Raw genomic sequence first — 55,163 nt, 5'->3', positions numbered from 1 at the left:
GTGCCCTGGCGCCCGAACGGCGCCACGGCCGGGGTATTCGCCGCGCTGCGTGACGTTTGCGTGAAACCGCGGCGCCGGCGTGCGCGGGCGCTTGACTTTCGAGGGCCGCGGGCGCTTGCTCGGTCAGCACGCCCATGCCCTTCACGCCGTTCCCACCCTCGCACGTCCCGCTCCGGAAGGGCCGCCGCGCCCTCCTCCGAATGGCCATCTACCCCGCCGATTCCGCCGGTCTGCTCGACCTCGAACGCGCGATCGTCGACGCCCGCCACGGAATCGTCAAATACCCCGACGAGCTGCCCGACGACCCGATCACCTACGGCGAGCTTCAAATACGCGCGGGCATGGCGGCGACGGACGGATCAGCCTTTTGCATGGTCGCCGAGGAAGAGGGGCGCGGAATCGTGGCGGAGGCCTCGCTCCTCCGCCTCTCGTTCCGCATGGTCCGACACGTCGCCGTCCTCGGCATCGGCGTGCATCCCGACGCACAAGGAATCGGCCTCGGCCGTGCACTCCTCGAAGCGCTCCTCGGCTGGGTACGCGACCATCGCGACGAGGACGGAGGCCGCATCCACCGCGTCGAGCTCCACGTCCGCGCCGACAACCCTCGCGCCGTCGCGCTTTATCGATCCCTCGGCTTCCAGCAGGAAGGATCCCGCCGCGGGCTGCTTCGTCGCGACGACGGGCTCTTCGTCGACGATATCGGCATGGGCCTCCTGATCCCCGATCTGGACGAGCCTCCGACCTCGGCCTGACCCGCTCGCCTACTCGTTTCCTTCCCAGTCATCGCGGCTCTCTCCATCTCGCCCGACGTATCGGAACATACGCGGCTTTCCGTCCGCGCCCGGACCGAACTCGGCGACGATGCCGAAGTTGCCCGCGTCGGGATACTCCACGAACTCGGGCGTCGTCCGCGTGCTCACGGACAGGACTTTGAGCTCGTCAGTCTCGGACGTATTGATGAACTGGTGTGCCGACTCCGGCCCGGAGGGCGGACACGCGATCATGTCACCGCGGCGGATCGGGTGTCGCTCGTCGCCGAGACGCATCTCGCCCTCGCCTTCGAGCACGAAAAACATCTCCTCGTTCACGAATGGGCGTGAAACGGGAACGCGCGCTTGCCGGGCCGGATGATCGAGACGTTGTACCCGAGCTTCTGCGCGCCGATCTGCTGACTGACGAGGCTCACGCGACACGCGAACCGTTCGCCATGGCCCATCGGAAAATACTGGAGCTCGTCGAGGTTGAGGATGGGGCGAGGCACGGGATTCTCCTATCGTTATGGTTTGCCCTGCGGGTCTGTCATCGGGCCCCGCGCCGGTCAAGGACGAAGCAAACGAGGGATCCGGACGAATAACGCTTGACGCACGGGATCCGATTTGCGTTGGTGGATCGACATGGGAACCGTGGCCCACGCCTCGAACCGGAGCGAGCTCGCCGCCGCGATGAAGGAGGCGTTGAACCGCGAGGCGCGCCGGAACGAGATGCGCGTCGCGGTCGTTCGCTTGTCGGCGTACGGGCTCGTGCTCGTGCTCGACGTCACGCTTTGGCTCCGGGGCCTGCGGCCCGCGACGAACATCACCGGCGGAGCGTTGTGGGTGCTCCTCTCGGCCGCGATCTTCTTCGCGATCATGCGGCTCCCGTACGGCCGCGTGTACTGGTTCATCGTGCCCGTCGTCGACTTCTTCCTCATCGACAGCCTGCTCGGCGCGCGTATCGCGCATATGGGCGTCACGACCGCGATGGCGGCGGTCAGCGCGCTCGCTTGTGGCCTCTTCGCCGCGACGGGCGGCATCCGCTTCGATCGCCGCGCGGCCGCGTGGACGACGGCCCTCGCCGTGGTGCTGCTCGTTCGCCTCCTCGGGGATCATGCCTCGCGCGTGCAACTGCTTTACTCGGGCGTGGCGATCGTCGCCGATCGGATTGCTCAACGTCTGGCTCGCCGATCAGGTGCGCCGCGCGATGGAGGCCACGCGTGGGCAATTGCTCCTCGAGCGCCTCTTGCCGGGCGTCGCGCGCGCGGCCTTGAAGGATCCGCTCTCGCTCCTCGACGCGCCGCGGTCCGTGGAGGCGACGCTGCTCGTCACGGATCTGCGCGGCTTCACCTCGCTCTCGGAGCGCATGGAGCCCGGCGACGTCTTCGAGATGCTGAACCAGCTCCAGGGCGCGCTCTCCGAGGCAGTGCACGCGTGCGGCGGCATCGTCGACAAGTTCATGGGCGACGGCATGCTCGCGGTGTTCGGCGCGACCGAGCCCGGGCACGACCACGCGCGCCGCGCCATCGAGGCCGTGCGCCGCATTCGCGCTGCGCTCGACGAGCAGAACCGCCTCCGCTCGGCGGGCCTGCGTATCGGCATCGGCGTGCACTCGGGGACCGTGGTGGCGGGCTGCCTCGGCGGCGGCAGCCGGCTCGAGTTCACGGTCATCGGCGACGCGGTGAACACGACCTCGCGCCTCGAAGCGATGACCAAGGACAAGGGCGTCGACGTGCTCGTCAGCGAGGAGACCGTGCAGCGCGTGCCCGAGGTGACGTTCGAGGATCTCGGCGTCGCGCCGGTGCGCGGGCGGCAGCAGGGGATCCGCGTCTTTACGCTGAAGTCGTAACCTCAAAAGCCCTCGCACCGCGCAGGCTGCTGAGAAACGGGAGCGAGCGCCCTGGAGCCAGGGAGGAGGACGCAGGAATCCAAGCGTATTCCGAGGACGACGACCGACGATGCAGGGCGCGCAGCAAGTTTATCAGCGGCCTGCGGGCGGCGTGCTAGCGTCGGCGCGTGCCTTTGCTCGTGTTCGAGGTTGCCTGCGTCGCCGTCGTCTTGCTTGCGCTCGCGGCCATGGCGCGGAGACGGCCGCCTGCGGATCTCCTGACCGATTATGCAGCGCTCGCCGTCGCCGGTTGGATCGGCGAGGAGACGTGCGTCGTGTTGTACGACTATTACCATTACGCGATGGGCTGGCATATCCGGCTCGATCGGGTCCCGATCCTCGTGCCGCTCATCTGGCCGCTCGTGATCCTCTCGGCCCGCGAGGTCGCGGCGTGCGTGTGGCCGCGGATCGAGCGACTCCGCCCGCTCGTGGTATTTGCGATCGTCGCGTTCGACGCGTCGCTCGTCGAGGTGATTGCGGTGCGGGCGGGGCTCTGGTCGTGGGTGGACGCAGGGCACCTCGGCGTCCCGATCATCGGGATCCTCGGCTGGGGATATTTTGCGATTGGCGCGGACCTCGCCTTGTCGGGCCGGCTCTCGTCCGGCGACGGGCGGCTCCGGCGTGCGCTCGCCACGATCGTCGCGGCTCCGCTCGTCGCGCACGCGCTCATTCAAATCACGTGGTGGGGGTTTTTCCGGTGGGCGCAACGGGACGCGCTCGGCGTGGCTTCGCTCTGGGGGCTCTCGGTGATCGGCGTGTTCGTGCTCGCGTCCGTCGTCTTCGCGCGCCGTCGCGGCGGCGGCATTCCGCTCTCCGTCGCGCTCCCGCGCATGGTCGCGGCCGGCCTCTTTTTCGTGCTCCTCATCTCGACCGCGCCCGCGGAACTCCCGCTCTGGCACCACACGGCCATCGTGGCGGTCCCCTATTTCGCGGCGACCGAGCTATCGACCCGGTGAACGGACGGCCGCATCAAAGAAATACGTTCGCCGGCATGCCCGCGTGTTGCCAGATCGCCGTGCCGACCAGATACAACACGAGCTGCGCCGTCCCGAGGTGCGTGAGCACGATACAATCGTGCGAGGTGAGGCCCCGACGGTACCGCGGCCGATAAAAGGCGAGCTGCGTCGCGGGCGCCGCAAGCATCAGCCCCTCCCGAACGCCGATCGCGCCGGAGACGATTCCCGCGACGAGAATGCCCGCCGCGCCGACGAGCAGCCCGTCGATGATCTGCCGCGCGCGATGAGGTCCATGCACCACGGGATACGTCGGGATCCCTTCCTGCCGATCCCCTTCCAGATCCCGCATGTCGTAAAGGATCTCGTACGTCAGCTCGAAGGGAACGAAAAACAACGCAAGACAAACGACCCCGCTCCACGGCATCACGCGCGCGCCGGGGCTCGTGACGAGGGGATACACGAAACACGTGAGGACGAAGAGGACCGACGAGCCGAAGTTCTTGAAGAAGTAGATCTCCTTCAGGCGGGAAAAGCCGCGCGGCGTGGGGACGATGTTGTAATTGTACGCGAGCCCGATGACCTGGACCGCGAGCCGGAACGGCGTGAGGCCCGGCCAAACCAGGTGCGTCGCGACGAACGACCCGCCCATGAGCAGCACGGAGCCCACCGTGAGCAGGCGCTTCCTGCGCGCGACACGCTCGGTTCCGCGGATCCCGTTCTTGAGGTCCTCGTCGATGTCGGTGATCCGGTTCATCAGGTTGATGAGGAACCAGTCGAGGCCCACGACGAGCGCCACGAGCGGCAGGTAGCGGCCCGTCATGAGCCAGCCGAAGACGACGCACGCGGTCATGGCCACGAGCACGATGTGATACCGGGCGATCGCCAGCGCGTCGGCGAGCGCGGAGGAGGCGGGCGCGAGGGCGGCTTCGGACATCGCCGCCCCTTTTAGCATTTTTCAGGGCAGCGCGAGGATCCCGATCGGCCGCGCGAGCCTCGCATCCGCCTTCACGAGCACCGCGCCCGACTGCCCCGACGCGGGCACAGGCGTTCCATCGGCTTCGAAGCGCAGCACCGTCCCCGGGTTGCCCTTCGTGTCGTCCACGTCGAAGCCCACGGTGAAGATACGCCCGCCGTCGCCGAAGCTCAGGCCGCCGAGGTAATTGCCGCTCGGCGAACCGCCCGTGTAGTTCGTGCCGATCGTGCCGAGCAAGGTCCCCATCGTGAAATCGTAGCGCCGAATGTCGTTCGCGTAATCGCTGACGTAGAGCTCGCAGAACCCCGCATTGCAATCCGGCCCGTAGGCAAGCCCGAGCAGGCTGATGTAACCATGCCCGGCGTCGGAGAGCGCGGGCTGGTCGGCGAAGACCACCATTTCGCCCGTCGTGACGTCGATCTGCAAGACCTGGCTCGGGAGCCCCGGGAACATGGGCGCCCCGTTCTCGGCGACAGAGCCCTGGGTCGTGACGTAGAGTTTTTCGTCGGGCCCGAAGAGCAGCCCATTCGGCCCGTTCAGACCCCCGGGCATTCCATCGCCCTCTTTGAAGACGTCGATGAAATCACCCGTTTTCCCATCGTATCGCAGGATCTGATCGGTCAGGAAGCTCGCCACGTAAAGCCGCCCGTCCGGCCCGAAGGCGATGCCATAAGGCCGGTGTAGGCCCCCGCCCTTCGCAAATTCGCCGTAAAACGCGCCCGTCGAGGAATCGAACCGCAGGACCGCGGAGGTCTCGGGCGTATCGCCGCTCGCGAGGTAGAGGTCCCCCTCGGGGCCGAGCGTCATGGAATCGGGATGAAAGAGGCCGCCCGTGCCCTTCGGGATGAAAACATCGACGAGCGCGCCTGTGTCCTGCTCGAATCGAAGCACGTTGTCGCCGCGGCTGTTCGCGACGAGGAACATGGGCTTGCGCGGCACCTCGCCGCTGGTCGTGGTCGTGCCGCCCTCGTCATCCCCACAGCCCGCGAGGGCCGAGAGCGCGAGGAGCAAGGCGACCTTCCCAAGGGTTCGCAAAGGGATTCGCATCGCGCCAGCATATCGGCAGCGGCGCCGAGGTGAAAGACCGATGGTGGACGAACACGCGGCGCCGTGCGGCGGCACGCGCGCGGAGGTCACGTGCGCCCCCGCTTCAGCGGCGGATGAACGCCGGCACGCCCTCGACATCGAGCGTCGCCGAGAGCTGCTCGCATTTGCCGGTGTCCTCGTTGTATGCGAGGTCCGTGTTCGCTTCGAGGAGCACCTTGATCTGCGGGAGCAGATCCTCGAGCCCATCGCCGTCCGCCACGCCGTCGAGGATCTCCTGCGGCAAGACGCCGCCGCCGAGATGGCCCTTGAACTTGAGCTCCTCGTCGATCGACAAACGGAACCGCGCGTCCTGCACGCTCAACGTGAAGGCGACGTCGAAAATGGCGAGCGGGATCGCGAGGGCAAACGGGCCGGTTTCGAGCACGCCGTTCTCGATCCGTGCATTCCTGACGTAGCTGCGGGTCGCGGTCATGTCGGGCTCGAACGTCTGGTAGGATTCGATGATACCGTCCGTGCCGAGGGTCGGCCGCTTCTTCACGCCGACCTGCACGGCGAGGTTCACGCAGGCGTCGTTCTTGAAATCGTCGACGTTCTCCATCTCCATGAGGATGACGAGCTGCCCGTCGTTGATCGACCCTTGCAGGAGCCCGTCGATCGCGTCGCCGACGAACTTCTCCACCTCCGGGACGAGCGGCGCGAGCTGGTTGTCCACGCCGCCATGCCCCTCGGAATCGACGAAATCCGCCTTTCCGCAGGAGAGGGAGTCGGTCCCGTCGCTCGTCCGCCCGTCGAGATCGAAGCCGGGTGCCACGGTCGGCGACACCAGACGCGCAAAGGCGAGCTTCGTGGTAATGGCCGCGTACGTCTCACCAGTCTCGCAAGACGTGGCAGTGGGCCCATCTTCCTCGCCGCATCCGACGAGAAAGAGGCCGAGACAAAGCGCAGGCAGGAGCCGAGAAAAGCCTTTCGTCTTCATACCTCGATCGCCGTCAAGCTGGAGGTCACACGCGCATCGCCTTGGCCGAAGCTGTCGAGCGTCATCCCCATCCCCCGCGCGAGCGAGAGGAGCACCTTGCTCGCGTTCTCGGCCGATGGGGACCGATAATGCAGCCCTGTCTTGAGCGCTCCGTTGCAGCTCCCCGCGATGAGGATCGGGTACTCTTCGAGCAGGTGCGATTTGCCGTACGAGCAATCGCTCGTCCCGAGGATCGCGCAATGCTCGAGCAGCGTGCTGTCGCCCTCGGGGACGGCGCCGAGCGCCTTCACGAGATAGGCGAACTCGGACATGATGTAGAGCAAGATGCTCTGCACCTGCGGCTGTTCGCCGGGCTCGTCGTGGGTGAGCTGGTGATGCCCGGCCGTCGCCCCTGGATACAGCGGATTGCCGACAGGGCTCGAGAACCACTGGCTGAACACGCGCGTCTGGTCGCAGGCGAGCGCCATGACGAGGATGTCCACCATCACGCGCGAAATCTCGGACATCGGCGGCCTGCCGTCCACGTCGGGATATTCGTCGAGCGGCTTTTGCGGCACCATACACGCCGCGAGGCTCGGCGGGTTCTGCTGGAGTTTTTCGATCTGTTTCTCCAGCGCGCGGATGCCGTCGAGGTGTTTCTCCAGGCGCTCCTTGTCCGTTTGTCCAAGGACCTGCTGGAGCGCTGCGGCTTCCTCCGTGATCCCGTCGAGGATGCTCTGCCGCAGCGGCAACCGCGGATCCGGCATCGGCGTGCTGCCCGGCATGACGAACCCGTCCACGAAGACACGCTGGAAGAGCGCCGCGGGCGAGTTCTCCGGCGGGTTCACGCTATGCGGCGCCGTGTACGAGAGGCTCCGCCCTCCAGGCTGGACCGCGAATTCGAGCGAGCGGAAGCGCGTGTCCTGCCCGACGGCCTCGGCGATCACCTGATCGATGCTCGGCTGCGTGAACGTGGCGAGCTCGGTGCCATTGCTGAGCGGCGTCGCGCCCGAGAGGATGCCCGCCGATCCCGAGAAATGCGGCACGGTGTTCCCGGTGTACACCTTCATGCCGGTGATGACCGAGACCTTGTCCTTCACGTCGGCGAGAGGCGCGAGCGTGGCAGACGGCTCCCAGGTCGGCCCCGTTCCTTTGGGCACCCAAAAATCAGGCAGGGTGCCATTGCCCCAGAAAAAGATCCCGAATCGCTTCGGCAGGGCGTCGCCTTGGGCATAGGCCGTCCCGTTCGTGTTGAGAAACATCTCGAGCGCCGGCAGCCCGATGGCGACCGCCGCGCCCCCGAGCATGCCCCGGAGCATCGTCCTTCGGCTCAGCTTGGTTCGCTTCATGGCATGATCCCCTTCGTCACCGGTGGTCAAGGCTCGTGCGCGAGCCGGAAACCCGGGCTCGTCGCGATGAACGAGAGAAGCGACTTCACGCGATGACCCGCCGCGCGGAAATCGTACGTGAGGGAGTTGATCGCAGCGCTCTCTTCCTTCGTGGGCTCGAACGCCGTCGCATACGAGTAGAGCTTGCGCACGAAACAAGGCGCGACCTTGTCGTTGTCGTGAATGCGCAGGGCGAGTTCGCGCGCGTTCGCGAACGGCGCGCCGTCGAGGTTGCCCGATGGATCGATGACCGCGTCGGTCTCCTTCATGCGGAACCGGCCGATCCCGTCGAAGTTCTCGAGGCCGAGGCCAATGGGATCCATGAGCATGTGGCAAGCCCGGCACGTGGGATCCGTGTTGTGCTGCGCGATGCGCTCACGCAGCGTCCGCGCCTCCGTCGACGCATCCGGCAAACCCGTGTTCACGTTGACGGGCGGCGGCGGAATGCCGTCACAGAGCAGATCCTCGCGGACGAACTTGCCGCGGAGCGTGGCCGACGTGGACCGCGGATGCGAATGCAAGGCGAGGATGCTGATGTGCCCGAGGAGGCCAATGCGCGGCGAATCCTCGGAGAACACCACCTTGCCGAACCCCTCGTCCGTCGGCGCGGGCACGGCATACATGGAGGCGAGCTTCGGGTTGACGAAGGTCGTCCGCGTGAGGAAGACGTCGCGGTAATCGGCGTCGAGTTCGAAGACGAGATGCTCAAAAACGCGCAACGTCTCCTCGCGCGCGGCAGGGCCGACCTCAGGGCTGTAATAGGTGAAAAGGGTGGGATCCTTCGAGAGCGCGTCAAGATCGCCGAGGTGCAGCCAATCCGTGACGAACGCCCGCAGCCCTTCCCGCGCCCGCGGCGATTCGAGCATGCGCAGGACCTGGTCCGCGAGGCCCTCGTCCTCGACGAGCTTTCCTGCCTCGGCCGCCGCGAGCAGATCCTCGTCCGGAATGCTGTTCCACAGGAAAAACGAGAGCTTCGAGGCCATTTCGAGGCTCGTGTACCTGCGCTTCCCCGGGTTCTTCGGGTCCGGCTCGCCAACCTGGGGACGATAGAGGAAATTCGGCGACTGGAGCATCGCCGCAACTGCAAACTCGATCCCCTTGTCGAAGCTGCCGAGCGTGGTCGCCGCCTGCACGAGCACTCCGCCCAGCCGATCGACCTCCGCGGCGGCGAGCGGCCGGCGGTAGACGCGGCGCCCGAGCGAGGTGGCGAACTTTTTCGCGCAATCGAGGTCGTTCGCCCCCGTGGGCGTACACGGGAGGACGGAGGCCTTCCGCGCGGGGTCCGCCACGACCTGCTCCGCAATCGCAAACGCAGCCTTCTCGTATTTCTCGACGCCGCGCGAGGAGATGGTGCTGACCGAGGAGCCGAGCGTGACGAAGCCATCGAGCGGGGCGTCGGGCTCGATCGACGTCGGCACGTTGATGTCCTCGCCGAAGAGGTCGCGGATGGCATTGCCATACTGAGCAACCGTGAGGCGCTGCGCTCCGGTCTGCGCGGCGATCTCCGGCATCGGCGGCCGCGGCCCGAGCCCGCCGCTCGGCGGGGGCGCCTCCTCGCTGCACGCGCCCAGCGAGGCCACGAGCGCCGCGGGGAGGAGCGCCCGGGAGAAAAAGGTCTTCGTGAGAGGTTTGTCCCGGAATGCCATCGCCCACCTCATTTGTGCTGAAACTTGACCTTCGGCGAGAGGACCTCGGTGCCGTCGAGGATCTTCTGGACCTTGTCGCTCGTATCGCCGAGGATGTACCGGCGCGCGAACGTAAAGGCGTACGTGTTCACGAGCTTCCAGCCCTCGTACGAGTCGAACTCCTTGCAGCCACCGAGCGCGAAGAGCTGATGGCAGCCGCCCTCGAAATCGAGCCACGTGAAATCAATCGAGGTCACGCGCGCCCACACGTTCTCAGCGCCGACCGGATCGAGCGTCCCGCTCATCTGCATGTAGGGCTTCTTCACGGCGTCGTATCCGTCGAATCCGAACCAGCCCGGCTCGTCCCCGACGCCGCTCGCCATGGGAATGCCCGCCTTGACGCGCGAATCTCCGAGCCCCTCACCGAAGACAGCGATCTGCTCGGGCGTGCAAGGCTCGGAGAATCTCGTGCCCTCGTCGCACATGGCCTGAATCTCGGCGGGGTCGTACACCGCGCCCCCGCTCGCCCAGGCCGTGCGACCACCGAAGCTATGGCCGGAGAGCAAGACCTCATCCGTGCGGCATTTGCTCGCAAGCGGATCCTCCGCGGGCAGCGCCTCGAGGGCGTCGAGCGACGCGGAGAGGTCCATCGAGCGCAGAAAGCTGATGGTGAGCGGCACGGTATCCTCGTGCTCCGGCAGCGTGTTGCCCTTGTGGTCGGGCGCGATCGCGACCCAGCCGTGTGAAGCGAACCAGTGCATCATGTCGGAGCTCGTCCCACCGAACCCCGAATACCCGTGCGAATGCAGGTGCACGGGGTACCCCGCCGCTTCCATCGGCGGCGCGACGGTCGCGCCCTCGAAAACATCGTCGTCGGGAAATGCGTTCAGATACTTCGGCGGCGTACCTTCTTCATCGAGGGTGGGATACCAGAGATTGATGCGGATCTCGCGCGGCCCCTCGACGCCCTTCGGCTGGTACGTGTGCAGAAAGGAGCGATAACCGACCCGGAACGGGCCGATTGCATCCACGGGGTAGTCGAGCAGGCCGCCCTCCGGCATCTTCGGCCCCGTGTCGGGATTTGCAGGAGGGGCCTCCGGCGAGCATCCCGACAGGAGCGATACCGATCCGATTCCGAGCGCGAGGAGGCGCCGGGCCTGGCGGAAGGCGGAGAAGGATACCACGGCCCTCATTGGATCACGAAACCGCCGAGAATGCTACCCGTTTCTTCGCGCCGCCCCCCCCTTCGCAATGCCGGCACGTGGGAACTTTCCAGCGCGACCCTCCCGCTGTAAGATGCGATCGTGTCCGACGACGTCCTCGGCCGCCTGATCGCCGTCCTTCGGGTCCCGCACGCGGAGATCCGCGCGGCGTACCGCGTCGGCTCGCGCGTGTACGGCACGGCTGGATCGGGGTCCGACGAGGACTTCCTCGTGGTGCTCGGCAAGCCCGGGCAAAGGCAGGACCTCGCGTTCGCCCCGCGCCTCAACATCGTCATTCACGGCGTCGCGACGTTCGAGGACGCGCTCGCCGACCAGAGCGTCTTCGCTCTCGAATGCCAATTCGCGCCGCCGGCGCACGTGATCGCCGCCCCCCGCCCGCCGTTCCGGTACACGCTCGACCGGAAAAAACTCGCGGCCTCGGCGATCGGTCGGTCCACGGCGGACTGGCAAAAAGCGAAGAAGCGCTTCGTCGACGAGCCCGATCCGTCCCGGAAGAAGGCGTTTCACGCGCTGCGCGTGCCGGTCTTCGCCTTGCAGATCGCGAAAACTGGCAAGATCACCGATTACGCCGCCGCGAACCACTTCCTCGCAGAGGTGCGCAAAGGTCCCGACGACGATTTCGCGTGGTACGAGGAGAAGCTCGGACCCGCGCGGGAAGCGCTCTGCGCCGAGCTCACGAAGCTCGCCGGGAAGCGGTAAACGCCTTACTCGGACCGAGCGAGCCGCTGCGGGACGATCGCCTGGTGCAGCCAGTGCTCGTCCGTCTGGACGTGGCCCTTGCGCACCCACTTCGCAACGCATCGACCAAATGCGCTGTCGGCGAACTGCGCTGCGACACGCACGACGACGCCCTCGCGCGGGCCGCCGAACGTCGAGGGCTCCCGCGAAAGCCGGTCCGTGAGCGCGCGAAGCTCGTCCACCGACGAAACCACGCCGCGAAAAAGCACGGGCGCCGTCGGCAAGCCGAGGTCGCCGGCCTGGGCCGTCACCATGTCCCAGTCCCACCAGATGCCGGACGTGTCGTCGCGCACCCCGAAGACCAGCGAATACTCGGGGAGCTTGTCATACGTAATCGAATGCACGGCGTAACAGTATTCGCAGAAGACCGAGATCCCCTCGGAGAGGAGGTGCCCGATGCGGGCGTGCGTGGCCTTCGCGAGGTCGAAGCTCGGGTGCGCGGGCGGGCCGGCGTGCGAGCGCGAAAAGACGTTCTTCCGCGTGTACGTCAGGTTCGAGCCGTCGCATTTCTCGGTGGCGACGAGCTCGGCGCCAACGAGCGCAGACACGTCCGACATGCGCTTGTCGTCCGACGTCCCGCCTGGCGACCACGGGAAGTGGAATGTCCTCGGGTACTTTGCAGACACGGCGCAGCGCAGGCTAGCACAGCCGCCCTCGCCCGTGCTATGGTGGCGCCCCTCCTTTTTTCACGAGTCCCGCCATGACGCTCTCCCTCCTCACCGAGCCGCCCCGGCCGCCCGCTTTCCGCGTGCCCTGGGACGAGCTGCAGACCTTCGAATGGGTCCGCGCGCTCGAGCCCTGCCCGCAGGACCCCATTCACCACGCCGAGGGCAACGTCTGGATTCACACGCGCATGGTGCTGGAGACGCTCGTGGCGATGCCCGCATGGCGCGCGCTCTCTGCGGACGATCAGGCGGCCGTCTGGCTCGCATGCCTGCTGCACGACGTGGCGAAGCCGTTCACCACGAAAGAAGAGCCGGACGGGCGCATCACGGCGAAGGGGCATTCCCGCGCCGGCGAGATGCTGGCGCGGCGGCTGTTATGGGAGCTCGGCGCGCCGTTTTCGCTGCGCGAAATGGTCTGCGGGCTCATCCGCCACCACCAGATCCCCTTTTACCTGATCGAGCGGGACGACGCGCAGAGGCTCGCCGCGGAGATCTCGCTCGTATGCCGCGCCGATCTGCTCGCGCTCGTCGCCGAGGCGGACATCCGGGGCCGCGTCTGCCAGGACATGCAGCGGATCGTCGACAACATCGAGCTCTTCCGCGCGTTCTGCGCCGAGGAGGGTTGTTTCGACAAACCGCGCGCCTTCCCGTCCGATCACACGCGCGTCGTCTACTTCCGCTCCGAGGGGCGCTCGCCCGACGTGCCGGTCCACGACGACACGCGGAGCGAGATGATCATGATGTGCGGCCTGCCGGGCGCGGGGAAAGACACCTGCGCCCGCGAGCGATTCCCGGATTTGCCGGTGGTGTCGCTCGACGATCTGCGCAGCGAGCTCGAGATCGATCCCGACGAGAACCAGGGCGCCGTCGTGCAAGCGGGCAAGGAGCGCGTGCGCGACCACCTGCGACGCAGCGAGCGGTTCGTTTACAATGCGACGAACCTCAACCGGCAGCGGCGTGGCCCCTTGCTCTCGCTCGCGGCCGATTACGGCGCGCGTGTGCGGATCGTCTACGTCGAGGCGCCGCGGGGCGCGCTCCTCGCGGGCAACCGCGCCCGCGCCGCGCGCGTGCCCGAGGCCGTCATTCGCCGCATGAGCGAGCGATGGGAGGTCCCGAGCCTGCTCGAAGCACACGCGCTCGACGTCGTGCTTCGCTGACCCCGCGGCGTCAGCCGTGCCGGAGGAGCTGCAATTTCAGGGTGGTGAACGCGATGCCGGCGATCACCACGGCGCCGATGACCACATCGACGCCGAGACCCCAGAAGGCGAGCGACGCGCCTCGCGGCGTCGATCGCTCCACAGGCTTCGAGGAACCAACGGTCAAGCCCGAGTTTGCGCGCACGAATCCCTCCCCCGGGATCGACTCATCGCACGAGACGCGCGCTCCTGGCTATCGGGTGTTTCCCTGATTTGCGTGTCGTCACTCTTTCTCGCACTGGAGAAGCACGAGCATCGGAATGTCCACTTCGGACGGCTCCGTCATCGACGCAAACTCGTACGTGCCTTGCATGGCATATCCGCCCCCGCAGCACCCGCCGGCGAGCCCGATGCCGTGCGAGGGGGTTTCGACCGCGGACGAAAACGCGTGCCCGTGCGAGCGGAACTCCGGGCTCGTGAACGGGTCGCCGCCGAAGGTCTGGTCCGCGGGCGCGTCCTTTGGCAATCCCACGAGGAGCCTACCCGCTGTGCCTTCGGCCGGCTTCCAGCCCTCGGGGCATTTTTCCAAATCGAAAAACATGAGCAACCTCGACGGCAAGGGCGTCGGCCGCGGGACGGACTCCTCGTGTTTCTTGCAAGCGAGGAGCTGGACGTAGGGAGTATCGGCGGATGCCGACTCCGACGTCGTGGCGAACGAGACGGCCCCGGCCTGCCCCACGCCTGCATTCCCGCCGCCGGGCGCGCCCACATACGAGACCGCAGGAATTTCGACGCTCGCCCCGAGCGCATGCGAATGCACGCGTTCTTCCTGGCTCGAAAGTGGCTCGCCGACGACCTCGCCGCTCGGCAAGGTTTCACTCGCGGCGACGATCGTGCGCCCCACGGCGGGCTCGTAGGGCTTCCATCCCTCGGGGCAGGCGAGCTTTTTGAAAAAGGAGACGGCGCCGGTGGGAAGCGCGTCGCCGCGGAGCGATTGCGGGTCCGGGTTCGTGGCCGTGGGCGCCCCGGTCCCGGTGTCATACCCGTCGAGGCAACCCGCGAGGGCGACGAAGAGCATACAGGTGAGCGTGGCGCGTGTTTTCATGGCTTCACGCACCCCGCGATCTGCAAGAAGGGCAGCCCCGAGGCGACCTTCATGGTGGTGCCTGCGAGTGGATACGTCCCCGCGGCGGCGCCATTGTGGTTCCCGCCATTCGCCGCGGCGATGTTTTTCGCGACGAGCGTGACCTCGCCCGCATAGGCGTGCTCGTGCATCCGCTCTTCGCGATCGGTGAACGGCGTGCCGACCTCCAGACCCACGTGCGCCGGCTCCATCGCGCCGACGACGACGCGCCCTGCGACGTCGTACACGGTCACCCATCCCGGCGGACACGCGCCCCCCGCGACGAACGCGACCATGCCGGAAGGCGCGCCGTCATCGGGCGGCGTCTCCCCGGACGCCCGACGCGCCTGCATGAAACCAAACCCCAAGAATAGCGCAGCGATCACCGTCGCCGCGGCCCATCTTCGTCGAAACGATCTTCGTTGCACCATGCCGGGACCGTCGCAAGGCGCCCGGCGCGCGTCAATCCGTCATTTCTTTGCCGCGAAGAGCCCCGCATTCTGAAGCAGCGCCGCGATCTCGGCGCGCATCGGCCCGAGCATCGGGGACGCGAGCAGCGGCGCGAGCTTGCAGACGAGGTCGAGCGAGCCGTCCACGAGCGCGCGGGTCTTCCCCTGGTCCTCGGAGGTATCGTTCACGAAGTAAAGGAGCAAGCCGAGGTGCAGCGTCCAGAGCGCCTGCGCGAAGAGCGGCCGCGCGTCCTCGGGGATCGATTCGTCCTTTCCAATCGCGTCGTGGAACGTGGCGATGGCCTTTCGGCGCACATCGGACGTCTCCTCGCTGAAGACCGAGGTCGGCTCATCCGCGCCGAGCGTGCTCCGCAGAATGGCGCGAAGAAGCTTGCGGTCGTCCTTCAGCATGTCGATCTTCGCGTGCATCACGGCGCCGAGCCTCGATCGCAGATCGGGCATGGTTTCGAGGGCGCCCCGCGCCGCCTCCGCATGCGCATCCTGCTGGCGCGCGTAATACGCGAGCACGAGGGCCTCCTTCGAAGGAAACCAGTAATACGCAGCGCCGAGCGAGAGTCCGGCGGCGGAGGCGATGTCGCGCATCGTGGTCCCGTCGAAGCCTTTTTCGCGGAAGAGCCCGAGCGCGATCGAAAGGATGTGCTCGCGGCTCGCCTCGCCGCTCGGACGGCGCTTGCGGGTGGTCATCGGTAATGCCCTCCCGCGTACCGTACCCGGCAGCTCCCGCCGGGGCAATCGTCCGGCGCGATCCACGCGGCGATCGTGCGGCGCTTGCTGGACAGCGCGTGGAAGAACCGCTCCGCGAGCGGGGCGAACGTCGGGCCGGAAAGGCGATACGACCAGGGCCGCCATTCCACGAGCGCCCACAAGCAGAGCAGGAACGCGGCCGCTCCCGCCCACACGTCGCCCTCGTCGCTCACCACGACGAGCTCCTCGCCGAGCCACGGAACTCCTGCATATCGCCAATGCGCCTCGTCGCTGCCGCAGGCGAGGAGCTCGATCTCGACATACGCCTCCTGCGTGAGGAGCCAATCGCGGCAACGCACGCAGAGCGCGCAGGTTTCGTCGTAAAGGACCGTGAGCCGCTTCATGGGGACACCTCCTCCTCGTTCTCTCGTGGGAGGCGCATTCACTCGGCGCCTGCGCGCATCATCTTGAGCTGAGGGACGACCGGGGGCGGCAGCACGGCCATCTGCGCGCGGCGGCGCATGCGGTGGAACAGGTACACGTTGCCGAAATGGATCACGCCGAGCGACAGGAGCAGGAGACCGAGCTTGGCGGCGAGGATCTCGACGGCCGAGATGATGTCCGTCGCGCGCTCCGCCTTCATGATGAGGCACGCATACCCGAAATTGAGCAGGTAAAAGCCGACGACGAGCAGCCGATTCACGGCCTCCGCCATTCCGGGGTTGTCCTTGAAGACGTCCGTGAGAAACACCGCGCCGCTGCGAAACAAGGTCCGCGCGAGCCCCACCGTCAGCCCGACGCTCGTCACCGCATACGCCGCATACACCGGGATCAGATACGACGCCGCATCCATCATCGTGGTTTCCATGGTGCCTTCTCCTACACACTGGCTCACCGGAGGTCACCGGCGAGACCAAGTTTGAACATGTTCAGATATTAGGCACAGACACTTCACCGGTCAAGAGAAAATCTGAACACGTTCAGACAATCTCGTAACACGTTGAAACAATTCAGTTTACGATGGAGACGGCGCGAGACGTGTAGGCAGATGTACTCCAGAGACGCCGCGCAGGGAGGACGAGGCTCAGCGAGCGCGGGCGGAGTGGATGACGACGGGCTCGAGCGGCGCGTCTTTCGAGAACGGGCCTTGCGCGCCCGTCTTTTGCGAGACGATGCGGTCGACGACGTCCATCCCTGCGGTCACCGCGCCGAAGACGGTATATCCCCAGCCGGAGCCGTTCTTCGCCGTGTGGTCGAGGAACGCGTTGTCGGCGACGTTGACGAAGAACTGCGCCGTCGCCGAGTGCGGGTCGTTCGTGCGCGCCATGGCGACGGTGCCGCGCGTGTTCTTCCGACCGTTGTCGGCCTCGTTCGTGACGGGCGCGTGCGTGGGCTTCTTTTCGTACGTCGCGTCGTATCCCCCGCCCTGCGCCATGAAGCCCGGAATGACGCGGTGGAAGATGGTCTCGGCGTAGTGGCCTTCGCCGACATAACGAAGGAAATTGGCGACGGTCTGCGGCGCCGCCTGGGGGTCGAGGGTGATCTCGAAGGAGCCGTGGTTCGTCTCGAAGTGAACGACGTTTGACATGACGAGGACCTTATCACGGCCCATGCGTCGATTGAAAGCCTACAAAGGCAGGATGTTCGCGGCGCGTATAGCCAGGACGATCGTGGGCTCGTCCTCGCCGAGGGCGAAGCTCGTCTCGATGCGGAGCTCGACGTCGGCGATCGGGAGCGGTCGCGGGACAACCCGGTTCCACGCGCGGATGCTGCCCGCCTCGATACCCGCCCGCAAGCTGCCGGAGGTGCCAGGGCCGAGGGGCAGCTCGAGATGCTCCATGAGATACGTCCAGTATCGAAATCCGCCGGTGGCGCTGGAGCTCATGGCCGTGGGGATGACGACGTGGAGGGTCTCGCTCTGCGCAGGTGTGCAGGTCGCGCAATGGGTGCGATAGGCATACGCGAGCCCGCCCGCGAGGGGTTTTACGGTTGTCTGATACTGCCGGAGGGCGAGGCCTTTGCAGGTCTTTCCATCGAGCCAGGTCTCGACGACCGTGTAGCGCGGCCCCTCCAGGCGCGACGCTTCGAGCAGATACGTGTCGACGCCCCGCGGCCCGCCCATGTCGGGCCCGCACGCCATGGCGATCGGGGAAGCGTCGTCCGATTGGAGATATCGGAGCCACTGGTTCGATTGGTGGCTGTCGGGATGATAGAGGTTCCGGAGCCGCACAACGGCGGCATGGCCCTTTTCGTTGGTCAGGCGCGGCCGGGGCAAACCACTCCAGTCGACTGCGGGGCGTGAGCGCTCGACGTCAGGCAGCGGGCTGGGGTCGCCAAGGGTGTCGTAATGCTTGGTTTCCCAGACGACCGCGGACTCGGCTTCGAGGCTCGGGATCTCGGCGAGGCGGATGTCCTGGAATCGATAAGGCTCCTCGGCCCGCGCCGGGGTCACGGCCATGCCGATGGCAAACGCGAGGGCGAGGGCCGGAAACACGGAGCTTCGTTTCATCACAGATCCTCCAGGTACGCCTCGAGCGCACGAAGCCCGTCCTGCGAGAGCGAACCGGTATGTCCCATGGTGCCGTCCACGCCGCGCAGGAGGTCGCCAAGCGTGGCATAACGACCGTCGTGGAAATAAGGCGCCGTTCCCCCGACGAACCGGAGCGAGGGCGTATCAAAAGGAATGCGGAAAGGCGAGCGCGCGACGTCGTACGCGGCGCGGTCGGTGCCGCCGCCCGGGTGGCAGGTGGCGCAGCCCTGCTGCGGATCGTCGAAGAGCGCGCGCCCGCGGGCGACGAGCGCGCGCCGGGCCTCGTCGGCCTCGGCGCGCACGGGCGCGGGCATGACCTTCAAATAAGCGATGAGCGCGTCGAGGTCGGCAGAATCGGCGCCGCTGAAGACGCCGCGCCCCGCGAGGCGCTTCATCGTGCGGCCGACGTGGTGCCGGAGCGTGGTCGTCTCGCCTCGCCAACCGAACGGCGCGCCCTCGTTCATGCGGCCCGCGAGCATGATCGTCTGGTGCCGTCCCTCGGGCGTTTGCCAGGTAATGCCGTCCTCGCGCCCGTCGATATGGCAACTCGCGCAGGCACGGCCGTCGCCCGAAATGCGCGGATCGTTCGTCGCGTGAAACAGGATCCGGCCGCGCGCCTCCACGGCAGTGAGGCCGGGAGGGAGCTCCTTCGAGACGACGACTTCGACCACCGGCTTGGTGGAGGCGCCTTCGTGAAGGTCGAGCACGCTCACGGCGGCGGCGAACTGGGACCAGATGACGGCGCGCTCGCGCCCAGGCTCGACCGCGACGCCCATGGGCCCGGCGGGGACACGGAATCGGCGGCGCTCGAAATGCATGGGGTCGCGCGCGCGGGCGTCGAGCTCGAGGACGGCGTCGACGCCGAGGCAGCCGAGGAGGAGGCGATCACCGACGAGCGCGGCGGCGCGCGGCAAGGTGCAGGCTTTTTCAGGGCCGCCGACGTCGTCGAGGCCCCCGAGGACCGAGAGGTCTCGACCAAGCAGGGATTCGCTCGTGGTATCGACGACGGCGACGAGGGGCGCGGCGGCAAGGAATCGCGAGCCATACGTCTCGGTGGAGATGCTGCCCGCGTCCCCGTCGACGCTCACCATCGGCGCGAGCAATCGCGTGACGCGCTCGGGGTTCGTCCCGACGAGCGCGGTCAGGACGAATCCCTGGCCGGTGCGGCGGGAGGAGGTTTCGCCATTGTGGCGACGGAGATCAACGGACCGCAGGACGTGGAGCGGATCCTCGAGGTCCACGATCGAGATCTGGTCGCCGATGGCGTGGGAGACGAAGGCGCGGCGGCCCGAGGGCTCGACGTAAATGGCGCGGGGCTCGCGCGGCAAAGGCACGGCATAACGGACGTCGAGGGTGTCGACGACGAATGCGGTGAGCGTACGGCCCCAGCCGCTCGCCACGAACATCGTCGCCTCGTTCGGGGTGACGAAGAGGCCCGTGGGCTCGCTCGGCGTCGGGGCTTCGCAGAGCGGCGCGAGCTTCTCCTCGGGCGCGGGTGCGGGTTCGAGGAGGGCGACACGATTGGAATCGTGGAGCGAAACGGCGACCCGGCCGTCCGCGAGTACGACGAGCTGCGAGGGCGCGCCTGCGAGGGGCGTCGTCGCGAGGAGGGACCGGCCGTCGATATCGACCGTATGAAGGGCGTGCCGATCGGCGTCCGCGACGTAGGCGATCGTCCGTTCGGCCTGCCTTACCAGGGCCACGGTACTGCTTTGACGGACCGGTGATTCAGGGCGGGGAATGGAATGGGCGTGGCGCCGCGTGCACGCGTTTGTCGGCCGAGGTGCGCCATTCCGAGCGGGAGACGTGAGCGCAGCCCCGGGCGTTTGCGCCTCGTCTGTACCAGAGGTCCGTGCGGTCTTCGGCGCAGCAGCGGGCGGGGCGCTCGTGCACGCGCCGGCGAGCGCGGCCACGAGAGGTGCAGCCCATGCGAGGCGGGAGCGGAGCGACATGGCGGAGGGCCTGTACGCCCGCCCCGCCCCTCACATTCCTGCTCTACCTGCAGAAACGTGTGCGGCAGTCACGGTCGCACTTCGTGGTACACTTGCGATACCGGGGCCCCTGCACACAACGACGGGTGCAATTCGTGTTGCAGGACGTGAATTCACGCCCGCAGCGAGCTGCAACTACCACCGTGGCGCTCTCCGCCAGCGGCTGGGCCGCCATCGATTCGCTCAGAGCGCCCACCGGCGCGGGCGCGGCCTGGGCCGAGACGGCACTTCCCAGAAGAAGCCCGAACCCGCGACAACCTGAACGATCAAATTCCTCTTCATACGTCCCCCTCCAGACACACGAACCTCGGAGTCCCCGAATCCATGCATTCGCCGAGAGCCCTTGGATCGCATCCAAGGAAGACATAAAGGCGCCTTGCCCCGAATGCCAGGTGTCAGATGCATCGAGCGCAGCCGTCGGAGTCCACGAAGGAGATCCCGTAGGCCCACACCCGACGCCCGCATTCCCGCCCGCGGACGCGCCGTTCGTTCCGCAATCTCACCCCTTTCGGGGGTACCGGATGAACACGAGGTGGTTATGCCCGTCGGTGCCTCGGGAGCTCGGGCTCTTCACCTGCTTGCCGCGGAGCAGATCCTCGAAATCGGCGGCGGTGATCGTCACCGAATGCGCGTGCCCCGCGAGGCCCTGGATGTCGTAGGTCCGCTCCACCTTCGCCTTGACGTGGGCGTCCGGGATGACGAACTCGTGCTCGTCCTTGCCGGCGACCTCGATTTCGCAGGCATTCACGCGCTCGGGCGGGTCCACCGCCGGGGCGCATTCGAGGAAGAGCCTGTGGATGTGCCCGCCCTCCCGGCTCGACGCGAGGCGCACGATTTGCCCCGCGCCGATCTTCTTGAAATCGGCGGCGGTGACCGTGACCGTGTGCGGGTGGCCAGACGTCCCTGTGAGGTCATACGTCTTGTCGACACCCGCGAGCACGTCGGCGGCGACGATCGTGAAGGCGTGCCCGTGATTTCGCCCGATCCTCGCGACGAGCCGCTCGCAAACGGCCGCTTTCTCGGGCGCCTTCTCGGGTGGCGGCGTCTCCCAGTTGCCGTGCCCGTCACAAGCCCGCGCTTCTCCCGAAAACGAAAGTGGGGACACCGCGAGCGCCGCGCCGACCTTCAGGACGCCTCTCCGCTTCATCGCCGCGCGAGCTTACGGCGCTTCCCGTCCGATGGGAAGGGTGCTAAAGCGAGCCGCCCGACGCCATGCAAACGCCCCTTCCTTTCGACCTCTCCAAGATCGACCTCGAAGCATTCCACGCAGACATCAAGGCCTTGCGGCGCGAAATCGACGACGCGCTCGGGGAGGACGATCTGCGGCACCTCTACAAGTTCGAACGCTGGGGGCGCGCCTGCACCGCGCTCGGCTTGCTCACCGCGGGACTCGCGCCGAACCCCGCGAGCGCATTGCTGCTCAGCCTCGGTCGATCGACGCGATGGATCCTCATGCACCACATCGGTCATCGTGGTTACGACAAGGTGCCGGGCGTGCCGTCGCAGTACACGAGCAAGGTCTTCGCCCGCGGAAAGCGGCGATTTCTTGACTGGTCCGATTGGATTCTGCCGGAAGCGTGGATTTACGAGCACAACGTTCTGCACCACTCCTACACCGGTGAGCTCGACGATCGGGACCTCGTCGAGCGCAACACCGAGGGGCTGCGCGAACATTCCATGCCGGTCCGTTACGGGCTCCTCGGTGCCCTCGCGCTCACCTGGCGGGCTTCGTATTATGCGCCGAGCACGCTCGAGGTCTATCGCGCGCGCCACGCCGAGCGGGACGGCGTGGCCCCCTCGAAGGAGGGCGAGACGCAGGAGCTCTGGCTCAAGTGCTACCTGCCTTATGCCGGCATCCATTTCGGGCTCCTCCCGCTCTGTTATCTCCCGCTCGGCCCCTGGGGCGTCTTCAGCGCGTTCTGCAATTCGCTGATGGCCGAGGCGATCACGAACCTGCACACGTTCTGCGTCATCGTCCCGAACCACACGGGCGACGACCTCTATCGCTTCGACGACCGCCCGGCCTCGCGCGCGGAGTTTTTCGTGCGGCAGGTGATCGGCTCGACGAATTTCCAGACGGGCGGCGACCTCGTTGATTACGCGCACCTCTGGCTCAATTACCAGATCGAGCACCACCTCTTCCCCGACATCCCGATGCTGAAATACCGGCAGGTGCAGCCGAAGGTGAAGGCGCTCTGCGAGAAATACGGGATCCCCTACGTGCAGGAGAGCGTCTTTTCGCGGGTGAAGAAGATGGTCGACATCGCGGTGGGAAAGACGTCGATGCTGCGCGGCGTGAAGCGCGCCGAGGCGGAGAAGCCCGTCCGGCAGGCGTCCGTCCCCGCGGCGGCGATGCCCGCGGTCTGACGACACCCAAAGCCGCCGGGGCTTCCGTGTCCATGCGGCATGAAACGTTCCCGGATCCTCGCCTCGTTCTCGATCGTCCTCGCCGTCGGTTGCGCCTCCCAGGCCCCGGAGCCCCCGGCCGCCCCGCAAGCCGGACAAACCTTCGCCGACGCCGTCAAGCTCATGTGCGAGGTCGATCAACGCGCCGGGCTCACGGCGGAGGAGGATCCCCTCGCGATCGGGCAACAGCGGACGACGTGGCTCGCCGATCACATCGAGAATCCCGACGGAATCGAATTTCGTACGCTCGTCAGCGTGAAGGGCCCGGAGGAGCAGGCGCAGATGATCCGCGCGAAAGCGAAGGAGATCGGGCTGGAGAAATGCGCCCTCGCCGATTCGATCGAGGCGACCTCGGCAGGCGGGCTGTCTCCTTGAAATGCGTGCTCAGCGCTTGAGCGCGGACAGGACCTTCATGCGCACGACGTCGGAGGTCCAGGAGGCGAGCCTCTCGTCGACAGCGCGTGCGTGATCGGCCTCAGGGTAGAGGTCGTCCGCCGTGCCGCGCAGGTCTCGCTTGGTCTGCGCATACACCTCCGCGGGATGCTTCGCGAGCGCCGCATGGCGAGCGAGGCCGACCTCGTACGGGTCGTCGGCGACCTCGTCGACGAGACCGAGGCGCCGGGCCTTCTCGGGATCGAAGAGGCCCGCGCCGAGGAGAACTTCGTCGATGTGCTGGGGCGGGAGGCGACGCCGCAGGATCGAAAGGATGCGCGGCGGCAATCGAAGGCCGAGCGCGGTCTCGTTGAGGCCAATCTTCGCGGTCGGCTTGCTCGTCGCGATACGCACGTCGCAACAAGCGACGAGCACCGAGCCGCCCGCAATCGCGTGACCGTTGACGACGGCGATCGTCGGCCCCGGGTACAAATACAGCGTCGTCATGCATTGCTCGAGCAGGCGCAGGAAGGCGACCATGCCGCCTGTGTCGAGCGAGAGGACCTCCTTCAAATCGAGCCCCGCCGAGAACGCGTCGCCCTCGCCCGTGAGGAGGACGGGCGCACCCGCGGCCTTGTCGAGGCCTTCGAGGACGTGGCGCATCATGACGCTCGAAAGCGCGTTTTTCCCTGGTCCCGACAGCTTGAGGATCTCGGTCATCGTGTCTTCCTTTGCGAGGGCCGCGTCGTGTTCGCCTTGCCGGCCTTTGCGCGTGACGCTTTTTTCGCCCCGTCGTTCTTCTTCACCGCGACCGTCTTCACGCTGCGCTCCGGGCGCGCCGGCCGCGCCGCGCGCGTGGGCTCCGCGCCGTGGTCCGGCGGCGAAGGACGCGTGGCTTTCGGCTTCGGCGCGGGTTTCGGCGGCGCCGGCTTTGGCGGCGGCGCGAGCTTCGCGACGAGTCCCTTGTAGTAATCAATGACGATCCGCGTCTTTTCGCCCGGCTCGCAGAAGCGCCCGCGCTCGGGATCGCCATACCCCTGGTAACCCGAGAGCCAACGCTCGGTCCTCGCGCTGCCGGTCTTGGCCTTGCAGAACTCCATGTTGGCAGCGATGATCCCGCCCATGCGGCGGAGGTTCGTCGCGCCGTCGAGCAGCGAGTCTTTCACGCGCTGGCAGGCCTCGCTCGGCGCGTTCACCGGATCGGCGTCCTCGCGGCAGGCGCCCGCGAATCGGGCGCGCACCTGCCCGAGGCCGTAATCCTCCCCGTCCGCCGAGACGAGCGAGGGCCGCCACTGCGTCTCGAAATGCACGATCGCCACGGCGACGAGCGGGTCGAAGCCACGCGCCGCCGCGACCTCGGCGAGGACACGGGCATAACGATCCGCCTCGGCCTTCGGCATCCCCGGCCTCGAAAGGAGCATACCTGCGACGAGGACGGCGATGGGTCGAATCAAGGCTCTTCCTTCCGCTGTGACAGGGTCCTGAGGTGAGTGGCACACGCGCGGAGGAAGGGCCAAGAACGTTGCAACGCTCTCCCCGCGTGCTCTGGATCTCGTGTATCCTCGCTGCATGCGACCTCGCCCTCGACACGCTTTTTTCTTCGCCCTCGGCCTCGCCGTCCTCGGCGCGGTCGCCTCCGCTTGCTCCGATACGCAGGGGACCGGCACCGGACCCGGCGGCGCGAACGAGGACGCGGGGGCAGACGCGCCCGCGGCCGTCACGCTCCGCATCGATCCGCCCGAGACCACCCTCACGCTCGACCTCTCGGGCACGGCCCCCGCCCTCCCGCACCGCGCCTATGCAAAACGCGAAGGCGAGGACGAGGTCGATGTCACGAGCGAAGTCGAATGGTTCGTGGGAAACCCCGCGCTCGCCGATGTCGTCGGCGGCAACGTCTCCGTGAAAGGGCTCGGCGGCAAATCGAAGGTCTTCGCGACGTATGACGGCGTGACGGCCGAGGCGTCGCTCACGCTGACGCTCCGCGGCGACGTCTTCCTTCCGGGCACGGACGCTTCGACGAAGGCCTCGTTCGACGCTGCCACGGCCGATCCGGATCCCGCGAATGCCCCGGCCCTTGAATACCCCGAGGACGGCGTCGTGCTGCCGGCGAACCTGCCGCCCATCGAGGCGCAATGGACGCCGGGCGGCGATAGCAACGTCTATCGCCTCCGCGTCACGAGTCCCGACATCCTCGACATCACGCTGTTCACGACCGGGCGGGAACTCGCGTTCCCCGCCGACGTGTGGACAAAGGTCGCGCAGTCGAGCCCGGACGTGGCCGTGAGCCTCTCGGTCGACGGGCTCGGGCCGAATGCCATGGTCCGCGCGGGCAGCCCGCGTTCGCTCACCGTCGCCTCCGACGGGATCGACGAGAGCGCCATTTACGTGTGGCAATCGTCGACGGGCAGCTTCCGCGTGCTCGACATCATCAAGGGCACGGACGTGCCGCTGCCGACGAACAGCCCCGCGCTCTCGTCCGGGCAGCCCTGCTCCGGCTGCCACCGCATCTCACGCGACGGCAAGCGCTTCGCCTATAGCTTCGACGGCGGCAACTTCAATTTCGGCGCGCTCGCCTATGACAATGCACAGAAGCTTTATGCCTCCACCATCTCGCCGAGCCCCGCCGTCCGCGGGACGTACGCCGCGTTCAATCCGCTCGAAGACAATACGCGGCCTGCGATGATCTACACGTCGCCGGACAACGTCCCGCAAAACACGCCGGGCACGGTACGCCTCCTGCTCGTCGATCCCGATACGAACCAGCCCATCGCGAACAACCTCGTCGAGGCGATCGGGGAGCTTCCGACGGCCGTGGGCCACGCGACCCTGATGCCGGACTGGTCGCCGGGCGGTGATTTCGTCGTGTTCACCGCGTACGACAACAACTCCAATTACGTGCGGCTCCTCGGCGACGACACGGTGCTCGGCTCGATCGTCGAGATGTCCGTGAAATACATGGCCGATGGTTCGTTCCAGTTCGGCACGCCCAAGGTGCTCGTGGCCGCGCCCCCGGCCGCGGGGACGAACCCGGATACGGGCGAGAACAACGTGCTGCCGAGCATTTCGCCCGACGGCACGGCGATCTCGTTCACGCGGGCCGACGGGTGGTGGTCGATCAAGACGCAACAATCGCTGATCAACCTCTCGGGCCGCATCGCGGTCGTGCGGCGGAGCGACGGGACCGTGCTCGAGCTCGGCCGGGGCGCGCCGAACGGCCCGGAGAAGGTCTGGAGCAGCACGTGGTCGCAATGGGCGCCGTCGGTCGGGAAGAAATGGGTCTGGCTCGCCTACGCGTCGGAGCGGCCGTACGGGCACAGGTTGACCCCGCAGAACACCCCCGCGTGCGGGCTCGTCCAGGGGCAGAGGCAATGCAAGCAGCTCTGGATCACCGCGCTCGATCGGGAAAAGCTCGCGGCGGGGACACAGGACCCGAGCCAGCCGGCGTTCTGGATCCCCGGCCAGAGCATCACGGCGCAATACGTCAGCCCGCAGTGGACGGTGGCCGTGATCGACGCGCCGAAGTGATCGTCAGGCGGCGGGGCCGAGCCGAGGGACGGGATCGGGCGCCGGCAAGAGGATCGGCGCGTCGATCCCGATTCCTTGGGCGATCCCGCACATGCTGCGCACCATCAGGCGGCGCAGGAAGGGCAAGGCCGTGGCGAGGGGAAACCCGAGGTCGCGCAGCCAGCCGAGCGGCGCGAGGTCACTCTGGAAAAACGGGGTGAGCCAGCGCGTGACGAACTGGTAATAATCGAGGTGGGAGCGGCGGGCGCGCGAATACGCATCGAGCGCGATGGGCAAGGACTCGTGCGCCGCGAGCGCCTCCGCGAGGACCATCGCATCCCATAACGCGAGGTTCGCCCCCTGGCCGAGCTGCGGGCTCATCGCGTGCGCCGCGTCGCCGAGGTAGACGACGCGGTCGTCGTTCCACGGATACATCGAGACGTCGTGATAACGCGCGAAGAGGACCTCCTCGGCGGAGTCGATCTGATCGAGCACCGGCGCGGCGGACGGCGCGAGCGCGCGGACCTCGCTTTTCCACGCGTCGAGCCCGGCTTCACGCCAGGCGTCGAGGCCCGCGACGGGAAGGCTATAAAAGAGGCTGACCTTGTCCGTGGCCGGCCCCTCCCCCGGGCCGAACCCCGTCGGCAAGAGGCCTACCATGTGCTCGGTCCCGCGCACGACCTGCGCGAGCGCGCCCCGGAACGCGCCGCCGGGATCCTCCCCGACAAACCACAACGCGCCCCACGGATAGGGGCGAATGCGCTTGCCTATCGTGGTGTCGTCGCGGAGCTGCGAGCGCGCCCCGTCGGCAACGACGCACACGGCGTGTGGCCCGAGGCGCTCCCCCTCGGGCGTGACGAAATACAAGCCGCGGCCTCTTCCGGCATTCTCCAGGTTCTCGACGCTCACGCCGAGGCGCAAGTTCACGTTCGCCGCGCGCACGGCGCGAAAGAGGTGCTCGAAGAGGACGCCGCGATGGAGGCCATACCCGACGTGATCGCCGGGGATGTCGCCATAACGAAGGTCGAAGAGCTGCCTTCCACCGGCGGTACGGCAGATCATGCGGGTGATGGGCGTGCAGCGGGCGAGCACGGCTTCCCGCAGGCCGAGCACGCCGAGGACGGCTTGCCCCGTGGGCTGGAGCATGACGCCCGCGCCGACGGGGCCCGGGTCGGGCACGCGCTCGTAGACCGTGACCCGATGCCCCGCCCGCGAGAGAAAAAGGGCTGCGGCGCTCCCCGCGGTGCCGCAGCCGATGATGCCGACGTCGATGGGTTTCATGCGCCCGCGCAGCGCGGAAGAGAATGCCATGCCGCGGCGCGTGTCAAGCGCGTTCTTTTCCTCCGCCGAGCACGTACGGCAGGATCCGCGCGATGTTTCGCGCGTCGTCGATGCCGCGGTGGTGCGTGCCCTGAAACGAGAGGCCGAGCTTGCGGAGCGCCTGGCCGACGCCGATCTCGCGGCCGTCGTTGTGCTTCCGCGCGAAGGCCGCCTTGAGGTTCCAGTGGTCCTTGCCGAGCGGGAGGCGAATGCCGTGGCGACGCGCGTCTCGCTCGAACTGATTGCGATCGTAGTTGCCCCACGAGCAGAAGAGCGCGGCGTCGCGGCCGAGGAATTCGCGGAGTTTTGCCATGGTCGCAGGGAAGCGGGGCGCGGCGTCGACGTCGGCCTGCGTGATGGTCGTGAGCTTCGTGCAGAACGGCGTGAGGCGCGGGTGGCGGATCGGTCGCACGAACGTCTGCATTTCGCGCACGGTCTTCAAGGTCTCGGCCTCGACGAGCACGGCGCCGATCTCGATGATCTCGGTCTCCTCGCGGGGGATGGATCCGTCCTCGGAGCAGGTCGCTTCGAGGTCGATGACGAGGTAATGGCTGGGGGAAGGCATCGGTGTCTCCTGTTCTCTTTTTGCGCAGTTTGACGGAGACCCCTGCGGATGCGCCCGGACACGATCCCGGACATCGGGTACGCTGCCCGAGAGGGGGCCGGCCCAATCCACCCCGGCGCCCCGGGTCCGACGCATCATGAAACGCGACCTCGCTCCCGCTCTCCTCGCCCTCTGGGGCGTCGCCCTCGCGTGCCTCGCCGTGCTCGACGCCGCCGATTACGAGGCGCTCTGGGCCTCCTTCGGGTGGCGTTGATGCGCATCTCGCTATGGGATCTGCAGGACCTGCTGGCCGCGAGTCCCTTCGGCCCGATCGCGCTCGTGGCGTTCTGCGTCTCCCTGGTCACCTCGCTCGCGCTCTTCGTGGCAGCGCTCTTCGCGCTGCGAAGCGGGCCCACGAAGACCACGCGGGTGCTCCTGGGCCTCACCTTCGGGACGTTCGCGCTCGGCGCCTTCGCCGTGTCGCGTGTCCTCGCGAATGCGCATGCCGCGATCGTCGATCCCACGCTGCCGCTTGAAAAGATGGGGCTGGCGTGGGGAGAATCTTTCACCGAGATTCACGCGACGTGGGTCGTCTTCGGCCTCGCGCTCGTGCCGATTGCGGGGTTCTCGGGCGCGGCCCTCGCTCTGCTCGCGCGACGCGCGGGCGCGCGGAGGCCCTTCATCCTCGCGGCGGCCCTCGCCTGCGCGCTCGGCGTCGCGACAGGCGTGGGCGTTTCGTACCACTTCCACGCGACGAACGTGCCGCTTGGGTTGTTCTGCGGCACCGTCGAGGATCGGAACAAATGCCTCCTCGACGTAGAGCAGGACGGGCGAGACGTGTCGTCGATCGCTCGCGTGGTCCTCCTCGCGCTGGCGACGCTGGGCAGCGGGCTTCTCGTCGTCGTTTCGCGGCGCAACCCAAAGCAGCCGGACGCGCGGGACCCCGAAGGGATGTTGTCGCTCGGCGCCGCGGTCTTCGCATTCGGGCTCGCAGGATGGACGGGAGCGCGTGGAATGGCCCACGATGCTCGCCATCCGCTGCCGCTTCCGGCAGGTCACGACGGATATTGCTCCGAAGGGACCCTTCCACCGACCATCTCGCTTCCCTCCGCCGGGTTGTGTGACGAGAGCAACGATGCGCCCGAAGTGGCCATCGACGACGGGGGGATCCGGATCGACGGCGTGCGCACGACGGATGTCGCGGGGCTCCTGGTTGTCCTGGAGAACAAGCGCGAGCTGTATCGTCTGGTCCAGCAGAAGGAGCTCGTGGATCCGACCGTCGTGATCGCGTCCCCCGCGGATACGCCCATGGCGTCCCTCGTGCCCATTCTCGCGGCGGTGCAGAACGATTACCGGGGGCGCGTGGCGATCCTCGGCGCCCACCCCGAGCGTCGGGTCACCACAGCGACGCTCGGCGAGGTGAGGCTGCGGCGTCGCTGCTGCTGGAGCAAGCTGCGGATGGCGCCGGACGGCGCACCTCTTTCGACCTACGCGACCTGGGGCGACGTGGCGCGGGCGGCAAGCGAGGGAGCTTTTTTCCGCCTGGATCCGTGAACCTGATCTATCCTCGCCCCGGCAAACGATGACGAAGCTCCACAGCCGCCTGCTCCTCGTCACGGCCCTCGCCCTCAGCTCCGCGGGGTGCGCCACAGAAAAACCCACATTGCGGCTGCATCATGCCGAGCTGCGCTCCGCGTCGCTGCGGGGGATCGGGCTCGACGTGTACATGACGGTCGACAACCCGAACTCGTTCGACATCGAGATCCGCAATGTGCGGGTGACGGTGACCTTCGCGGAAAAGTACGCGCTGCCGTCGATCGATTACAGCCCGAACCAGTGGCTCGCCGCGGGCCAATCGACGATCGTGCGCGTGCCGGTGGCCATCCCCTTCACACTGGTGCCCGGCGTGGTCGACGAGGCGCGGAGGGCGCCGACGTTGCGGTACACGGTGAAAGGGAGCGCGGACGTGACGGCGATCCGGGCGCTCGGGGTGGAGAGGGACAATTATCCGATCGACGAGGCGGGGGCGCTCGGGCGGGATGCGTTGCTGGCGGCGGCGGGGATTTCGCTTTGAGTCACCGCATCCGAAACGCATCCGCCAGCGTGCGCGCGTCGAGCCGCCCCTCGGCCGTGATGTAGGCGAGCTGCTTGCGGAGAGGATCCAGCGATGGATCGAGGTTCCCCCGCGTCGCCTCGACGAGCGCCGCCACGACCTCGAAGCCCGCGGGCCGCTGGGCGTAGAGGCCGAGCACGTTGCGCGCGTGGTAATCGAGCATCGCCGCTTCCCACGTCGGGTCCAGGCCCGCCGCGCGCGCCTCCTCGCGTAATGCGGTGAGCGTCTCGCCCGCCTCGCGTTGCCCTTCCCATAATCGGAAGGCCAAGCCGCGGAAGACACGATAGGCGCGGACGAACCGCTGCACGGTCGGAGAGGCGTTCGGCGGCGCTTCGAGGTCGAAATTCGTGGCCCAGGGCCTCAGGTGGTCGTGCGCGTGGAAAACCTCGTGCATCACCTCGACCTGATCGCGCGGGGACAACGTCGCCGTGGCCTCGATGGCGCGGAGACGTGTCTCGGGGAAAAGCACGAGCGCCCCGAGCGCATTCACGCGCCCCCAGCTCTCCCGCGGCGAGCGCAACGTGAGGTCGAGGACGACGTCGCCGCCGCCCTTCAAAAAGAGGAGGACCCAGCTCCGGCCCGCATATTCGGTCTCGATGCGCTTGGCGATCCGCGCGCCTTCCTCGCTCGACCAGCGCATCGTGGCGAGCGCCTTTTCGCCCGCCTCCCGGGCCTGTTTGCCCGTGGCCACGGCCGCATGCGCGAGGCGCCGCTCGCCCGCGAGGGTGAAATCCGTGCCGGCGACCTCGCCGAGCGCGGTGAGGCAAGCAAAACTCATGAGTCGATCGGCGTCGTCGGCCTGCGGGCTCTTCGCGAGGTCCAGGGCCACGCGCAAAAGGAACGCCTCCCGTTCGAGGCGCTGCGGACGCGGCGTGGGAAAGGGTTCGAACGAGACGCTTTGCTCCACCTCGATCGTCGGCGGGCTGAGCGAGGCCATCCGGAGGAAATAAGCACAATGGCGCGCGCCCTCGGCGGCGAAGCTCGGGTCTTCGAGGACGTCGCCCGCCTCGCCCGGTTGTTTCACGGCGCGCACGGCATAAAGCGGGAGCGTGCCGGGGTAGGCGTCCGCATTCGGCGGAAACCCGGCGGCGAGGGAGGGGCGTGAGGGGGCCGCGTCCGTGGGCTCGGCCGAGGCTGGGGGGGCCGCCTCTTTGCCGGCTCCGCCGCCCCCGCCGGGAGCGGTAGGAATCGGCGGGGCGAGGCCGTGCACGCGGGCGTAGACCTCGACGAGCTCGTCGGGCGCGATGCGGCTGCCGCCCGGGGCCGCGGGCGTGCCGGCCATGAGGTCGTGCTCCTCTTTGCCACGGATCGCAATGGGCGCGAGGTGCGCGACGCCGTCAGTCATGGGCTTTCCATAAAACCGCAAGGCGACCTCGGCGGGCCTGCCGACGTCGAATACGGACGCGACGACGAGCTGCGCGACCTGCTCGCAGGACCCGCCGCCGTCGAGGAGCGCATCGGCCATGCGGCCGCCGGGCTGCCCGTAGTATTTGATGTCCTCGTAGGCCCAGGGCACGGCGAGCGTGACGGGGTCGCCCTCGCGGAGGGCTTCACGCAGCCGGGAGAGGCGATCTTCGTATCGGACGAGGGCCTCGGCCACGTCGAGCTCCTCGCCGGCTTCCTCGGCGTCGATGCGATTGGCTTCGAGGAGGAAGCGGCCGAGCGCGAGGCGGCCTTTTTTGCGGTCGATGCGCGCGGCCTCGACGAGCGCCCGGCGGGCCTCGCGCGTGCGCTCCTGCCGCGCGAGGGCCTCGGCGGTGGAGGTGATGGGCGAGGTCGCGGGCGAGGCGATCGTCCGGGGCGCCTCCCGCATACGCGGGGCGCCGAAGCCGAGGAAAAGGCCGTGGCCGAGGACCGAGACGATCACGGTGGCCAAGGCGCGGCGGGACATCCGACGGGTAGAGTAGCCGGACGGGGCGGGAAGTTCCCAGCGACCCTCCCCCACCCCCCTCACGACCCTCCTCCAAGAGGGTCGCTCCCCTCCCCGAGAGGCTCACGCCCGTCTCCCCAAGATGTCCGGACAAATCCGGACAAATCCGGACAAATTCCTGGCCATGTCCGGTCCCCGTCAGCGCCCTGCCGCCACCCTCCTCCCGACGATACCGACCCTCCCGCGGGTAGGTACGACCCTCCTCGGAGACACGCAAACCCCTCCCCGACCTCACGTCACCCTCCCCCGACAGACATTCGAAATCATTCACAAATACGGCTTCGTCCCCCTTCCCGCCCGGAGCCCACCGGAGCCCATCAGGGTCCCCCTCCTCGTCACGAAAGACGCCCCCGTCGCGGCGTGAAAAACGACCCTCTCCGCCACCGTCTCACCCCTCCTCCAACCCTGGCATACCTATTGCCACTCAATCCCTCGACCGCGACGCAATCCGCGTCGAGGCCTCATTCGAAGACCCATCACCCTTCCCACAAGGAAGAGGAGACCCTCCTCATGAGTGATCCCAAGCATCCCAAGGTCGGCGACCGCACCATGGACCTCAGCGATATCGAGCTCGTCGACATCACGCCCGACCACGTCGCCCACTTGAGCAAGCTCCGCGATGGGCACGCGGGGGCCATCGCGGCCCTGCTCCTTTCAGACCCGGCGGCGCGGCAACGGGCCGGCCTGAGCGAGGTCGAGGTCGCGGAGCTCGGCGCGCTCTGGCAGGACTGCCAGCGAATCGAGGAGGTGCTCCCGGCCGTCGAGAAGCTCCTGGAGCTGCTCCACGAGACGCGGCTCGTGCGGGCGCACGAGATCGCCTATCGCCTCGGCGAGATGGCGCATCAGGTGCGGCGTCGGGCCGAGAGGTCCGCGAAGGGCGCCGAGGTGGCCGCGCCGTTCGAGGCGCTGCTCGAGTACCACTTCGCGACGGGGCAAAAGGCCGCGGCCGCGCGCGAGAAAAACAAGAAGGAGGCCGAGGCGCCGGCGTCGACGAACACGCCGGCCTGATCCCCCGCCCCCCTTAGCCCGATAACACCCGCCAGAACTCCGAGAGCCGCTGTGGCGACACCGTCACAGCGGTTTTTAGCTCCGGAGCAAAAAGCGACACGCGGAACTCCTCGATGAGCCATCGGTACGTGTCGAGGTCCTCCCCCGGGACACCCCGCCCACGCAGGCCCTCGTGGTGGTCGAGGTAGTTTTTCCAGAACGGTAAGACCTGCTCGGCCTTCGATTGGTCCTTTTGCGGGCCATTCGGCATGCGTTCGAGCCGGATCTGCACGGCACGAAGATATCGCGGCAAATGCGCGAGGCGCTCCACCCGCTCGCGCAGGAACATGCCCGGCGGGATCAGGTGGTCGAGCTGCAATCGGACTTCCGCGAGGGCTACGCGGGGCGCGCCGGGTTTGCCGGAGAGCGCGCGGAGCGCCTGTTCCGCGCGGGAGAGCTCGGCTCCGATTTCCTGCGCGAGCTTGCCGAGGCGGGAGATGCTCGCGGCGAGCTCGATTTTGCCGGCGTCGAGGCGCGCGAGGAAGTCTTTGCGCGTGCGCGGGAAGCGGCCGGCGTCGTTCAAGCCAAAGGCGTCGTCGAGCGCCCGGAGCACGATTTGCCGGCGCAACGGGACGCCGCCCGCGCCCGCGCGTTCGGCGAGCGCGCCCGTGGCGACGGCCGCCGAGACCTGGTGCTCCATCTTGTTCATCGGCATGCTCATTTGCAGGAGAAAGAGCCGCCGCAAACCGCCGCGTGTCGCAACATCTGCCGCCTCGCGCGAGGCGAGCACGCGCAGGGCCACCGACATGTCCGTGTCGACGAGCGCCGGATACCCCGCGAGCTTGCGCCCCGCGACCTCGATACGGACCTCCTCAGGCAAGGTCTCGAAGCTCCACGAGGTGAGGCCCTCGCGTTCGAGCGTGGCCTTCGACGCGCCCGCCCAGGCATCCCGCGCGCGTTTCGCGAATCGCTCCTTGAGCGCCGCGAGGTCCCGCCCCTCGCCCACGACGCGGCCCTCTTCGTCGAGGACACGGAAATAGAATCGCAAAAAGGGCGGGAGCTCGTCCGGGCGGAGCGCGTCCATCGGCACGCGCACGCCCGTGCGTTCCTGGATCGATCGGGCGAGGGCTTCGAGCATCGGGCCCTCGAAGGGGCGATGGCGCCGCGCGAGCTCGGCCGCGAGCTCTTTCACGCCGCCGACCGATTTGCGGACGGCCTTGGGCATCGCGTCGAGCAGCCATTCGATCTTTTCGCCGTGCCAGCCGGGAAGGGTCCATTCGAGCACGGCCGGATCCGCCTGCGGGAGGAGCGCGAGGGGCAAGGTGATCGTGACGCCGTCGTCGTCCTCGCCCGGGTCGAAGCGGTACGTGAGCGGCAATTTGGTGCCGTAGAGCGAGAGGGTGTCAGGGAATCGCTCGGGCGTGAGCTCGTCCGCCTCGCCCTGGAGGACGTCCGCGAGCGAGAGCTCGAGCAGGCGCGGGTTCTCCGCCTCGGCCTCCTTGCGCCAGGCCTCGAACGTCTTGCCGCTGTAAATGCCCTCGGGGACGCGCTCCTCGAAGAAGAGGGTGAGGGCATGGTCGTCGGCGAGCATGTCGCTCTTGCGCGCCTTGTCCCGCAGCCGCTTGACCTCGTCGAAGAGCTTTTTGTTGTGCTCCATGAAGCGCGCCTTCGTCGCGTATTCCTGCCGGACGAGGGCATGCGTGAGGAAGATCTTGCGCGAGGCCGCAGGGTCGAGCGGGCCATAATGGACCTTCCGGTCCCGGACGATCGGCAGGCCGTAGAGCGAGATCTGCTCGCGCGCCATGACCTGCGCGGGTTTCTCCTCCCAGTGCGGGTCGCTGTGGTGCTTGCGGCAGAGCGATCCGCCGGCCTCTTCGAGCCAGCCGGGGTCGACGCGCGCCGCGGTGCGGGCGAAGAGCTGCGAGGTCTCGACGAGCTCGGCCGCCATGATCCACGCCGGCGGCTTTTTCGATAAGCCGCTCGACGGATGGAGCTGGAATCGCGTTTGTCGGGCCCCGACATACGCCTTGGCCTCCTGGCTCCACATGCCGATCTTGCTGAGCAGCGCCGGGACGATGGCGCGGTGCACGGCGTCGCCGCCGTCGCCCTGCGTGCCCTCCACGCGGAAGCCCATCTCCCGCACGATCTGGGAGATCTGCTGGTGGATGTCGCTCCACTCGCGCATGCGGAGGTGGGAGAGGAAGTTGTCGCGGCACCATTTGCGGAGCTGGTTTTTCGAGAGGCGCGCCTCGGCCTGCTTGTAGGCGTGCCAGAGCTTGACGAGGGCCGCGAAATCGCTCTGCTCGTCGCGAAACTTGCGGTGCGCCTCGTCCGCCTGCTTTTGCACGGCGAGTGGGCGCTCGCGCGGGTCCTGGATGCCGAGCGCCGACGCCACGACGAGGACCTCGCGGAGCGCGCCCTCCGCCTCGCCGCCGAGGACCATACGGCCGAGGCGCGGATCGAGGGGGAGCCGCGAGAGCTTTTTGCCGATGTCCGTGAGCTCGCCCGCCTCGTCGATGGCGCCGAGCTCTTCGAGGACCCGATACCCTTCGTCCACGGCGCGGCGCGGGGGCGGGTCGAGGAAGGGGAAATCGCGGATGTCGCCGATGCCCAGCGATTTCATCTGCAAGATGGCGCCCGCGAGGCCGACGCGTAACACCTCGGGATCGGTGTAGGCCGGGCGCAGCTCGAAGTCGCGCTCTTCGTACAGGCGGAAGCAGACGCCGCTGCGGATGCGGCCCGCGCGGCCCTTGCGTTGCTCGGCGCTGGCGCGCGAGATGGGCTCGATCTGGAGCGCCGTGACGCCCGAACGCGCATGGTACCGATTGACGCGGGCGAGGCCGGCGTCGATGACGTAAACGATGCCGGGGATCGTGAGCGAGGTCTCGGCCACGTTCGTCGCGAGGACGATACGCCGCTGCGGCAAGGGGGTGAAGACGCGTTGCTGCTCGGATTGCGGGAGCCTGCCGTAGAGCGGCAGGACGACGGTGTGCGGCAGGCCGTGCGAATGCAGCTCATCCATCGTCTCGTGGATTTCGCGCTCACCGGGCAAAAAGACGAGGATGTCCTCGCGGGGGTCGAGCTCGGTGATCTCCTCGATGGTATTGCCGACCGTCTCGGCGAGTTCCGTCTCTTCCTTGCGAGGCGGCCGATGGATGACCTCGACCGGGTGCGTGCGGCCCGAGACCTGGATGACGGGCGCGCCGTCGAAGAACGCCGAGAATCGCTCGGTTTCGAGCGTCGCGGAGCTGACGACGACACGCAGGTCCTTGCGGCGGGGCAGGATGCGCTTGAGGTAGCCGAGGAGGAAATCGATGTTGAGCGTGCGCTCGTGGGCCTCGTCGACGATGAGCGTGTCGTAGGCGCGGAGGAGCGGGTCGCTCTGGATTTCGGCGAGCAAGATGCCGTCCGTCATGAAGCGGACGTACGTCGATGGGCTCGTCCGGTCGGCGAAACGAATCTTGTAGCCGACCTCCTTGCCGAGGTCGACGCCGAGCTCCTTGGCCACGCGGGCCGCGACGCTCGTGGCCGCAATACGCCGCGGCTGCGTGACGCCGATCCGCGCATGGAGGCCACGGCCCATGGCGAGCGCGATCTTGGGGAGCTGCGTGGTCTTGCCCGAGCCAGTCTCGCCCGCGATGATCACGGCGGGGTGGTCGTTCATCGCCTGCGCGATGTCGCGCACGCGCGCAGAGATGGGCAGCTCTTCGGGGAACTCGATGGGCGATCGGCTCACGGCGGCCGAGGGATAGCATCCCGGCAAGGGCCGCGCTTGTGCTCCGATGACATCCGGTTCCCTACATCCGCGCCTTGCGCACGCGCGTCTTTACCTCGGCGCCGAGCCAATCGAGGAATCCGGCGTCCCAGGGCGCGCCGTCCGGATATCGCGCGCCGATCGCCTCGGCGAGCTCGAGGTCCCAGCGGCCGAAGAGCGCCGTGAGCCGATCGTGGATCTTGCGGCCGCCCGGGACCCGCGGATCGCCCTCCGCTTCCGCTGCGGCGAAGGCCTCGTCGCAAAGGTAATAATTGCAGGTGGCGCTCCTGCGATCGGGCGGGAGGACGCAGCCGGCCTCGCCGAGGTAGCCACATCGCTCGGGGAAGGGCCCGCTCGGCGGGGCGCGTCGAATGGAGAGGCCACGCGTTTGCGGGACGAGGCGGCCTTCGTGGATTTCGGCCAGCAAGAAATCACGGCCGCCGAGCGATACGATGCGGCCGATGTCGGCCCAGGCCACGGCCGGCGGGGCTTCGCAGCAGCCCGCGCGCCCATGCGGGCAACGCGCGCAGAGCGGCGAAAGGAGGAGCGTGTGAACGCCGGCGAGTTCGAGCCGAATCATGCGCCACGACTGGATACCAGGGCGCGCGCCCCCCGTCCACGCGGGTACGAATCGGACGGGATATGTCCGAAGTGGGGCCTCCGTGGAGCTCGCTCGTTATTTCTTTCTGGTAGTCTCGTGCTCCCGTGCTCGATCCCCGCGACGACCGCCGCGCCCTGCGTCGCGCCCTGCCCGGGCACGTGGCGCTCGGGCTCGTGTTCGCGCTGGCGGTCGCGGCGGCGGCGCACGCGTCGAGCGCGCCCGAGGTGCCGCTGGAAGGAATTTCCTGCAACGTGCAAAAGCCGCTGCCGTTCCTGGTACGCAGCAACTATGCGCTGCAGGACGGGATGGCCACCGAGGAGCGCAAAGCCCGCATCGACCTGCAGACGCGGGCGCTCCGATTCCGGACGGAGCGGTATGGAAGGGCCTTTGGCACGGCGCCGCTCGAATGGAACGAGCACGTGGCCGCCGACAACATCGAGCAGGTGCGCTTCCTCGGCCTGCCCGTGCAGGTGAACCGACGGATCGTGCCGGCCTTGCGCTGCGTGGAGCAGGCGATCTCGATGCGCTGCAGCCATACCCCCTACGAGCCGAAGCGCCTGCTCGGCGTGCGCGGCAAGAACACGTTCCACAACGGCGAGGTCTCGAACCACCTCTATGGGATCGCGATCGACATCGATCCCGAGCGGAACCCCTGTTGCCGCTGCGTGGAGCCTTTCCCGGATCACCCGGCGTGCCGCAAGCGGGAGGCGACCGCGTACGAGCGCGCCGAACTCCCGCGCTGCTGGATCGAGACCTTCGAGCGATACGGCTTCTACTGGCTCGGGCACGACCGGCTCGAGGACACGATGCACTTCGAGTTCCTCGGCGACCCAGACCGGATCACGTCCACGCCGTAACACTGAAACGCAGGATGGCAGGGGCCCGCGCGCGTGGTACGTTCGTCCGGTCGGTCCGGCGACAAACCATCCGTTCGATGGGGGATGCGCGCGGACGATCCGAACGACGGCCCCGAAACCCCCATGTCGAGCCTCCGCCTCACCTTCCTCGGAACCTCTGCCGCGGCCCCGACCGCGTACAGGAACCTGTCCGGCCTCTTCGTCAAGCGCGAAGGGCAGAGCTTCCTCTTCGACTGCGGCGAGGGCACCCAGCGGCAGATGATCCGCTACGGCACGGGCTTCGCGCTCGACGCCGTGTTTTTCACCCATTTCCACGCCGACCATTACCTCGGCATCATCGGCTTTTTGCGGACGCTCGGCATGCTCGGCCGCACCGAGCCGCTCGCGCTCATCGGCCCCCGGAACGCCGCGACGTTCCTGCCGAAGGTGATCTGCCTCGGCGCCGAGGAAGCGCCCCTGCCCGTGACAATCGCCGAGGCCGAGCCGGGCGACGTGGTCTTCCGCGGGGAGGGGTATCGCATCGAGGCGTTCGCGACCGATCACCGCATTGCCTCCGTGGGCTACACGCTCATCGAGGATCCACGGCCCGGCCGGTTCGACGCGGCCGCAGCGCGCGCAGCCGGCGTGCCCGAGGGGCCGCTCTTCGGCAAGCTGCAGCGCGGCGAAGCGGTGCGGCTGCGGGACGGGCGTACGATCACGCCCCGCGAGGTGATGGGCCCCCCGCGGCCCGGGCGGCGGATCGTGATATCGGGCGATACGCGGCCTTGCGAGGGCACGACACGCGCGGCGGAAGGGGCCGACGTGCTGGTGCACGAGGCGACGTTTGGTGATCAGGAGCAGGCGCGCGCGCGGGACACGCGGCACGCGACCGCCCGGGAGGCGGCGATCGTGGCGCGCGACGCGGGCGCGCGGCGGCTCGTGCTCACGCACTTGTCGACACGATACGATCGGGATCCGGACATTCTGCTCGGCCAGGCGCGCGAGGAGCTCGGGGAGCGGACGCCCGTGATGGTGGCCGAGGACGGCGACGGGATCGACCTGCCCCTGCACGATTGACGCGCCGGATAAGGAGGGCCGGCCGCGCTTGACGTTGCCGGCGATCCGGCCGAACATGGCGCCCCTTTTGTCGCGTTTTCCCCGGGAGTCGTCATGAAAAACAAGAGCTACGCGGGACTGTGCCTGGCCCTCACGCTCTTCGCCGCCTGCTCGCTCGTCAACGCGCCCGATCCCGTGAAGGGCAGCGGCGAGGGCGGCGAGGGCGGCGAGGGCGGGACCGGCGGCGGGGTCCCGTCGCCCTGTGGAAACGGCGTGTATCAGACCGGCGAGGAATGCGACGACGGCAACGACATCGAGACCGACAGTTGCCTCTCCACCTGCAAGAAGCCCACATGCGGCGACGGGTTCGTCTGGGAAGGCGTCGAGGGCTGCGACGACGGCAACATGGTCGAAGACGACGGCTGCACGAATGCCTGCAAGCTCTCCACCTGCGGCGACGGTACGATCCAGGAAGGCGAGGATTGCGACGACAGCAACATGGACGACACCGACAACTGCACGTCGGCGTGCAAGGTCGCGACCTGCGGGGACGGCTTCGTCCATGCGGGGATCGAGGCCTGCGACGACGGGAACAAGGACGACACGGACGCATGCCTCCAAGGCTGCATCGCCGCGGCGTGTGGCGACGGGTTCGTCCAGGTCGGCGTCGAGGAATGCGACGACAGCAACCAGTCGGACGCCGACGGGTGCGTCGGGGGCTGCAAGAATGCGATCTGCGGCGACGGGTACGAGCGGGTCGGCGTGGAGGAGTGCGACGACGGCAACCTGCTCGGCGGCGACGGCTGCGGGCCCGGCTGCACGAAGGACAACCTCCTGCCGCAATGCATGAACTACGCGGTGCTGAGCGAGGCGGAGCGAAACGTCAATTTCAATGACGGTGACGGCGGTGTCGAGCTCTGCGACAGCGATACGCTCGGGGAGGGCTGGTACCGGTTCATGGGCGCCGCGGGCACACAGATGCCGACGTTCCCACCCCCCGACTATGCCTGCGGCACCGACGCGCCCGGCTGGGTCCAGGGTTCCTACCCGATGACCCAGGGCGAGGTCGTGAACGCCACGGTATGCTTCAACTGGTCGGGCAACACGTGCCAGTGGTCCTCCTCGATCCAGATCGCGCATTGCGGAGGGTATTACGTCTTCTACCTGCCGCTGACGCCGGTTTGCTCCCTCCGGTACTGCGGTGCGAACTGAGCTCGCCCGATCCCGCGTCCGCTTGACGTTGCCGGCAATCCGGCCGAACATGGGTGGTATCTTTGCTGGATCTTGCCCGGGAGATGCCATGACCGCCTTTCGCCACGCTGGGATATTTCTCGCCGTCACGCTCTTCGCTGCCTGCTCCCTCGTCAACGCGCCCGATCCCGTGAAAGGGAAAGGTGAGGGCGGCGAGGGCGGCGAGGGTGGTACGGGCGGCGGCGGACCGCCCTCGCCCTGTGGAAACGGCGTGTATCAGACCGGCGAGGAATGCGACGACGGCAACGACGTCGAGACCGATAGCTGCCTCTCCACCTGCAAGAAGCCCACATGCGGCGACGGGTTCGTCTGGGAAGGCGTCGAGGGCTGCGACGACGGCAACATGGTCGAAGACGACGGCTGCACGAATGCCTGCAAGCTCTCCACTTGCGGCGACGGCACGATCCAGGAAGGCGAGGATTGCGACGACAGCAACATGGACGACACCGACAGCTGCACGTCGGCGTGCAAGGTCGCGACCTGCGGTGACGGCTTCGTCCACGCGGGGATCGAGGCGTGCGACGACGGGAACCTGGACGACACGGACGCGTGCCTGCAAGGCTGCATCGCCGCGAAATGCGGCGACGGGATCGTCCAGGTCGGCGTCGAGGAATGCGACGACATGAACATGTCGGACACCGACGGGTGCGTCGGGACCTGCAAGAACGCGGTCTGCGGCGACGGCTTCGAGCAATCCGGCGTGGAGGAGTGCGACGACGGCAACCTCCTCGGCGGCGACGGCTGCGGGCCGGGCTGCGCGTTCGACAACCTCCTGCCGCAGTGCATGAACTACATCGTGCTCGACACGCCCGACCGGAACGTCGGATACGTCGACATGAGCACGCGGGACTGCGACTCGACCATGAACGGGAGCTGGTATCGCTTCATGGGCGCCGCGGGCACACAGATGGCCACCTCGCCGCCCGCCGAGAACGTCTGCGCGACGCACGCGCCAGGCTGGCTCCAGGGAGCCTACCCGCAGGCCCAGGGCCAGGTGGTGAACGCGACCGCGTGCTTCAACTGGTCCGGAAACCCCTGCAACTGGTCGTCGGCGATCCAGATCGCCCATTGCGGGAGTTATTACGTGTTCCAGCTCCCGGCGCCGCCGACCTGCTCGCTACGTTATTGCGGGACGAACTGACATGAAAAAGGGGCCGGTTCTCCCGGCCCCTTCGCGCAGACAGCGACGCGCCCTGCCTCAATCCTGGTCCGAGATTTCCTTGTCGAGCGTGTCGAGCTCCGACTTGTAGTTCGCCTCGCTGATGTCCTTCTCGGCCTGGTCGTCGTAATCGGCCGCGGTCGGGATGTCCTTGTCGTCGAGGACCACCGGGGCCGCGGCGGCGCCGCCCGTCGTCCCGCCGCCCTGGGGCTTCGGCTCTTCACAGGCGAGGGCGAGCAAAGGCAACGCGAGGAGCGCGAGCACGATCGAGCGATTCATTTCTCACCTGCCTTCTCCGCGGGCTTGCCGTCTGCGCCCTTCGCGCCCGTGGCCTTCGCGTCGTAGTTCGTCATCCACTTCTCGTGGCGCGCATTCTCCTTGTCGAGGAGCTTCTGCACGCGCTCGGTCGCCTCGGTGTCCTTCGCCTCCTCGGCGAGGTCCTTCACGCGCTCGAGGCGCGCGAGGCGGCGCGCGTGCCGCTCGAGCTCCTGCTTCATGGCGACGGCCATCGGCTGGCCCTTCAGCGCGGCCGAGACCTTCTTCTTGAGCGCGTCGCGCTCGTCCTTGGACTTCGTCTTGCGCGCTTCCTTCTTGGCCTTGCGCTTCTCGTCCCTGGCCTTTTGGTCCGCCTCGGACGCGGCCGGGGCCGCGGACGCGTCGGCGCCCGCGTCTTTGTCGGCCTTGTCGTCGGGTTTGCCCTTGTCGTCGGGTTTGCCCTTGTCGTCCGGCCTGCCCTTGTCCTCGGGCCCCTTGCCCCCGTGTTCGCCGGCCTTCGGGTTCGGCCTCTCCGGGCCTTTGCCCCTGTCCACCGCGGGGGCAGGGATCGGCTCCCGGGGCAGGTCCGCAGACGCCACGCCCGTCACGCCGAGCAAGCCGCCCAGCACGAGGGCCACAGCGCCCTTCTTCCACAAAGCGTTCATCGTAGATCTCCCTTCGCGCGCCGCCCCCCACCGAGGGGTACCCACGGCGCTCGTCGATCTGCTCGAAGCGGGTGGACTTTATCGCGGATGGGTCGGCGCGGGCAAATCCAATCACGAATTCGTGAGGCCGCGCCCACGCGTGCCACGAATCGACAAGGAGCCGGGCGCCCCCTCGATCGCGTATTGCTCTTCGAGCAGGTGCGCCGTCGCGTCGTCGATGCGCACGGGCGGCTCGTTCGCGTCGGCGCGCGGGCGTTCGAGGGAGCGCGTGCCGCGCTCGATCACAGAGGCCGATAACCCCGCCCCCGGCGGCAAAGCCCCGCCGGTCACGAGCGACAATCGAACCCCGGTCACTTGTTTTACCAGGTCGAGCGCCGCGTCGGCCGCGCGCAAGAGGCCGTCGGCGCATTCCCCTTCGAATACGGCGGCCACGCCACGACCGAGCAAGGGAATGACCACCCCACCATGCTGTTCGGCGATGCGCTGAAAGAGGGCGCGCGTCCGGCCCACGTTGCTCGACAAGGGCAATCGGCCGAAGATCACGCCGACGAGGTGATCGTCGCTCGGAACGAGGGCCGGCGGCAGCGTGATGTCCGCCGGAGGCGCCGCGCCTTCGAGAACCACGCGCTCGATCGCCGCGAGGGCGTGGGCCATCTCGCGGGCCGAGGAAAACCGCGCGTCGGGGTCACGCGCGAGCGCCCGCGTGACGAGGGCGTCGAGCGCTGGCGGCGCGTCCGGCCACACATCCGAGAGGCGCGGCGGCGCCTGCAGGACGATCTTGGCGAGGACGGAGAAGGCATCCTCGCCCGCGAAAGGTTTTTTGCCGGAGAGCAGCTCGTACAGGAGCACGCCGAGAGAAAACAGGTCCGAGCGGGGGCCGATCTCGGTGTCGCCCCGGGCTTGCTCGGGGGACATGTAAAAAGGCGTGCCGAGCGCGACGCCGTCGACGTTCTCGGAGGCGCTGTCGTGCGCGACGCCGAGGTCGAGGAGTTTCACCAGGAAGGGCGCGCCTTCGCCCGGTTCCGCGAGGAAGAGGTTTCCCGGCTTGACGTCGCGGTGGACGATGCCCGCCTCGTGCAACGCGAAGAGCCCGAGCGCCGCCTGGCGCGTGATCCGGAGGGCATCGGCCGTGCCGAGGCGCGCGCCCGAGGCGCGCATGCGGTGCGCGAGGTCCTCGCCTTCGAGCCATTCGAGCGCGAGGTAGGGGCGATCCTCCGCGTCGATGCCGGTGTCGACGTACCCCACGACGTGCTCGCTCGTGATACGCGCCGAGAGCCGCGCCTCGCGCTGGAATCGCTCGCGGGTGATCGGGTCGACGGCGAGGTGCTCGTGCAGGCGCTTGATCGCCACAGGCACGCGGCGCTCCTGGTCGAAGCCCCGAATGACCTCCGCCGTCGCGCCAATGCCGACGCGCTCGGCGAGCGTAAATCGATCCGCGCTCCCCATCACCCGCGCCCCAATGCGACCGTTCCCCCCCCGCCCATACTCCTCAGTGCCAGGCCGACGCGGTCCGGACCGCCTGGCCCGTCCGGTCGTGCTCGGCCAGAAGCTCCGTCGAGCGCGCACGGCAGCCGCTGCACGAAGGGAACGTCGAGCCGTGCAGGCAACGCAGCATCACCGCCTCGCCCGTCTGCATCTCTTCGGGTTCGAGGTGGCGGCCACACGCAATGCAATGGATGTGGTGCGTGTGCGTGTGCGTCTGCGTCTGTGCCGCGGGCCGCGGCGGCGCGAGGGCCTTGCGCTCGCGCTTCGTCAATCGCTTTTCTCGCTTCATCGCTCGTGTTCCCTGGCCGGGCCGTTCGAGGCCCTCGTCGGGTCATACGAGGTTCGGCGCACGCGGGCAAGGGCTTGTTTTGTGCGCCGCGTCTCGGGCCCTAGGGCGCGCCCGTCGGTCCATGGCTGCCCCACTCTTCGTGGAGCGAGAGCGCGCCGAACGTGCGCCGTACGCCGCTCCCGGGCCCGCGCTCGTCCTCCTCGTCGCGCGCCTCCTTCCCGCCGCCCGCGCCCTTGCTGCGAAGCGCCTTCGGTCCGCCGCGGGCGATCGGGACGACGACCGCAGCGCGCCGCGAGCGCGTCTTGCGCCCCGCGCGGCGGGTCCCGCGGAGGCGGCGCATGCCGGCCAAAAAGCCGAGGTACACGCCGAGGAACGTCGCGCCGGCCCACGCCGCGAGCGCGCCGAACGCGAACCCCGCGGCCTTCACGCCCGCGTCGCCGCGCCCGAGATTCGCCATGCTTTCCAGGGATCCGCGCATCCCGGCCACGTCCTCCATCGGCCTGCGCAGCGCGGCGAGCTTGCCCATCGGATCGTCGAGCTTCGCGACCTTGCCCATCACGCCGTCGAGCGCCGCGACCTCTTTCATGGGCTCACGCAGCAAGGCCACGTCCTCCATGGGCTTTTCCAGCCGCGTGAGGCCTTGTTCCATGCTGCCCATCCGCGCTTCGAGGCGCGCCATCCCCGCGCCGAGCCGATCCATCACGGGGCCGAGCGCGGCGACGTCTTTCATCGGCGCTTCGAGGCCGGAGAGCCGCTCCATGGGCCGGCCGAGCGCGTCGAGCTCTCCGGCCATTCGCTCCATGTTCGAATTCGACCGTCCGAGGACATCGGAGGCCTCGTTCATGGTTTTCGTGGTTTCCTGGATGGCGCGCGTGTTCGTCTCGATCATCGATGCCACGCCGCAGCCCGTGATCGCAGGCGCGAGCAGGGTGACCAGGACGACGAGCGTGCTCCTTCCCGACGAGCTCATGCATGGAAGCATCGATTGGGAGACGCTGCGCGTCAACGCATTCGCGCGGTGCGCAAGGACAGATTATGTCCTAGGTTCGAGACGGGGCGATCGGGGGCGAGAGGCGGGAGGAAACGGAGGCGCCGGGATTCCTTTTGTGCTCAGCCTTCCAGGCTCGCGAGCAGGAACCAGGTGTGTTTGTCGAACGTCGTGATGATGTTCGTGAGCAGGTCGGACGTGTCGGCGTCGCGGTTCTCGTCGGAGATCACGCGCGAGGCGTGCAAGCCCTGGATGTAAAGGGCGAAGCGCTCGGCGAGGTGGCGCACGTGGTCGAGGCCACGCGTTGTCTCCTGCGGATACTCGGGCAGCCGCGAAGAGGCCGCGACGTGGCGCGCCGTGCCGACGGCGAGGCCCCCGAGCGTGACGGCGCGCTCGGCGATCTCGTCGTTGAAGGCCGCAAGCTCGGTCGCGAACGTCTCGAAGAGCGGATGCAGGGCGGCGAAATGCGGGCCCTTGATGTTCCAGTGCGCGACCTTGATCTGGCTGTGCAAATCGAGGCCGTCGGCGAGGCGCTCGTTCAGCGTCTTGACGATGGCGACGCGGGCAGACTCGGGCAAATGGCTAGAACTCGCGTACATGAGGAGCTCCTATCGAAATCCGAGATGTTCGTCCTTCTGGAACACGGCGCCCCGCCGCGCGGGGGGCAGCGCAGCGAGGCGCCGTGTCCGAAGGTTTGGGAGGTTAAACCGCCCCGGCGGTGATCTCCAGCGCGACCGTCGCCGCCTGGATCGTCGCGGCGATGCGCACGGCGTCGTGCACGTGGTCCTCGCCGAGACCGCCCGCGAGGACGGCCACCTCGTGCGACTTCACGCACGCCTCGCAGCCGTTCATGGCGCTCACGGCGAGGCTCATGAGCTCGAAATCGGCCTTCGACGTCTTCGGCTGGCCGATGCGGTTCATGCGGAGCTTCGGCGAGCGCTGCGAATACGTCTCCTTTCCGATCATGTGCCGGAACCGGTAATACACATTGTTCATCGCCATCAAGGTCGCCGCCGCATAGGCGTCGTCGATGACGGCGTCGGCGTGCTCGAGCTCCGCGCGCGCCTGCTCGATGAACGCCTCGCGGAGCGGCACGCAACGCGCGTTTGCCGCCGCCGCGATGGCGATCCCGAGCCGCTGCGCCCGCGTGAGGGACGAGTCACCCTCGAGCACCGATTGCAGGTTCAGCTTCGTGTCCCGCGCGGCGTCGGGCAACTTCGCGCGGATGGCCTCGAGCGCGCTCATGGCTTCAACCCGCCTCCAGCGTCGGCTGGCCCTTCACCCAGTTGCAGGGGCAAAGCTCGTCGGTCTGGAGCGCGTCGAGGACACGAAGGACCTCGTCGACGCTGCGGCCGACGGAGAGATCGTTCACGCCGACGTGCCGGATGATGCCGTTCGGGTCGACGATGAACGTCGCGCGGAGCGCCACGCCCTCCTGCGGGTGCAGGACGCCGAGGGCCTGCGAGAGCTCACGCTTCGTGTCGGCGACCATCGTGAACGGCAGGTCGCGCAGGTCCGGGTGCTGCTTGCGCCACGCGAGGTGCACGTATTCCGTGTCGGTGCTGATGCCGAGGACCTCGCAATCGCGATCCTTGAAGTCACGATAACGCTTGCCGAAGCCGGCGATCTCGGTCGGGCAGATGAAGGTGAAGTCCATCGGCCAGAAAAAGAGCACGGCCCACTTGCCCTGGAGGTTCTCGCTCTTGATGTCGTGGAACTCCTTGCCCTGCTCGAGGCTCACGACGCCCTTCAGGTTGAACGAAGGCAACTTCTGCGAAACGGTCAACATGTATCTCTCTCCTTGGTTCTCTCTATCGAATCCAGAATCCGTTTTGTACTCTGTCCAGCTCTGGACCTCGTCTAAATATTCGGCGCAAAAAAGCCGCCATGCTCGGGCACGCGGACGCGTCAGGAGGTGCGAACCTTCTTGAGCTTGCCGCGCAGCACGACCTGGTATTCGTGCACGTCGAAGCCTTCGAGCGCGTCCACATTCGAGACGGCGAGCGCGCTCCACGGGACGTCGTGAATGGCGCCCGTCTCCTCGTCGATGAAATGATGGTGAGGTTCGAGGTTCGGATCGAACACCACCTTGCCCTCCGCGAGGACGTGGGCCCGAAGCAGGCCCTTGTCCACGAAGAGGTTCAAGGTGTTGTAGACCGTCGCCCGCGACACCATCGGCAGCGCCCGCTGGACCTTCGCGAAGACCTGGTCGGCCGACGGGTGCTCGTCGGTCCGCAAGACGTACTGCGCGATGGCCAGGCGCTGCGCCGAGGGGAGCACGCCGTGCCGTTCGAGGAGCTCTGCCTCGTTCCGCACGGTGCTCGCCGGGATCGGCTTGGCTGGCTTCGTCGGCCTCACGGGGATTAGACTGTGTCTAAACCGAGACCCTGTCAAGAACGGCGAACGATTTTCTCGCAAGGCCACGGTCGAGAGCGGCGCGTGAGCAGGGTTCGCGCGTGCAGGCAGCCCGAGCGCGCGCGGCGGCCACCCGGCGCAGACGAGGGCACGCCCGCCCGTCCGGACGAACCATTCCGGCACGCCGCATGCGAGAAAACGAGGGGGTTCGTGGGGGCCGGCCGGGCATCGCCCAGGCAACGGCCCTCAGGCGTGAAGAAACACGGGAGACGTACGCATGGACAACAAGGACATTGGCAATACGACGAGCACCCGGCCGCCCGAGTTCGACCGGCAAGAGCGCGAGCGTTCGATGCAGGTCGTGACGGCCGGCTCGCTCGTGGAGGCCCTCGGCGGCGTGGCCGCCGTCGTGCTCTCGGTCCTCGGTCTGGCGGGGATCGCCCGGCAAACGATGATCGCCGTCGCCATCATCGCGATCGGCGCCTCGCTCCTCTTCGCAGGCGGCGCGCTGGCCTCGCGCTACTCGCAGTTCGCCTCGCGCGTGAGCGGGCAGCGCGTCGACGAGGTGGAGTTCGGTGGAGGCGTCGGCGTAGAGTTCCTCACGGGCGCCGCAGGCGTGGTGATGGGCGTGCTCATCCTGCTCGGCATCGCCCCGCTCACGCTGTCGGCCGTGTCCGTCGTGGCGTTCGGCGGCGGTCTGCTCTTGTCGACGGGCGCGACGAGCGCGGTGAACCAGCTCGGCGAGGCGTTCCCCTACGATCGGCGCGTGCGGATGGCGCGCGAGGCCGTGCAAGGCGCGGCCGGCGTGCAGGCGCTCGTGGGGATCGGCGCCGCGATCCTCGGCATCCTCGCGCTGCTCGGGATCCAGCCGTACACGCTGCTGCTGGTGGCGCTGCTCGGTCTCGGCGGCGGCGTCTTGATCTCGGCGTCGGCCGTGAGCGGGCGGATGCTGGTCGGGATGCGTGGGTTCCGCTGAGCCGGAGCTCGCGATTGCCACGAAGGACCCCCGCGCGTTCGTCTGTCAGGACGACCTGACGCGGGTCCGGGAGAGCGCCCAGGCGACCGCGCCCTTCAAGGTCGCCCGGGTGGCGATCCCCTGCATCGCGTGGTCGAGGTCGACGAGCGTGCGCGCCACCGCGGCGCGAATGCCGGAGATGACGACCTCGGCCCCGAGCAGGCCCACGGCCGAGGCCGCGGCGACGAGCGCAGACGCGACGCTCGCCGAGGCCCCACGCACCCCCGTGATGTCGAGGATCAAGACACGCGCGCCGCTCGACGAGACGCCCGCGAGCGCCGCCGAGAGGATCGCGCCGGCCCGGCGCTCGTCGAGCACGCCGAGGAGGGGCATCACGACGATCCCGTCCGCGATGGGCAGGAGGGGCGCCGAGAGCTCGCGCAGGCGCTCCTCCTGCGCTTCGAGCATCGCGTCGTGGAGCGCCTCCTTTTCCCGCTCGGCGCGCTCGCGCTCGAGGAGCTCGCGTTCGAGCTCGGCGGTGCGCACCCGGACCTCGTGCTCCAGGCGCTCGTTCGCGAGCCGCTGCGCCTCGTGCATGCGCTGGATGCTCGCCACGAGCAGCGCATTCTCCACGGCAATCGCGGCCTGCGAGGAGAGGAAGGAGGCGACCGCGATGCGCGCGTCGTTGAAGACGTCGGCCACCGAGCGGTTCTCCAGGTAGAGCACGCCCGCGAGGCGGCCACGGTGGGCCATGGCGAGGCAGAGGAGCGACCTCGGCCGACGCTCGGCGAGGTACGGATCCTTGGAGAACCGATCAAATCCGCGGGAGCCGCCGAGCACGACGGGCGCGCGGGTCGCCGCGACCTCGTCGACGAGGTCGCGCGGCAGCTCCTCGCCGGCCACGCGCGCCGCCTCGACGCCGACGAGGACACGGTCGGGGTCGATCGTCATGGCCGCCTCGACGTGCAGGCCCGAGCCCCGATCGAGCAGGAGCACGGCGCGCTGGGCGCCCGCGGTCTCCACGATCACGCGCATGACCCGATCGAGCAGCACGTCGAGCACGATCTCCTCGGCGATGGCCCGCGTCGCGCGCATGACGGCGCCGAGATCGAACTCGCCCGCGAGCACGCCCGGCAAGGGCGCGGCCGAGGGGCCGACGCTGCGGCGCGGCAGGAGAAAGCCGTACCGCTCGCGGAGCATGTCGACCTTGGTGATCGCGCCCCAGCGGAGGTAGGCCTGGTACGCCTCGCCCATGTACGCCCGCGCGACCGTATCGCGGCGTCGTTCGAGGTGGAAACGCGCGGCGAGCTCGTTGGCGAGCGCCTCGTCCCGCGAGACGCCGCTCTCGGCGGCCGCGCGGACCGCCTTCTCGTAGAGCGAGAGCGCCGAGGCCTCGTCCCCCGCGGCGCGCGCGCGCTCGGCCGAGACGAGGAGCCATTTGCGCTCATAGTTTTCAGGACACCGCGCCGCGAGGGCCGCAAGGACGGACAGGATCACGTCCACCCGCGCGAGGCGGGACGCGCGCTCGGCGGGGAAGCCCGAGCTGTCGAGAAGGAGCGCGAGCGCGAGCCAGACGGGCAGGTCCGTCGCGAGGAACTCGCCTTCGACGTCGGCGAGGCCGGGCGTCGCCGCGAGCGCCTCGCGCGCCGCGCCCGCCGCGTCCTCGTGCAGGAGGAGGAGCTCGGCGCGGCGCGCGTGCCCGTAGAAGCGCGCCCGCGCGCGGCCCGCGCCCTCGTCGGCCGCGAAGAAGGTGGCCTCGTCGAAGTCGTCGCCGTCGAGGCTGCCGGGAGCGCGGGTCCGCCCGAGCAAACTGCGCACGGCCTGCAAGCTGACGCGCGCGGTGAGATCGGCGGCGACCTGGCCACACGGAGCGCGGTGCGCGAGGGCGAGGCTGCGCTCGGCCTCGTCGCAAGCGCGGGCGAGGTCGTCGCCGAGCTCGAAGCGCGCGGCGAGCACCTCCGCGGACGCGCGACAAGCCGTGGACATGTCGCCCACGGCGGCGGCTTGGCCCACGGCGCGGTGGAAATGGAAGAGCGCGAGGCGCCGGGGGCGGCGCGCGTGCAGGATCGAGCCGACCGCGAGGTGCACGCGACACGCGAGCGGCCCCTCGCCGAGGTCCTCCGCGAGCGCGAGGGCGACGTCGCCGAACGCCTGCCCCGCCTCGGAGAGCTCGGGAAGGACGAACAAAGCAGCGCCGTACGCCGCATAGCCCACGGCCGACGCCTCGGTGTTGCCGTGGGCCATGGACGCGCGCACCAGCGCGGCCGCGACGAGCCCCGTGGCCGAGCGGCTCACGGCGCTCGCAGGCGTGAGCACTTCGAGGAGGAGCGCCATCGTGGCCACGGCCTCCGGGTTCCGCGCGGCGGCGAGCGACAGGAGCGAGCCCGGCGCGCGGCCGGCGAGCTCCGCCTCGATCAATCGCGCCTCCTGGACGAGCGCGGCGCGCCGCTCGGCCTCGCTCTCCGGCACGACGAACGCGAGCGCGCCGAGGTCCCGCGCGCCCACGCGGAGCGCCTCGATCGGATGGTCGGCGGCGGCTTGCCGCGCGACCTCCAGCCGCTGCGCCTCGATCCGCTCGAGCTTCGTCCGCGCGCCCGCGGCGAGCGCGGCGACCAGCGCCTCGGCCGCGCCGCTCGGCTCGCGCGTGACGAGGCAGGCGCAGAGCTCGCGGGTCAGATCGAACCAGAGCGCGTGGGGCTCGTCCCCGGCGAGGGCCGCGAGCCCGGCCTCGAAGCAGCCGATCGCCTCGGCGAGCGCGCCGATCGCCTGGAGCCTCCGGCCCGCGAGCAGATCCCGCTCGGCGAGGGCGCGCCGCTTTCCCTCGTCCCGCATCGCCGCGAGCCCTCGGTTCTGCTGGCGGACGGCCGCCAGCATGTCGTGGTCGCCGTGCTCCCCGCGCGTGGCCAGGATCTCGCCGAGCCGCAGGTGCTCGTCTTGCCGCCGCGACGCGGGGATCCGTGCATACACGGCCTCGTGCACGCGCTCGTGGGAGAAGGCGTACGGCACGTCCCACGCCTCCCCCGGGGAAGGCGGCGCCGCGGAGGCGTGCGCGAAGCGGTAATCGGACGAGAGCGGCAGGACGAGGCCCGCTTCGAGCGCGGGCCAGAGGTCCTCGGCGACGGCGGCGGGCTCCCGCTCGGCCACGCACGCGAGTGTGCCGAGGTCGAAGCGCGGGCCGAGGCAGGCGGCGAGCTCCAGGATCCGCTGCGAACGCGCCGGCAGCGCCGCGACCCGCTCCCCGACGAGATCCCGCGCGCCCTCGGCGCCGAGGTGGTCGCGGACGAGCTCGACGTCCCAGCGAAAGGCGCCCGCGCCTGCGTCGAACCGCACGAACCCCTCGGCGTGGAGCGCGCGGAGGGCCTCGCGCAAGAGAAACGGGCTGCCGTGTGTGGCCGCCGCGAGCACGTCGGCGAGATCGGCGACGCGCTCCTCGGGCGCGCCGAGCGTATCGCCGAGCAACGCGCGCACGTCCGAGGGCGCGAGCGGACCGACCGCGATCTCCGTCACGGCGACGCCTGCTTGCCGCAGCTCGCGCACGTCGAGGAGCCGCGCCTCGTCAGAAGGGGCGTTCTCCCTTCGCGAGAGCACCACGCAGAGCTGCTTCGCCGCTGCGTCCGCGCAGACGACCCGCACCACGGCGATCGAGTCCGCGTCGGCCGCGCCGACATCGTCGAGAAAGAGCACGAGCGGGCCTTGCCGGCTCGCCGCGTCGAGCAGCGCGCGCACGAGCACCGCGAGCTTCCCGCTCGACGCGGCCGCCGACATTGGCGGTTGCACCTCCCGCTCGCCGAGGGCCGCTTCGAGCTCCGGGACGAGCGCGAACAGCGCCGCCGCGCCTGCGTCGACCGTCCGCGCGAGCTCCCGCAAAAAGGCGCGCGCGTCCTCGGGTGGCCCGCCGAGGATCCGCCGCACGAGGTCCCGCAGCGCCGACGACAAAAGCCCACACGGCGCGGGGCTCGCGAGCGCGTCGGCCCTGCCCTCGGCGAAGACCCCTCCGCGCAGCGCCGCCGCGCTCTCCAGCTCGCGCGCGAGCGTCGACTTGCCGACGCCTGCTGGCCCCGAGAGCACGATCACCCCGAGCCGCCCGGACGCGGCGCGCTCGAAGGCCTGGGCCATCTGCTGCCGCTCCCGCTCCCGCCCATAGAGCTTTTGCGGCAGCACGAGCTCCGCGCCGAGGTCGTGCCTGCCGAGGGGAAACGGCTCGATCCGTCCGTGTTGCTCCCACTGGGATGCGCAGTGCGCGAGGTCTGCTTCGAGCCCGCGCGCGCGCTGGTAACGATCGTCGGCCGATTTCGCGAGCAGCTTGACGAGGATGTCCGACACCACGCGTGGCAGCTCGGGCACGAGCACATGAGGCGGCACCGGGGCGCGCGCGATGTGGGCGTGCACGAGCTCCAGCGGCTCTTCCATCACGAACGGCAGCGCGCCGGTCGCGAGCTCGTACAACGTCACGCCGAGCGCATAGAGATCGGCGCGATGATCCACGACGCGGTTCATCCGGCCCGTTTGCTCCGGTGCCATGTACGCGAGCGTCCCTTCGATCGCCGAGGCGGCCGCGAGGCGCCCGTCTTCGCGCTGCAACCGCGACGCGTGCCCGAATCCGATGAGCTCCACCTCCAGCGTCCCGTCGTCGACCAGCAGATTCGCGGGGCAAACGTCCTTGTGCACGAGCCCCACGAGGTGCACGCGATCGAGCGCGCGCGCGATCGCAGCGCCGAGCCGGAGCAAAAGCCCCACATCTTGCCGCCCGCCGCGCAGCCGCTCGACGAGCGGCCGTTTGCCCGCGTCCGAAAGCACGAGCGCCACGCCGTTGCGGCACGGCGAAAGCCCGAGCGCCTCGGGCACGCAGGGAAGCACGAGCCCTCGCATCACCAGGAATTCGTGCCGGATCCGCGCCACGTCACGCGCGACCGGATAATCCTCGTTCAGCGCCTCCACGAGGACCGGCGCACCATCGACGTCCCGGTACCCTCGATAAAGCGTGGTCACCTCCCCCTCGAGGACGACCTCCGTGAGCGTGTGCCCCTCCAGCCAGAACCTCATCGGCCCAGCCATCCGTCCCCTCGCGCCTCGCGTCAACCGCGCTCGCAACCACGTTGGTCCGGAACGACCATACTTGTGACCCGCGACACAGGCATTCCGGATTGCTTTGCAGGCCGATTCTTGACGCGCCTCTGCGAAGCGGGCCGGGTATCGTACCGGGTCGAACCTCGCTGCGTTTGCCGTTATGGCCCAAGCACCTCCGCGCACGCCGCCCTCCGAAACGCCGCTCCCGCTCCTCGCGTCGGCGGGGCTCCTCGTGGCGCTCGTCGGCTCGGCGCTCGCGCACCGCTCGTTTTTCCTCGCCGGGTACCTCGCGCTCGTCGCGCTCGTGCCCGTCCTCCCGCGCGAACGATTGCGCGCGCTCGGCGTCGCCCTCGCGTGGATCGGCGTCGTCGTTTGTCTCGTCTCGATCGTCCTCGTCCCGCTCGGCGCGCGCGTCTCGGCCGTGTATCTCCCGGGCTGCGTCGTCCTCGTCGTCCGCGTCGCCGCCCTCCGCGCCGCGTCCACGCGCGCGTGGGCCCTCGGCGGACTGGATTCCTCCGGCTAGCTGCTACGCTCCGCCACCATGACCCGCTTTCACGAGACGCTCATGGGCGTCTACTTCGACGACCTCGACGCCTTCCAGATCCTGCACAACGCGCGGTATCTCCTCCTCTTCGAGCGCACGATCGGCTCCTTCTGGAAGCACCTCGGGTGGGGCGGTGTCCTCGACGCCCAGAAGAACCCCGACCAGTTCCACTTCGTCCGGGCGAACAACATCGAATACCTCCGCCCCGTCGTCGGCGTCCGCGACGTGCGCGTCCGCGTCTGGGTCGAGAAGCTCGGACGATCGAGCCTCGCCTTCGGCTTCCGCGTCCTGCCCACCGACCAGGACGAGGACTTCGCCCGCGGCACCCGCACCGTCGTGCGCGTCGATCCCACGACGCACCGGCCCGTCCCCTGGACCGACACCTTCCGCGCGACCCTCGAACCTTACCGCGCCGACCTCAACCCCTGAGCACCCAGGCGATCCCTGCCCGCAATGGGAAGGAGCGGCCGAGGGCCTCCTCCCGCGAATACCCGAACATCCGCGCGGCGTCGTCGCTTCCTCGTCATCGCGACGTGTCCCCGATGCGGCGGCTCTTCATCCCGCTCGCATGCGCGCCTTCGAG

Annotated in this window: 55 protein-coding genes and 1 pseudogene (2 of these 56 running past the window's edge); 19 read left to right on the top strand and 37 right to left on the bottom strand. The window is 68.5% G+C overall.

Going from position 1 to position 55,163, the window contains the following annotated elements; all coding sequences use genetic code 11:
- A protein-coding gene (locus QHF89_RS02845; RefSeq protein WP_136966165.1) for a hypothetical protein crosses the window boundary here: on the top strand, window positions 1-53 show its final stretch. The gene continues 412 nt to the left of window position 1, outside the view; only the last 53 of its 465 coding nucleotides appear in the window; its start codon lies off the left edge, out of view; it ends in the stop codon at window positions 51-53.
- 81 nt (window positions 54-134) lie between these two features.
- Entirely contained in the window at window positions 135-752 is a 618-nt protein-coding gene (locus tag QHF89_RS02840) for a GNAT family N-acetyltransferase (protein ID WP_136966166.1), read from the top strand.
- A gap of 9 nt (window positions 753-761) precedes the next feature.
- Here the strand turns inward: QHF89_RS02840 and QHF89_RS02835 are convergent.
- Together QHF89_RS02835 and QHF89_RS02825 are read right to left on the bottom strand one after the other, a co-directional pair.
- Window positions 762-1,216 (bottom strand): annotated as a pseudogene (locus QHF89_RS02835) (cupin domain-containing protein).
- Between the two features lie 102 nt (window positions 1,217-1,318).
- Window positions 1,319-1,690 (bottom strand): hypothetical protein, encoded by a 372-nt coding sequence (locus tag QHF89_RS02825; RefSeq protein ID WP_136966167.1) that lies wholly within the window; start codon window positions 1,688-1,690, stop codon window positions 1,319-1,321.
- Between the two features lie 176 nt (window positions 1,691-1,866).
- Here QHF89_RS02825 and QHF89_RS02820 point away from each other — a divergent pair, with 176 nt between their 5' ends.
- Window positions 1,867-2,601: an adenylate/guanylate cyclase domain-containing protein gene (locus QHF89_RS02820; RefSeq protein ID WP_136966168.1), complete on the top strand. Its 735-nt coding sequence runs from the start codon at window positions 1,867-1,869 to the stop codon at window positions 2,599-2,601.
- A gap of 167 nt (window positions 2,602-2,768) precedes the next feature.
- Window positions 2,769-3,596 (top strand): hypothetical protein, encoded by an 828-nt coding sequence (locus QHF89_RS02815; protein ID WP_136966169.1) that lies wholly within the window; start codon window positions 2,769-2,771, stop codon window positions 3,594-3,596.
- A gap of 13 nt (window positions 3,597-3,609) precedes the next feature.
- Here QHF89_RS02815 and QHF89_RS02810 read toward each other — a convergent pair whose 3' ends face one another.
- The 6 genes from QHF89_RS02810 to QHF89_RS02785 form a co-directional block, all read right to left on the bottom strand.
- Window positions 3,610-4,530, bottom strand: a complete 921-nt coding sequence (locus QHF89_RS02810; protein WP_284719964.1) for a UbiA family prenyltransferase — start codon at window positions 4,528-4,530, stop codon at window positions 3,610-3,612.
- 21 nt (window positions 4,531-4,551) lie between these two features.
- Window positions 4,552-5,616, bottom strand: coding sequence for a Vgb family protein (locus tag QHF89_RS02805; RefSeq protein WP_136966171.1), 1,065 nt, complete (start codon window positions 5,614-5,616; stop codon window positions 4,552-4,554).
- Window positions 5,617-5,719: 103 nt separating this feature from the next.
- Complete coding sequence (locus QHF89_RS02800; protein ID WP_136966172.1) at window positions 5,720-6,592, bottom strand: hypothetical protein; 873 nt, start codon at window positions 6,590-6,592, stop codon at window positions 5,720-5,722.
- On the bottom strand, window positions 6,589-7,920 hold the full coding sequence (locus QHF89_RS02795; protein ID WP_136966173.1) for a DUF1552 domain-containing protein: 1,332 nt from the start codon (window positions 7,918-7,920) through the stop codon (window positions 6,589-6,591). The genes QHF89_RS02800 and QHF89_RS02795 overlap by 4 nt, the downstream gene beginning before the upstream one ends.
- A gap of 26 nt (window positions 7,921-7,946) precedes the next feature.
- Window positions 7,947-9,605, bottom strand: coding sequence for a DUF1592 domain-containing protein (locus QHF89_RS02790; RefSeq protein ID WP_284719963.1), 1,659 nt, complete (start codon window positions 9,603-9,605; stop codon window positions 7,947-7,949).
- Between the two features lie 8 nt (window positions 9,606-9,613).
- A complete protein-coding gene (locus tag QHF89_RS02785; RefSeq protein WP_284719962.1) occupies window positions 9,614-10,768 on the bottom strand; it encodes an alpha/beta hydrolase family protein in 1,155 nt (384 codons plus the stop codon).
- A 120-nt stretch (window positions 10,769-10,888) separates the two neighbouring features.
- Here QHF89_RS02785 and QHF89_RS02780 point away from each other — a divergent pair, with 120 nt between their 5' ends.
- Window positions 10,889-11,506: a hypothetical protein gene (locus QHF89_RS02780; protein WP_284719961.1), complete on the top strand. Its 618-nt coding sequence runs from the start codon at window positions 10,889-10,891 to the stop codon at window positions 11,504-11,506.
- Window positions 11,507-11,511: 5 nt separating this feature from the next.
- Here QHF89_RS02780 and QHF89_RS02775 read toward each other — a convergent pair whose 3' ends face one another.
- Window positions 11,512-12,102 carry an RNA ligase family protein gene (locus QHF89_RS02775; protein ID WP_284719960.1) on the bottom strand — a complete coding sequence of 197 codons (591 nt, stop codon included), beginning with the start codon at window positions 12,100-12,102 and terminating at the stop codon, window positions 11,512-11,514.
- Between the two features lie 143 nt (window positions 12,103-12,245).
- Between QHF89_RS02775 and QHF89_RS02770 the strand changes: the two genes are divergently transcribed.
- Entirely contained in the window at window positions 12,246-13,367 is a 1,122-nt protein-coding gene (locus tag QHF89_RS02770) for an AAA family ATPase (RefSeq protein ID WP_136966177.1), read from the top strand.
- A 10-nt stretch (window positions 13,368-13,377) separates the two neighbouring features.
- Here the strand turns inward: QHF89_RS02770 and QHF89_RS02765 are convergent, their stop codons facing one another.
- The 10 genes from QHF89_RS02765 to QHF89_RS02720 all read right to left on the bottom strand — a co-directional run bounded on the left by QHF89_RS02765 (window position 13,378) and on the right by QHF89_RS02720 (window position 21,291).
- Window positions 13,378-13,509, bottom strand: coding sequence for a hypothetical protein (locus QHF89_RS02765; RefSeq protein ID WP_269749914.1), 132 nt, complete (start codon window positions 13,507-13,509; stop codon window positions 13,378-13,380).
- A gap of 120 nt (window positions 13,510-13,629) precedes the next feature.
- The gene (locus tag QHF89_RS02760) at window positions 13,630-14,451 is read right to left on the bottom strand and encodes a hypothetical protein (protein WP_136966178.1); all 822 of its coding nucleotides are present in this window, start codon (window positions 14,449-14,451) and stop codon (window positions 13,630-13,632) included.
- Complete coding sequence (locus QHF89_RS02755) at window positions 14,448-14,822, bottom strand: hypothetical protein (RefSeq protein ID WP_136966179.1); 375 nt, start codon at window positions 14,820-14,822, stop codon at window positions 14,448-14,450. The genes QHF89_RS02760 and QHF89_RS02755 overlap by 4 nt, the downstream gene beginning before the upstream one ends.
- A 117-nt stretch (window positions 14,823-14,939) precedes the next feature.
- Window positions 14,940-15,623 (bottom strand): TetR/AcrR family transcriptional regulator, encoded by a 684-nt coding sequence (locus tag QHF89_RS02750; protein WP_284719959.1) that lies wholly within the window; start codon window positions 15,621-15,623, stop codon window positions 14,940-14,942.
- On the bottom strand, window positions 15,620-16,027 hold the full coding sequence (locus tag QHF89_RS02745; protein ID WP_136966181.1) for a thiol-disulfide oxidoreductase DCC family protein: 408 nt from the start codon (window positions 16,025-16,027) through the stop codon (window positions 15,620-15,622). The genes QHF89_RS02750 and QHF89_RS02745 overlap by 4 nt, the downstream gene beginning before the upstream one ends.
- A gap of 38 nt (window positions 16,028-16,065) precedes the next feature.
- The gene (locus tag QHF89_RS02740) at window positions 16,066-16,491 is read right to left on the bottom strand and encodes a hypothetical protein (protein WP_284719958.1); all 426 of its coding nucleotides are present in this window, start codon (window positions 16,489-16,491) and stop codon (window positions 16,066-16,068) included.
- 216 nt (window positions 16,492-16,707) lie between these two features.
- Complete coding sequence (locus tag QHF89_RS02735) at window positions 16,708-17,211, bottom strand: peptidylprolyl isomerase (protein ID WP_136933881.1); 504 nt, start codon at window positions 17,209-17,211, stop codon at window positions 16,708-16,710.
- A 39-nt stretch (window positions 17,212-17,250) separates the two neighbouring features.
- Window positions 17,251-18,132 (bottom strand): PH domain-containing protein, encoded by an 882-nt coding sequence (locus tag QHF89_RS02730; protein ID WP_136966182.1) that lies wholly within the window; start codon window positions 18,130-18,132, stop codon window positions 17,251-17,253.
- The gene (locus QHF89_RS02725) at window positions 18,132-19,856 is read right to left on the bottom strand and encodes a hypothetical protein (RefSeq protein ID WP_136966183.1); all 1,725 of its coding nucleotides are present in this window, start codon (window positions 19,854-19,856) and stop codon (window positions 18,132-18,134) included. Before QHF89_RS02725 ends, QHF89_RS02730 begins: the two co-directional genes overlap by 1 nt.
- 787 nt (window positions 19,857-20,643) lie before the next feature.
- A complete protein-coding gene (locus tag QHF89_RS02720) occupies window positions 20,644-21,291 on the bottom strand; it encodes a hypothetical protein (RefSeq protein ID WP_136966184.1) in 648 nt (215 codons plus the stop codon).
- Between the two features lie 65 nt (window positions 21,292-21,356).
- Here QHF89_RS02720 and QHF89_RS02715 point away from each other — a divergent pair, with 65 nt between their 5' ends.
- Together QHF89_RS02715 and QHF89_RS02710 are read left to right on the top strand one after the other, a co-directional pair.
- Window positions 21,357-22,511, top strand: a complete 1,155-nt coding sequence (locus QHF89_RS02715; RefSeq protein WP_136966185.1) for a fatty acid desaturase family protein — start codon at window positions 21,357-21,359, stop codon at window positions 22,509-22,511.
- Between the two features lie 39 nt (window positions 22,512-22,550).
- Complete coding sequence (locus QHF89_RS02710; protein ID WP_136966186.1) at window positions 22,551-22,925, top strand: hypothetical protein; 375 nt, start codon at window positions 22,551-22,553, stop codon at window positions 22,923-22,925.
- A gap of 9 nt (window positions 22,926-22,934) precedes the next feature.
- On the opposite strand, the gene QHF89_RS02705 is transcribed toward QHF89_RS02710, so the two are convergent.
- Together QHF89_RS02705 and QHF89_RS02700 are read right to left on the bottom strand one after the other, a co-directional pair.
- Window positions 22,935-23,642, bottom strand: coding sequence for an enoyl-CoA hydratase/isomerase family protein (locus QHF89_RS02705; RefSeq protein WP_136933887.1), 708 nt, complete (start codon window positions 23,640-23,642; stop codon window positions 22,935-22,937).
- A complete protein-coding gene (locus tag QHF89_RS02700) occupies window positions 23,639-24,376 on the bottom strand; it encodes a hypothetical protein (protein WP_136966187.1) in 738 nt (245 codons plus the stop codon). Before QHF89_RS02700 ends, QHF89_RS02705 begins: the two co-directional genes overlap by 4 nt.
- A 115-nt stretch (window positions 24,377-24,491) precedes the next feature.
- On the opposite strand from QHF89_RS02700, the gene QHF89_RS02695 reads away from it, so the two are divergent.
- The gene (locus QHF89_RS02695) at window positions 24,492-26,447 is read left to right on the top strand and encodes a TolB-like translocation protein (RefSeq protein ID WP_136966188.1); all 1,956 of its coding nucleotides are present in this window, start codon (window positions 24,492-24,494) and stop codon (window positions 26,445-26,447) included.
- A gap of 3 nt (window positions 26,448-26,450) precedes the next feature.
- Here the strand turns inward: QHF89_RS02695 and QHF89_RS02690 are convergent, their stop codons facing one another.
- Both QHF89_RS02690 and QHF89_RS02685 read right to left on the bottom strand, forming a co-directional pair.
- Complete coding sequence (locus QHF89_RS02690; RefSeq protein ID WP_136966189.1) at window positions 26,451-27,737, bottom strand: FAD-dependent oxidoreductase; 1,287 nt, start codon at window positions 27,735-27,737, stop codon at window positions 26,451-26,453.
- 13 nt (window positions 27,738-27,750) lie between these two features.
- Window positions 27,751-28,311, bottom strand: coding sequence for a 3'-5' exonuclease (locus QHF89_RS02685; RefSeq protein WP_136966190.1), 561 nt, complete (start codon window positions 28,309-28,311; stop codon window positions 27,751-27,753).
- 252 nt (window positions 28,312-28,563) lie between these two features.
- Here QHF89_RS02685 and QHF89_RS02680 point away from each other — a divergent pair, with 252 nt between their 5' ends.
- Both QHF89_RS02680 and QHF89_RS02675 read left to right on the top strand, forming a co-directional pair.
- Entirely contained in the window at window positions 28,564-29,844 is a 1,281-nt protein-coding gene (locus QHF89_RS02680; protein WP_136966191.1) for a hypothetical protein, read from the top strand.
- 28 nt (window positions 29,845-29,872) lie between these two features.
- Window positions 29,873-30,364: an LEA type 2 family protein gene (locus QHF89_RS02675; protein ID WP_136966192.1), complete on the top strand. Its 492-nt coding sequence runs from the start codon at window positions 29,873-29,875 to the stop codon at window positions 30,362-30,364.
- Window position 30,365: 1 nt separating this feature from the next.
- On the opposite strand, the gene QHF89_RS02670 is transcribed toward QHF89_RS02675, so the two are convergent.
- Entirely contained in the window at window positions 30,366-32,294 is a 1,929-nt protein-coding gene (locus QHF89_RS02670; RefSeq protein ID WP_136966193.1) for a hypothetical protein, read from the bottom strand.
- Window positions 32,295-32,843: 549 nt separating this feature from the next.
- On the opposite strand from QHF89_RS02670, the gene QHF89_RS02665 reads away from it, so the two are divergent.
- Entirely contained in the window at window positions 32,844-33,341 is a 498-nt protein-coding gene (locus QHF89_RS02665; protein ID WP_136966194.1) for a hypothetical protein, read from the top strand.
- 13 nt (window positions 33,342-33,354) lie between these two features.
- On the opposite strand, the gene hrpA is transcribed toward QHF89_RS02665, so the two are convergent.
- A complete protein-coding gene (gene hrpA / locus QHF89_RS02660) occupies window positions 33,355-37,056 on the bottom strand; it encodes an ATP-dependent RNA helicase HrpA (protein WP_284719957.1) in 3,702 nt (1,233 codons plus the stop codon).
- A 61-nt stretch (window positions 37,057-37,117) separates the two neighbouring features.
- Window positions 37,118-37,654 carry a hypothetical protein gene (locus QHF89_RS02655; protein WP_136966196.1) on the bottom strand — a complete coding sequence of 179 codons (537 nt, stop codon included), beginning with the start codon at window positions 37,652-37,654 and terminating at the stop codon, window positions 37,118-37,120.
- Window positions 37,655-37,779: 125 nt separating this feature from the next.
- Here QHF89_RS02655 and QHF89_RS02650 point away from each other — a divergent pair, with 125 nt between their 5' ends.
- From QHF89_RS02650 to QHF89_RS02635, 4 genes are all read left to right on the top strand, one after another.
- On the top strand, window positions 37,780-38,532 hold the full coding sequence (locus QHF89_RS02650) for a M15 family metallopeptidase (RefSeq protein WP_136966197.1): 753 nt from the start codon (window positions 37,780-37,782) through the stop codon (window positions 38,530-38,532).
- A gap of 123 nt (window positions 38,533-38,655) precedes the next feature.
- The gene (gene rnz / locus QHF89_RS02645) at window positions 38,656-39,588 is read left to right on the top strand and encodes a ribonuclease Z (protein ID WP_136966198.1); all 933 of its coding nucleotides are present in this window, start codon (window positions 38,656-38,658) and stop codon (window positions 39,586-39,588) included.
- Window positions 39,589-39,681: 93 nt separating this feature from the next.
- Window positions 39,682-40,779, top strand: a complete 1,098-nt coding sequence (locus QHF89_RS02640; protein WP_284719956.1) for a DUF4215 domain-containing protein — start codon at window positions 39,682-39,684, stop codon at window positions 40,777-40,779.
- 88 nt (window positions 40,780-40,867) lie between these two features.
- A complete protein-coding gene (locus tag QHF89_RS02635) occupies window positions 40,868-41,959 on the top strand; it encodes a DUF4215 domain-containing protein (protein WP_284719955.1) in 1,092 nt (363 codons plus the stop codon).
- Between the two features lie 57 nt (window positions 41,960-42,016).
- On the opposite strand, the gene QHF89_RS02630 is transcribed toward QHF89_RS02635, so the two are convergent.
- The 9 genes from QHF89_RS02630 to QHF89_RS02590 form a co-directional block, all read right to left on the bottom strand.
- The gene (locus QHF89_RS02630; RefSeq protein WP_136966200.1) at window positions 42,017-42,256 is read right to left on the bottom strand and encodes a hypothetical protein; all 240 of its coding nucleotides are present in this window, start codon (window positions 42,254-42,256) and stop codon (window positions 42,017-42,019) included.
- Window positions 42,253-42,897 (bottom strand): hypothetical protein, encoded by a 645-nt coding sequence (locus QHF89_RS02625; protein ID WP_136966201.1) that lies wholly within the window; start codon window positions 42,895-42,897, stop codon window positions 42,253-42,255. The genes QHF89_RS02630 and QHF89_RS02625 overlap by 4 nt, the downstream gene beginning before the upstream one ends.
- Before the next feature lie 111 nt (window positions 42,898-43,008).
- Window positions 43,009-44,343, bottom strand: a complete 1,335-nt coding sequence (locus QHF89_RS02620; protein WP_136966202.1) for a protein kinase domain-containing protein — start codon at window positions 44,341-44,343, stop codon at window positions 43,009-43,011.
- 43 nt (window positions 44,344-44,386) lie between these two features.
- On the bottom strand, window positions 44,387-44,671 hold the full coding sequence (locus QHF89_RS02615) for a hypothetical protein (RefSeq protein WP_136966203.1): 285 nt from the start codon (window positions 44,669-44,671) through the stop codon (window positions 44,387-44,389).
- A gap of 100 nt (window positions 44,672-44,771) precedes the next feature.
- Window positions 44,772-45,641, bottom strand: coding sequence for a hypothetical protein (locus tag QHF89_RS02610; RefSeq protein WP_136966204.1), 870 nt, complete (start codon window positions 45,639-45,641; stop codon window positions 44,772-44,774).
- 140 nt (window positions 45,642-45,781) lie between these two features.
- Window positions 45,782-46,258: a DNA starvation/stationary phase protection protein Dps gene (gene dps / locus QHF89_RS02605; protein ID WP_136933907.1), complete on the bottom strand. Its 477-nt coding sequence runs from the start codon at window positions 46,256-46,258 to the stop codon at window positions 45,782-45,784.
- A gap of 103 nt (window positions 46,259-46,361) precedes the next feature.
- Entirely contained in the window at window positions 46,362-46,904 is a 543-nt protein-coding gene (locus tag QHF89_RS02600) for a carboxymuconolactone decarboxylase family protein (RefSeq protein WP_136933908.1), read from the bottom strand.
- Between the two features lie 4 nt (window positions 46,905-46,908).
- Window positions 46,909-47,448: a peroxiredoxin gene (locus tag QHF89_RS02595; RefSeq protein WP_136933909.1), complete on the bottom strand. Its 540-nt coding sequence runs from the start codon at window positions 47,446-47,448 to the stop codon at window positions 46,909-46,911.
- A gap of 119 nt (window positions 47,449-47,567) precedes the next feature.
- Window positions 47,568-48,017 carry a Fur family transcriptional regulator gene (locus QHF89_RS02590; RefSeq protein WP_170229662.1) on the bottom strand — a complete coding sequence of 150 codons (450 nt, stop codon included), beginning with the start codon at window positions 48,015-48,017 and terminating at the stop codon, window positions 47,568-47,570.
- Window positions 48,018-48,291: 274 nt separating this feature from the next.
- Between QHF89_RS02590 and QHF89_RS02585 the strand changes: the two genes are divergently transcribed.
- Window positions 48,292-48,990 (top strand): hypothetical protein, encoded by a 699-nt coding sequence (locus tag QHF89_RS02585; RefSeq protein WP_136966206.1) that lies wholly within the window; start codon window positions 48,292-48,294, stop codon window positions 48,988-48,990.
- Window positions 48,991-49,035: 45 nt separating this feature from the next.
- Here QHF89_RS02585 and QHF89_RS02580 read toward each other — a convergent pair whose 3' ends face one another.
- Window positions 49,036-54,012: an AAA family ATPase gene (locus QHF89_RS02580; protein WP_284719954.1), complete on the bottom strand. Its 4,977-nt coding sequence runs from the start codon at window positions 54,010-54,012 to the stop codon at window positions 49,036-49,038.
- A gap of 184 nt (window positions 54,013-54,196) precedes the next feature.
- On the opposite strand from QHF89_RS02580, the gene QHF89_RS02575 reads away from it, so the two are divergent.
- Window positions 54,197-54,559, top strand: coding sequence for a hypothetical protein (locus tag QHF89_RS02575; protein ID WP_136966208.1), 363 nt, complete (start codon window positions 54,197-54,199; stop codon window positions 54,557-54,559).
- Window positions 54,560-54,577: 18 nt separating this feature from the next.
- Entirely contained in the window at window positions 54,578-55,009 is a 432-nt protein-coding gene (locus QHF89_RS02570) for an acyl-CoA thioesterase (protein ID WP_284719953.1), read from the top strand.
- Between the two features lie 94 nt (window positions 55,010-55,103).
- On the opposite strand, the gene QHF89_RS02565 is transcribed toward QHF89_RS02570, so the two are convergent.
- Window positions 55,104-55,163: the 3' portion of a leucine-rich repeat domain-containing protein gene (locus QHF89_RS02565; protein ID WP_284719952.1), read on the bottom strand. Its footprint extends 1,464 nt past the window's final position; 60 of the gene's 1,524 nt are visible here — the last part of the coding sequence; its start codon lies off the right edge, out of view; it ends in the stop codon at window positions 55,104-55,106.

The sequence above is a fragment of the Polyangium sorediatum genome (assembly GCF_029946465.1).
Classification (GTDB): domain Bacteria; phylum Myxococcota_A; class Polyangia; order Polyangiales; family Polyangiaceae; genus Polyangium; species Polyangium fumosum.
Note: the sequence above shows the minus strand (reverse complement) of the source record. Positions and strands in the feature narration are given on the sequence as shown.

What these genes read in the sequence shown, in the direction of transcription:
- QHF89_RS02840 (WP_136966166.1), top strand. Translation starts at nt 135, where the DNA reads ATGCCCTTCACGCCGTTCCCACCCTCGCACGTCCCGCTCCGGAAGGGC.
- QHF89_RS02825 (WP_136966167.1), bottom strand. Translation starts at nt 1,690, where the DNA reads ATGAGGAAGAAGTCGACGACGGGCACGATGAACCAGTACACGCGGCCG.
- QHF89_RS02820 (WP_136966168.1), top strand. Translation starts at nt 1,867, where the DNA reads ATGCCTCGCGCGTGCAACTGCTTTACTCGGGCGTGGCGATCGTCGCCG.
- QHF89_RS02810 (WP_284719964.1), bottom strand. Translation starts at nt 4,530, where the DNA reads ATGTCCGAAGCCGCCCTCGCGCCCGCCTCCTCCGCGCTCGCCGACGCG.
- QHF89_RS02805 (WP_136966171.1), bottom strand. Translation starts at nt 5,616, where the DNA reads ATGCGAATCCCTTTGCGAACCCTTGGGAAGGTCGCCTTGCTCCTCGCG.
- QHF89_RS02800 (WP_136966172.1), bottom strand. Translation starts at nt 6,592, where the DNA reads ATGAAGACGAAAGGCTTTTCTCGGCTCCTGCCTGCGCTTTGTCTCGGC.
- QHF89_RS02795 (WP_136966173.1), bottom strand. Translation starts at nt 7,920, where the DNA reads ATGAAGCGAACCAAGCTGAGCCGAAGGACGATGCTCCGGGGCATGCTC.
- QHF89_RS02790 (WP_284719963.1), bottom strand. Translation starts at nt 9,605, where the DNA reads ATGGCATTCCGGGACAAACCTCTCACGAAGACCTTTTTCTCCCGGGCG.
- QHF89_RS02775 (WP_284719960.1), bottom strand. Translation starts at nt 12,102, where the DNA reads ATGTCGGACGTGTCTGCGCTCGTTGGCGCCGAGCTCGTCGCCACCGAG.
- QHF89_RS02770 (WP_136966177.1), top strand. Translation starts at nt 12,246, where the DNA reads ATGACGCTCTCCCTCCTCACCGAGCCGCCCCGGCCGCCCGCTTTCCGC.
- QHF89_RS02760 (WP_136966178.1), bottom strand. Translation starts at nt 14,451, where the DNA reads ATGAAAACACGCGCCACGCTCACCTGTATGCTCTTCGTCGCCCTCGCG.
- QHF89_RS02755 (WP_136966179.1), bottom strand. Translation starts at nt 14,822, where the DNA reads ATGCAGGCGCGTCGGGCGTCCGGGGAGACGCCGCCCGATGACGGCGCG.
- QHF89_RS02750 (WP_284719959.1), bottom strand. Translation starts at nt 15,623, where the DNA reads ATGACCACCCGCAAGCGCCGTCCGAGCGGCGAGGCGAGCCGCGAGCAC.
- QHF89_RS02745 (WP_136966181.1), bottom strand. Translation starts at nt 16,027, where the DNA reads ATGAAGCGGCTCACGGTCCTTTACGACGAAACCTGCGCGCTCTGCGTG.
- QHF89_RS02740 (WP_284719958.1), bottom strand. Translation starts at nt 16,491, where the DNA reads ATGGAAACCACGATGATGGATGCGGCGTCGTATCTGATCCCGGTGTAT.
- QHF89_RS02735 (WP_136933881.1), bottom strand. Translation starts at nt 17,211, where the DNA reads ATGTCAAACGTCGTTCACTTCGAGACGAACCACGGCTCCTTCGAGATC.
- QHF89_RS02730 (WP_136966182.1), bottom strand. Translation starts at nt 18,132, where the DNA reads ATGAAACGAAGCTCCGTGTTTCCGGCCCTCGCCCTCGCGTTTGCCATC.
- QHF89_RS02720 (WP_136966184.1), bottom strand. Translation starts at nt 21,291, where the DNA reads ATGAAGCGGAGAGGCGTCCTGAAGGTCGGCGCGGCGCTCGCGGTGTCC.
- QHF89_RS02715 (WP_136966185.1), top strand. Translation starts at nt 21,357, where the DNA reads ATGCAAACGCCCCTTCCTTTCGACCTCTCCAAGATCGACCTCGAAGCA.
- QHF89_RS02710 (WP_136966186.1), top strand. Translation starts at nt 22,551, where the DNA reads ATGAAACGTTCCCGGATCCTCGCCTCGTTCTCGATCGTCCTCGCCGTC.
- QHF89_RS02705 (WP_136933887.1), bottom strand. Translation starts at nt 23,642, where the DNA reads ATGACCGAGATCCTCAAGCTGTCGGGACCAGGGAAAAACGCGCTTTCG.
- QHF89_RS02695 (WP_136966188.1), top strand. Translation starts at nt 24,492, where the DNA reads ATGCGACCTCGCCCTCGACACGCTTTTTTCTTCGCCCTCGGCCTCGCC.
- QHF89_RS02690 (WP_136966189.1), bottom strand. Translation starts at nt 27,737, where the DNA reads ATGGCATTCTCTTCCGCGCTGCGCGGGCGCATGAAACCCATCGACGTC.
- QHF89_RS02685 (WP_136966190.1), bottom strand. Translation starts at nt 28,311, where the DNA reads ATGCCTTCCCCCAGCCATTACCTCGTCATCGACCTCGAAGCGACCTGC.
- QHF89_RS02680 (WP_136966191.1), top strand. Translation starts at nt 28,564, where the DNA reads ATGCGCATCTCGCTATGGGATCTGCAGGACCTGCTGGCCGCGAGTCCC.
- QHF89_RS02675 (WP_136966192.1), top strand. Translation starts at nt 29,873, where the DNA reads ATGACGAAGCTCCACAGCCGCCTGCTCCTCGTCACGGCCCTCGCCCTC.
- QHF89_RS02670 (WP_136966193.1), bottom strand. Translation starts at nt 32,294, where the DNA reads ATGTCCCGCCGCGCCTTGGCCACCGTGATCGTCTCGGTCCTCGGCCAC.
- QHF89_RS02665 (WP_136966194.1), top strand. Translation starts at nt 32,844, where the DNA reads ATGAGTGATCCCAAGCATCCCAAGGTCGGCGACCGCACCATGGACCTC.
- QHF89_RS02655 (WP_136966196.1), bottom strand. Translation starts at nt 37,654, where the DNA reads ATGATTCGGCTCGAACTCGCCGGCGTTCACACGCTCCTCCTTTCGCCG.
- rnz (WP_136966198.1), top strand. Translation starts at nt 38,656, where the DNA reads ATGTCGAGCCTCCGCCTCACCTTCCTCGGAACCTCTGCCGCGGCCCCG.
- QHF89_RS02640 (WP_284719956.1), top strand. Translation starts at nt 39,682, where the DNA reads ATGAAAAACAAGAGCTACGCGGGACTGTGCCTGGCCCTCACGCTCTTC.
- QHF89_RS02635 (WP_284719955.1), top strand. Translation starts at nt 40,868, where the DNA reads ATGACCGCCTTTCGCCACGCTGGGATATTTCTCGCCGTCACGCTCTTC.
- QHF89_RS02630 (WP_136966200.1), bottom strand. Translation starts at nt 42,256, where the DNA reads ATGAATCGCTCGATCGTGCTCGCGCTCCTCGCGTTGCCTTTGCTCGCC.
- QHF89_RS02625 (WP_136966201.1), bottom strand. Translation starts at nt 42,897, where the DNA reads ATGAACGCTTTGTGGAAGAAGGGCGCTGTGGCCCTCGTGCTGGGCGGC.
- QHF89_RS02620 (WP_136966202.1), bottom strand. Translation starts at nt 44,343, where the DNA reads ATGGGGAGCGCGGATCGATTTACGCTCGCCGAGCGCGTCGGCATTGGC.
- QHF89_RS02615 (WP_136966203.1), bottom strand. Translation starts at nt 44,671, where the DNA reads ATGAAGCGAGAAAAGCGATTGACGAAGCGCGAGCGCAAGGCCCTCGCG.
- QHF89_RS02610 (WP_136966204.1), bottom strand. Translation starts at nt 45,641, where the DNA reads ATGAGCTCGTCGGGAAGGAGCACGCTCGTCGTCCTGGTCACCCTGCTC.
- dps (WP_136933907.1), bottom strand. Translation starts at nt 46,258, where the DNA reads ATGTACGCGAGTTCTAGCCATTTGCCCGAGTCTGCCCGCGTCGCCATC.
- QHF89_RS02600 (WP_136933908.1), bottom strand. Translation starts at nt 46,904, where the DNA reads ATGAGCGCGCTCGAGGCCATCCGCGCGAAGTTGCCCGACGCCGCGCGG.
- QHF89_RS02595 (WP_136933909.1), bottom strand. Translation starts at nt 47,448, where the DNA reads ATGTTGACCGTTTCGCAGAAGTTGCCTTCGTTCAACCTGAAGGGCGTC.
- QHF89_RS02585 (WP_136966206.1), top strand. Translation starts at nt 48,292, where the DNA reads ATGGACAACAAGGACATTGGCAATACGACGAGCACCCGGCCGCCCGAG.
- QHF89_RS02580 (WP_284719954.1), bottom strand. Translation starts at nt 54,012, where the DNA reads ATGAGGTTCTGGCTGGAGGGGCACACGCTCACGGAGGTCGTCCTCGAG.
- QHF89_RS02575 (WP_136966208.1), top strand. Translation starts at nt 54,197, where the DNA reads ATGGCCCAAGCACCTCCGCGCACGCCGCCCTCCGAAACGCCGCTCCCG.
- QHF89_RS02570 (WP_284719953.1), top strand. Translation starts at nt 54,578, where the DNA reads ATGACCCGCTTTCACGAGACGCTCATGGGCGTCTACTTCGACGACCTC.